Source organism: Oribacterium sp. oral taxon 078 str. F0263 (assembly GCF_000469565.1).
In the GTDB taxonomy this organism is placed as follows: domain Bacteria; phylum Bacillota; class Clostridia; order Lachnospirales; family Lachnospiraceae; genus Oribacterium.
The window spans coordinates 1-57,671 of the sequence record NZ_KI273108.1; the positions used below are offsets into that span (position 1 = coordinate 1).

General features: G+C 55.7%; 47 protein-coding genes (1 of these 47 running past the window's edge). 6 read left to right on the plus strand and 41 right to left on the minus strand.

Annotated features, from left to right (window positions below):
* Nucleotides 1-104: 104 nt before the first annotated feature.
* From HMPREF1986_RS05360 to HMPREF1986_RS12560, 9 genes are all read right to left on the minus strand, one after another.
* Nucleotides 105-2,300: a lipase family alpha/beta hydrolase gene (locus HMPREF1986_RS05360; protein ID WP_021773762.1), complete on the minus strand. Its 2,196-nt coding sequence runs from the start codon at nucleotides 2,298-2,300 to the stop codon at nucleotides 105-107.
* Between the two features lie 608 nt (nucleotides 2,301-2,908).
* Nucleotides 2,909-4,027: a 5-methyltetrahydropteroyltriglutamate--homocysteine S-methyltransferase gene (locus HMPREF1986_RS05365; RefSeq protein WP_021773765.1), complete on the minus strand. Its 1,119-nt coding sequence runs from the start codon at nucleotides 4,025-4,027 to the stop codon at nucleotides 2,909-2,911.
* Between the two features lie 334 nt (nucleotides 4,028-4,361).
* Nucleotides 4,362-5,453 carry a tRNA 2-thiouridine(34) synthase MnmA gene (mnmA, locus tag HMPREF1986_RS05370; protein WP_021773766.1) on the minus strand — a complete coding sequence of 364 codons (1,092 nt, stop codon included), beginning with the start codon at nucleotides 5,451-5,453 and terminating at the stop codon, nucleotides 4,362-4,364.
* Nucleotides 5,454-5,855: 402 nt separating this feature from the next.
* Entirely contained in the window at nucleotides 5,856-7,394 is a 1,539-nt protein-coding gene (locus tag HMPREF1986_RS05375; protein ID WP_021773768.1) for a bifunctional metallophosphatase/5'-nucleotidase, read from the minus strand.
* Nucleotides 7,395-7,611: 217 nt separating this feature from the next.
* Nucleotides 7,612-8,424 (minus strand): phosphonate ABC transporter, permease protein PhnE, encoded by an 813-nt coding sequence (phnE, locus tag HMPREF1986_RS05380; RefSeq protein ID WP_021773770.1) that lies wholly within the window; start codon nucleotides 8,422-8,424, stop codon nucleotides 7,612-7,614.
* A complete protein-coding gene (phnE, locus tag HMPREF1986_RS05385; RefSeq protein WP_021773771.1) occupies nucleotides 8,421-9,254 on the minus strand; it encodes a phosphonate ABC transporter, permease protein PhnE in 834 nt (277 codons plus the stop codon). The genes phnE (HMPREF1986_RS05380) and phnE (HMPREF1986_RS05385) overlap by 4 nt, the downstream gene beginning before the upstream one ends.
* Nucleotides 9,251-9,994, minus strand: a complete 744-nt coding sequence (gene phnC / locus HMPREF1986_RS05390; protein WP_036599450.1) for a phosphonate ABC transporter ATP-binding protein — start codon at nucleotides 9,992-9,994, stop codon at nucleotides 9,251-9,253. Before phnC ends, phnE (HMPREF1986_RS05385) begins: the two co-directional genes overlap by 4 nt.
* 874 nt (nucleotides 9,995-10,868) lie before the next feature.
* Entirely contained in the window at nucleotides 10,869-11,990 is a 1,122-nt protein-coding gene (locus HMPREF1986_RS05395) for a phosphate/phosphite/phosphonate ABC transporter substrate-binding protein (RefSeq protein ID WP_036599462.1), read from the minus strand.
* Nucleotides 11,991-12,308: 318 nt separating this feature from the next.
* Nucleotides 12,309-14,024, minus strand: coding sequence for a polysaccharide deacetylase family protein (locus HMPREF1986_RS12560; RefSeq protein ID WP_196806105.1), 1,716 nt, complete (start codon nucleotides 14,022-14,024; stop codon nucleotides 12,309-12,311).
* A gap of 349 nt (nucleotides 14,025-14,373) precedes the next feature.
* On the opposite strand from HMPREF1986_RS12560, the gene HMPREF1986_RS05405 reads away from it, so the two are divergent.
* The 3 genes from HMPREF1986_RS05405 to HMPREF1986_RS05415 are packed head-to-tail and all read left to right on the plus strand — an operon-like array spanning nucleotide 14,374 to nucleotide 17,081.
* Nucleotides 14,374-15,513 carry a DUF4317 domain-containing protein gene (locus HMPREF1986_RS05405; protein WP_021773777.1) on the plus strand — a complete coding sequence of 380 codons (1,140 nt, stop codon included), beginning with the start codon at nucleotides 14,374-14,376 and terminating at the stop codon, nucleotides 15,511-15,513.
* A gap of 4 nt (nucleotides 15,514-15,517) precedes the next feature.
* On the plus strand, nucleotides 15,518-16,264 hold the full coding sequence (locus HMPREF1986_RS05410) for a pseudouridine synthase (RefSeq protein WP_021773778.1): 747 nt from the start codon (nucleotides 15,518-15,520) through the stop codon (nucleotides 16,262-16,264).
* A 25-nt stretch (nucleotides 16,265-16,289) separates the two neighbouring features.
* Nucleotides 16,290-17,081, plus strand: a complete 792-nt coding sequence (locus tag HMPREF1986_RS05415) for a hypothetical protein (RefSeq protein ID WP_021773779.1) — start codon at nucleotides 16,290-16,292, stop codon at nucleotides 17,079-17,081.
* A gap of 5 nt (nucleotides 17,082-17,086) precedes the next feature.
* Here HMPREF1986_RS05415 and HMPREF1986_RS05420 read toward each other — a convergent pair whose 3' ends face one another.
* The 20 genes from HMPREF1986_RS05420 to HMPREF1986_RS05520 form a co-directional block, all read right to left on the minus strand.
* Nucleotides 17,087-19,060: an Ig-like domain repeat protein gene (locus HMPREF1986_RS05420; protein WP_196806106.1), complete on the minus strand. Its 1,974-nt coding sequence runs from the start codon at nucleotides 19,058-19,060 to the stop codon at nucleotides 17,087-17,089.
* Nucleotides 19,061-19,101: 41 nt separating this feature from the next.
* Nucleotides 19,102-19,806 (minus strand): hypothetical protein, encoded by a 705-nt coding sequence (locus HMPREF1986_RS05425; protein ID WP_021773781.1) that lies wholly within the window; start codon nucleotides 19,804-19,806, stop codon nucleotides 19,102-19,104.
* On the minus strand, nucleotides 19,803-21,638 hold the full coding sequence (locus tag HMPREF1986_RS05430) for a serine/threonine protein kinase (RefSeq protein WP_021773782.1): 1,836 nt from the start codon (nucleotides 21,636-21,638) through the stop codon (nucleotides 19,803-19,805). The genes HMPREF1986_RS05425 and HMPREF1986_RS05430 overlap by 4 nt, the downstream gene beginning before the upstream one ends.
* 277 nt (nucleotides 21,639-21,915) lie before the next feature.
* The gene (locus HMPREF1986_RS05435; RefSeq protein ID WP_009215449.1) at nucleotides 21,916-22,683 is read right to left on the minus strand and encodes a PP2C family protein-serine/threonine phosphatase; all 768 of its coding nucleotides are present in this window, start codon (nucleotides 22,681-22,683) and stop codon (nucleotides 21,916-21,918) included.
* 53 nt (nucleotides 22,684-22,736) lie between these two features.
* Nucleotides 22,737-24,299 carry a DUF6382 domain-containing protein gene (locus HMPREF1986_RS05440; protein WP_021773784.1) on the minus strand — a complete coding sequence of 521 codons (1,563 nt, stop codon included), beginning with the start codon at nucleotides 24,297-24,299 and terminating at the stop codon, nucleotides 22,737-22,739.
* Between the two features lie 87 nt (nucleotides 24,300-24,386).
* Complete coding sequence (locus HMPREF1986_RS05445; protein WP_021773785.1) at nucleotides 24,387-24,965, minus strand: TadE family protein; 579 nt, start codon at nucleotides 24,963-24,965, stop codon at nucleotides 24,387-24,389.
* Between the two features lie 57 nt (nucleotides 24,966-25,022).
* Nucleotides 25,023-27,488, minus strand: coding sequence for a hypothetical protein (locus HMPREF1986_RS05450; RefSeq protein ID WP_155978773.1), 2,466 nt, complete (start codon nucleotides 27,486-27,488; stop codon nucleotides 25,023-25,025).
* A 77-nt stretch (nucleotides 27,489-27,565) separates the two neighbouring features.
* A complete protein-coding gene (locus HMPREF1986_RS05455; protein ID WP_155978774.1) occupies nucleotides 27,566-28,222 on the minus strand; it encodes a hypothetical protein in 657 nt (218 codons plus the stop codon).
* 140 nt (nucleotides 28,223-28,362) lie between these two features.
* A complete protein-coding gene (locus HMPREF1986_RS05460; RefSeq protein ID WP_036599452.1) occupies nucleotides 28,363-29,226 on the minus strand; it encodes a leucine-rich repeat domain-containing protein in 864 nt (287 codons plus the stop codon).
* A 77-nt stretch (nucleotides 29,227-29,303) separates the two neighbouring features.
* Nucleotides 29,304-30,620 (minus strand): WG repeat-containing protein, encoded by a 1,317-nt coding sequence (locus HMPREF1986_RS05465; protein WP_021773789.1) that lies wholly within the window; start codon nucleotides 30,618-30,620, stop codon nucleotides 29,304-29,306.
* 39 nt (nucleotides 30,621-30,659) lie between these two features.
* Nucleotides 30,660-31,367, minus strand: coding sequence for a prepilin peptidase (locus HMPREF1986_RS12565; protein ID WP_009215456.1), 708 nt, complete (start codon nucleotides 31,365-31,367; stop codon nucleotides 30,660-30,662).
* Between the two features lie 180 nt (nucleotides 31,368-31,547).
* A complete protein-coding gene (locus HMPREF1986_RS05475; RefSeq protein WP_021773790.1) occupies nucleotides 31,548-31,763 on the minus strand; it encodes a hypothetical protein in 216 nt (71 codons plus the stop codon).
* Between the two features lie 30 nt (nucleotides 31,764-31,793).
* A complete protein-coding gene (locus HMPREF1986_RS05480) occupies nucleotides 31,794-32,651 on the minus strand; it encodes a type II secretion system F family protein (protein WP_009215458.1) in 858 nt (285 codons plus the stop codon).
* Nucleotides 32,652-32,655: 4 nt separating this feature from the next.
* On the minus strand, nucleotides 32,656-33,513 hold the full coding sequence (locus tag HMPREF1986_RS05485) for a type II secretion system F family protein (RefSeq protein ID WP_009215459.1): 858 nt from the start codon (nucleotides 33,511-33,513) through the stop codon (nucleotides 32,656-32,658).
* A 26-nt stretch (nucleotides 33,514-33,539) separates the two neighbouring features.
* Complete coding sequence (locus HMPREF1986_RS05490) at nucleotides 33,540-34,778, minus strand: CpaF family protein (RefSeq protein WP_009215460.1); 1,239 nt, start codon at nucleotides 34,776-34,778, stop codon at nucleotides 33,540-33,542.
* Between the two features lie 73 nt (nucleotides 34,779-34,851).
* A complete protein-coding gene (locus HMPREF1986_RS05495; protein ID WP_021773791.1) occupies nucleotides 34,852-35,925 on the minus strand; it encodes a hypothetical protein in 1,074 nt (357 codons plus the stop codon).
* A 215-nt stretch (nucleotides 35,926-36,140) separates the two neighbouring features.
* On the minus strand, nucleotides 36,141-36,578 hold the full coding sequence (locus HMPREF1986_RS05500) for a DUF3592 domain-containing protein (RefSeq protein ID WP_036599453.1): 438 nt from the start codon (nucleotides 36,576-36,578) through the stop codon (nucleotides 36,141-36,143).
* Nucleotides 36,579-36,798: 220 nt separating this feature from the next.
* A complete protein-coding gene (locus HMPREF1986_RS05510) occupies nucleotides 36,799-38,166 on the minus strand; it encodes a class I SAM-dependent RNA methyltransferase (protein ID WP_036599467.1) in 1,368 nt (455 codons plus the stop codon).
* A gap of 286 nt (nucleotides 38,167-38,452) precedes the next feature.
* On the minus strand, nucleotides 38,453-38,767 hold the full coding sequence (locus HMPREF1986_RS05515) for a hypothetical protein (RefSeq protein ID WP_021773795.1): 315 nt from the start codon (nucleotides 38,765-38,767) through the stop codon (nucleotides 38,453-38,455).
* Between the two features lie 89 nt (nucleotides 38,768-38,856).
* A complete protein-coding gene (locus HMPREF1986_RS05520) occupies nucleotides 38,857-41,211 on the minus strand; it encodes an ATP-dependent helicase (RefSeq protein ID WP_021773796.1) in 2,355 nt (784 codons plus the stop codon).
* A gap of 296 nt (nucleotides 41,212-41,507) precedes the next feature.
* Between HMPREF1986_RS05520 and HMPREF1986_RS05530 the strand changes: the two genes are divergently transcribed.
* Nucleotides 41,508-42,110 carry a DUF1836 domain-containing protein gene (locus tag HMPREF1986_RS05530; protein ID WP_021773798.1) on the plus strand — a complete coding sequence of 201 codons (603 nt, stop codon included), beginning with the start codon at nucleotides 41,508-41,510 and terminating at the stop codon, nucleotides 42,108-42,110.
* Here the strand turns inward: HMPREF1986_RS05530 and HMPREF1986_RS05535 are convergent.
* Entirely contained in the window at nucleotides 42,107-42,415 is a 309-nt protein-coding gene (locus HMPREF1986_RS05535) for a YerC/YecD family TrpR-related protein (protein ID WP_009215468.1), read from the minus strand. The two genes, HMPREF1986_RS05530 and HMPREF1986_RS05535, sit on opposite strands and share 4 nt — an antisense overlap.
* 1,467 nt (nucleotides 42,416-43,882) lie before the next feature.
* Between HMPREF1986_RS05535 and HMPREF1986_RS13275 the strand changes: the two genes are divergently transcribed.
* Nucleotides 43,883-45,280: a lipase/acyltransferase domain-containing protein gene (locus HMPREF1986_RS13275; RefSeq protein ID WP_196806107.1), complete on the plus strand. Its 1,398-nt coding sequence runs from the start codon at nucleotides 43,883-43,885 to the stop codon at nucleotides 45,278-45,280.
* 39 nt (nucleotides 45,281-45,319) lie between these two features.
* Here the strand turns inward: HMPREF1986_RS13275 and HMPREF1986_RS13120 are convergent, their stop codons facing one another.
* Both HMPREF1986_RS13120 and HMPREF1986_RS05555 read right to left on the minus strand, forming a co-directional pair.
* Complete coding sequence (locus tag HMPREF1986_RS13120; protein ID WP_155978775.1) at nucleotides 45,320-45,490, minus strand: hypothetical protein; 171 nt, start codon at nucleotides 45,488-45,490, stop codon at nucleotides 45,320-45,322.
* Between the two features lie 392 nt (nucleotides 45,491-45,882).
* A complete protein-coding gene (locus tag HMPREF1986_RS05555; RefSeq protein WP_021773803.1) occupies nucleotides 45,883-47,448 on the minus strand; it encodes a polysaccharide deacetylase family protein in 1,566 nt (521 codons plus the stop codon).
* Between the two features lie 187 nt (nucleotides 47,449-47,635).
* Here HMPREF1986_RS05555 and HMPREF1986_RS05560 point away from each other — a divergent pair, with 187 nt between their 5' ends.
* On the plus strand, nucleotides 47,636-48,490 hold the full coding sequence (locus tag HMPREF1986_RS05560; protein ID WP_021773804.1) for a DegV family protein: 855 nt from the start codon (nucleotides 47,636-47,638) through the stop codon (nucleotides 48,488-48,490).
* Between the two features lie 32 nt (nucleotides 48,491-48,522).
* Here HMPREF1986_RS05560 and HMPREF1986_RS05565 read toward each other — a convergent pair whose 3' ends face one another.
* From HMPREF1986_RS05565 to HMPREF1986_RS05605, 9 genes are all read right to left on the minus strand, one after another.
* A complete protein-coding gene (locus HMPREF1986_RS05565; RefSeq protein WP_021773805.1) occupies nucleotides 48,523-49,551 on the minus strand; it encodes a peptidylprolyl isomerase in 1,029 nt (342 codons plus the stop codon).
* Nucleotides 49,538-50,005, minus strand: coding sequence for a divergent PAP2 family protein (locus tag HMPREF1986_RS05570; RefSeq protein ID WP_009215477.1), 468 nt, complete (start codon nucleotides 50,003-50,005; stop codon nucleotides 49,538-49,540). The genes HMPREF1986_RS05565 and HMPREF1986_RS05570 overlap by 14 nt, the downstream gene beginning before the upstream one ends.
* 2 nt (nucleotides 50,006-50,007) lie before the next feature.
* Complete coding sequence (gene glgA / locus HMPREF1986_RS05575; protein WP_021773806.1) at nucleotides 50,008-51,453, minus strand: glycogen synthase GlgA; 1,446 nt, start codon at nucleotides 51,451-51,453, stop codon at nucleotides 50,008-50,010.
* A 149-nt stretch (nucleotides 51,454-51,602) separates the two neighbouring features.
* On the minus strand, nucleotides 51,603-53,261 hold the full coding sequence (recN, locus tag HMPREF1986_RS05580; protein WP_021773807.1) for a DNA repair protein RecN: 1,659 nt from the start codon (nucleotides 53,259-53,261) through the stop codon (nucleotides 51,603-51,605).
* 62 nt (nucleotides 53,262-53,323) lie between these two features.
* The gene (locus HMPREF1986_RS05585; protein ID WP_021773808.1) at nucleotides 53,324-53,773 is read right to left on the minus strand and encodes an arginine repressor; all 450 of its coding nucleotides are present in this window, start codon (nucleotides 53,771-53,773) and stop codon (nucleotides 53,324-53,326) included.
* A gap of 3 nt (nucleotides 53,774-53,776) precedes the next feature.
* On the minus strand, nucleotides 53,777-54,592 hold the full coding sequence (locus HMPREF1986_RS05590; protein WP_009215481.1) for an NAD(+)/NADH kinase: 816 nt from the start codon (nucleotides 54,590-54,592) through the stop codon (nucleotides 53,777-53,779).
* A gap of 3 nt (nucleotides 54,593-54,595) precedes the next feature.
* Nucleotides 54,596-55,438, minus strand: a complete 843-nt coding sequence (locus tag HMPREF1986_RS05595; RefSeq protein ID WP_021773809.1) for a TlyA family RNA methyltransferase — start codon at nucleotides 55,436-55,438, stop codon at nucleotides 54,596-54,598.
* Nucleotides 55,435-57,303 carry a 1-deoxy-D-xylulose-5-phosphate synthase gene (dxs, locus tag HMPREF1986_RS05600; RefSeq protein WP_036599469.1) on the minus strand — a complete coding sequence of 623 codons (1,869 nt, stop codon included), beginning with the start codon at nucleotides 57,301-57,303 and terminating at the stop codon, nucleotides 55,435-55,437. The genes HMPREF1986_RS05595 and dxs overlap by 4 nt, the downstream gene beginning before the upstream one ends.
* Nucleotides 57,304-57,348: 45 nt before the next feature.
* A protein-coding gene (locus tag HMPREF1986_RS05605) for a polyprenyl synthetase family protein (protein ID WP_021773811.1) crosses the window boundary here: on the minus strand, nucleotides 57,349-57,671 show its final stretch. The gene runs 631 nt beyond the window's last position; 323 of the gene's 954 nt are visible here — the last part of the coding sequence; its start codon lies off the right edge, out of view; its stop codon occupies nucleotides 57,349-57,351.

Sequence of the window (57,671 nt, forward strand, 5' to 3'; positions counted from 1 at the left end):
CTCCCCACGGGAGAAGAGAGAATCCTTTTCAGGAAAGACAGAGCCTTATGGAAAATGTCCGTAAAAGCCTTCAACAACGAATTTTCTCTCATATCGCTGCCTCCTTATTCATGGGCCAACATAGAGCCGTGCAATAGAATATGGACAATATTATCCAGGACACTGACTCTTTCCCTTTTTGTGTAAAGGGAAGTGGAGCGGCTGCAAAGCTCCACATGCTTTCCTCGATAGCTGCAAAAACGTTCCTTCGCCATATTAGGGAGAGTAGTTCCCATCGTTGAAGAAAAATAGGGAACGGTTCCATCACCGTATTTTTCTCCGGTTCTCCTCGTAAAGGTATAGATAGCTTTATCATAATAAGGAGCAAATTCCTCACCGCTGTTTTCAAGGAAAATATTGTATAGAGTGGGGTAGCCTGTTCCAATGATAAAGAAAGCCTTCGAGTAGCCTAGCAAAATATTCTTCCCGTTTTCCCGGATGGCATTCTGAAAGCGAACCGCTTTTTCTATGATCTCCTCATTGAAGATTTTCTTACAGCAGTTCAGATAGTCCTCATACTCAGAACTGTAGTCAATCCCCTGCCTTTCTGGAGAACCGCTAAATGGTAGATTGACATGAATACGCCCGGTATCAACATAACTCTTTGTTGGGATTAACTCGGCGACCCCCCGGAAGGAGGATTTTATCCTCTTTGAAAGTCCACCCAGAACGGCCAGACAAAAATCTGACAGTCTGCCTTTAAGATTGAGTTCGGCATCCGAACTGAGCACATGCTCATTTATTACCGCATCAATCAGTTTCGGTGCTCCCTCATAGGGCGTCCCCAGAGTTATGATCTTATCAATCTTAGATCGGATCGAGAGGTCCCTTATCGTAAAGAGGGGATCTGCTATACCATCAACTACAATATATCCGGCATAGAGGGAAGAGATCAGCAGGCCACCCATGGAATGGCCGATAAGATCGACCTTCTCGAAACCCTCCTCTTTGCAAAGCTTTTCGATAAATCTCCGTAGCTTCGTCGCACTTATGAAGTTGCTTTGCCTCCAGTCATAGCTGAACATATAGACCCGTCGATGACCCAGCTTCTCACATTCACAAAGACCGTCGACCAAGGCTTTTGCTAAATTCTGAGTGCCGTATTCCCTTCCGTCCAGCTTTACACTTCCCTGCGCATAACAAGGTCTGGCATAGTTCTGATTCTCACAGGGACGGACTAAAACGGAATGACTGGATTCGGGTGCGAGATAATCATCGACCTTAAGAATACTGAACGGGTCGGGATCCCATATCCTCGTTCTGGCGTTGTATCTTTGACATTCTCCCCATGCATTTTGTGAAGTATCCTGGTAGAGACGGCTACCCATGATTCCCGGAACAATAATAATTGGATTTCCATTGCGATCATCGCGAAGAACTTTCCTCATATATTCCTGACCAGAGGAAATAGGTCTTATGATCGCTTCCGGGTTATGGCTGCAAACCGTGTAGGAATCCATGGTGAGCGCACTACTGCCATCCCGAAAGTAAACGGAAGGAGTGTTCTCCCAGTGAGGGATATTGATGCAAAGACCACGGATATTTTCCGAATCGGCACCCCGTGGTTCTGGAATCACGTACTTCAGATATTTACATCTTCCGCAGGGATGGTCATCGTCAATCTGATCCCTTGAGCCAAGGAGCGCAAACCTCCCATGGTCCGCATAGACGCCGTGGTCGGCACGTAGAATCCTCACGGGTTCACAGCTCCCATTCGTCTCCTGGCAGTATTTACAGATGAAAGCCGCTCCGGTCACGAGGTAATCGGCACCTTCAGGCGGGTGCTCCAGAAAGTATTCATTGACAATCCGATAGACTTCCCTCTCTTCCTCCTCCGTAAGGGGAGGGATGGGTTCTCTCTCCTCAAAAAAGCTGTCGATGAAAGTCTGAGAGAACTGCATCTCCGGAGGAATGGAATCTGAGGCCTGGGATTGGCCCCGGGATTTTGCTTCCGACTGCTTTTCAACGGCCCCATTTTCAACAGCCCCACTTTGACTTGTCTTTTGCTTTTCCTGCTCTCCTTCCCTTTTTCCTTCTTTTTTCTCTTCTTTTTCTCTTTGCTTTCGATAGTCTGCTCCCTCCCTCTTCGCCCTTTCGAGTTGCGCGATGCGGGAGACGCCGAGCTTTGGCGCCTCAAAGTGCGGAGGTACAGAAGCGGAATCCGAGGAATGAGAAGGGGATTCCGCGTTTTGGGAGGAAGGCTGTGAATCGGCGGCCGCTTTATTTTTTCTGCTGAATTCGTCGAGCATGGCTGTCTCCATAAAAGGGGCTTCCGCCGGAGAAAAGCTCCAGTCGGGGGAAGATGTTAAACCATAATGAAAAATATACAGAAATTCCGGAATAAAAAGCAACAGATATCATCGACAGCACCGGAACAATAGGAGCCAATCGATGGACATCCAGCCGACAATAGCCGGCGATCTGAAAAATGAGACAAGGGCCAAACACCGGGGACATATGCCTGAGAGAAAAAACCGGTATTAAAGGCCTGTGGCGATAAAAGAGATAGCTTTTCCGGAAAAGGGGAATCCCCCCGATAAGAATCGAATGCGAAACTCTTATCTTCTTCAAGATAAAGTATAAGGCCGCAAAGAGAAAAATAAAAGGTCCAAAATGACTTTCCTGAAAATGGAAATAGAGAATTCTATCCCTCCTTCTTGGAGAGAAAGCACAATAAGTATTCTAAAAAGGAAAAATAAATTCCTGCTCGGAAATGTTTTTCTATCGGAGCCTATCGGCGCTGCGAGATTCTACTCATTGCAAAAAGCTCTATAGGTCTATCTCCATCTTCCGGCATAAGTCCCTCACCGGAGAAGGCTTTCCTTCCCCGGTGAGGCAATACCAGAACTATCCAGGCGGAGATAGCCGCTTACTTTCCCCAGACCTCCTCCGCGACCTCCTTCACGAGTCGAAGCTTGTTCCACTGCTCTTCTTCCGTGAGCTTATTCCCGATCTCGCAGGACGCGAATCCGCATTGCGGGCTGAGGCACAGCCTCTCCAGAGGCACGAATCTCGATGCATCGTGAATCCGTTTTTTCAGGATCTCCTTGTCCTCAAGCTGCGGCCGCTTCGTCGTGACAAGTCCGAGCACGACCTTCTTTCCCTCCGGAATCCGGGAGAGGCAGTCAAAGCTTCCGGATCTCTCATCGTCAAACTCCAGATAAAAGGCATGGACATTTTCGCCGGCAAAGACATAGGGAGCGACTCTGTCATAGGGGCCGCTGCTCGCATAGGCGGAATGGTAGTTACCGCGGCAGATATGGGTATTTACCGTAAGATCTTCCGGCAGATCCCGGAGCGAGAGATTATTGATCCTGAGATATCTCGATGCCTCCTCATCCTGCGTGCTGCCGTTTCCCACCCGGGCCTTCCAGTAGACATCATCTACGATCATTCCCCAGGTACAGTCGTCGAACTGAATATTCCGGCATCCCGCTCCGTAGAGGTCCAGGATCACTCTGCGGTAGGCAGCCGCCAGGTCCTGGATCAGTTCTTCCGTATCCGGGTAGATCCTCGCTGTCTCCTCCGCATTGTCCGCCCGGAAGAGCTCGGCCAGGGTCTGCGCCGGTGCCGGGATCGTCTGCCGCGCGACGGTATTCTCATCCTCAAACTGCTTCAGAAAGCGGAAGCAGCGGACGAAGGGATGATCCTCTCCGCTGATCTTTCCTCTCACCCGGCAGGAGCCGTGCGTCGTCTCCTCACCATGAAAGAAATAGCCGTGGTCAAGCTCGATATGCTCTAGTCCCTGCAGCCCCCACATAAAGTCCAGATGCCAGTAGCTCCGCCGAAACTCCCCGTCGGTGATCCCGTGATAGCCGAGTTCCTTTTGCTTCCTCACGAGATCGGCGATGCACTCCTCTTCGACCTTTTCGAGCGCCTGATCCGAGATCTCCCCCCGCGCCCGCGCGGCTCTCGCCTCCTTCAATCTCTCCGGTCTCAGAAAGCTCCCCACAAAATCATAGCGAAACGGCGTTCTCAGCTTGCTCATCGTATTATTCTCCTCCTCGCGCGGCTTGGATCAGCTCGATCTACCCATGGCTTTTGATGCTCCCATCTTATTCCCTTCCGGCTCTCCCGCATAATACTTATAAGCATGAGCTGTCTATAGTTTCAATTTATATATATTCGATGGTCTGCGCTTCTCTCATCGGATTCAGCACATTCATTCCTTCCATTCCCTTTATCTATTCTATTCCATTGATTACCGTTATCTCTATTATTACCGTTATTACCTTTATTGATCCATTGCTTTTATTGCTCCTATTGCTTTTATTCCTTCTATTACCTCTATCGCTTTCTCTCCTCTTTTATCCCTTCCTCAGTCAGGAAATCGATTGGATCGTACCGCCCCCAACGACATTTTCTCCCTCATAGAGAACGATCGCCTGCCCTATGGCCGGCGCGCGCTCCGGCTCCTGAAAGCGGACACGGACTCTCCCATCCGGGAGGAGCTCCGCCTCGGCCGGGACCTCCTTCGCCCGGTAGCGACTCTTCGCCGTGACCGGGATTGCCCCTTTGATCTCCGAGGGATCATAGAGAATCCAGTTAAAATCGTCCGCGATCAGCTCCTTCTGATAGAGCTTCTCCCCTCTCGTCAGATAAACTTCATTCTTCAGAAGATCCTTCTCATAGACATACATCGGAGCCTCCAAGGAGAGACCGAGCCCCTTCCTCTGTCCGATCGTATAGCGGACGATCCCGCGGTGACGCCCGAGGATCCTTCCCTCCTCATCCACAAAGTTCCCGGGCGGAAAGCTTCTCCCGAGGTAGGACTCGAGGAAATCTCCGTAATCTCCCTCCATCACAAAACAGATGTCCTGGGAGTCGCGCTTTCTCGCATTCAAAAAATGGAGCTTCTCCGCGAGCTCCCGAACCTCCTCCTTCGTCTCGAACTCCCCCAATGGGAAGACGGAATGCGAGAGCTGCTCCTGAGAGAGGAAGTAGAGAACATAGCTTTGGTCCTTCGCGGCATTCCTCGCCTTTTTGAGAAGCCAGCGTCCTCTACCGGCGTCGAAGGAAACCCTGGCGTAATGCCCTGTCGCGATCGAGTCAAAGCCCAGCTCCCTGGCCCTTTGATAGAGACGGCGGTGCTTCATATAGCGGTTGCAGTCGATGCAGGGATTCGGTGTCCCTCCCTTGAGATAGATCTCCGCAAAGCGCCGGATCACCTCTCTCTCGAAGTCCCCCGTAAAGTTAAAGACATAGTAGGGGATGCCGAGCACGGAGGCAGCCTGCCTCGCATCCTCCGCGTCCTCTGCCGTGCAGCAGCTCCCGACCCGGCAGGTCCCTCCTCCCTCCTTCTCATAGAGCTTCATGGTCACTCCGATGCAGTCATAGCCCCGCTCCTTCATAAGGGCCGCCGCGACAGAGCTGTCCACCCCGCCGCTCATGGCAACAAGCGCCTTCTTCCCCATTCCGCTCACCGCTTCTCTTCCTTTCCGTCCACAGTCATTTCCCTCCGGTCTCTGCAGCCTCTGCCCTATACTTCAGGAAACAGATCCCATTTCTGTCCCCTTCAGGGATATCGCTTCCTCTGCCCTGCCCTATCATTTCCGATGAGATACTCTCCTGCCGGATCTTTTGGCATTGCGGTACAAAGCCAGCAGGAGTACATCCTTTGAATAAGCCTCTGTCTATTCTGAATCTCTCGGTATTGCGGTGTTCCTAAGCCCTGCACGGTTTCCGAGGCCCGGCTTCGATGGATGGATGTTATATTGCTCCTAAATCAGGATTCCTGCGCCCAGCGCGATTTCCGGGGCCTGCTCCCCTGTGATAATTCGAAGCCGCCAAAAGGATAAGCCAGAGCTTCCATTTGCCTAGAAAAGAAGGCGGAAGCGGAAGTTATCCGGAGGCGAAAGCTCTGCCCTTCTCCGGATCGCGGCAATAAGGAGATCCTGCGTGTTGTCCTGTGATTCGGAGAGCGTCCTGCAGGCTGCGAGCATCCCATAGCCTCCGGTTCCGCTCGCCCGGTAATTGCTCATGACGAGGCGGTAACTTCTGTCCTCCGAGAGCTCCTCTCCGCTGAGTCTCCGAAGCCATGCCACCCTCTCCCCGATCGGACGCCTGAGGTCAAAGGCATAGTCCAGCCCCGCATAGAAATCATAGTTGTAATGCTCGATCTTCGGCTCCAGAAATTCCCCGGAGATCGCGGGCTTACCTTCTTCGTCCAGCGTGAAATAGGACGCGCAGCGTTCCAGCGCCTCCTTAAGGCTCTTCCTGTCCACCTCCTTCACCACCATGCTGTTCGAAAAGGGATAGATCCGATAGATATCTCGGATGCTGATCTCAGGCCCGAGATAGGCTTCTTCATTGGAAAGCCCCGTACAGGAGAAATCCGCTCCGCTCTCCGCAAGCTGCACCGCATTGATCAGCGCGGCGATCCTGCTTCCGTACCTCGCCGCTCTGAGCTTTTCCTCCGGCCCGATCCGCTCGGAAAGCCTTCCGATCGGCTGCTCCAGCCAGCGCTCCGTCCTTTCCTCCAGTGCGGAAAGCTTCTTCGCGGCCTCTTCCGAAGGGACATTTCCGGAGGGAAGCAGCGTCCCGGAGAGAGAGAGATGTCTCTCCCCACTCCCTGTCTCAAGCTCCCCCTCAAAGAGGAGATAGCGCTCTGCATTGGCGGGGGGCTGTGCCGTAAAGCTTCGGAAGAGCCGCCTCCCCTCCACCGCCATATGCTGATGCCCCGTGAGGAGGATGTCAAAGCCGCATTCCCTCGCGATCTCACAGGCGATATTTTCCCGGGAATCCGTGAGTTTCCTCCCGCTCGAAAGCTCCTCCTCATATCCCCCGTGGTAGATGCAGATCGAAATATCGCAGTTCCTCCGGAGCTCCTCATAGCAGCGCTTTGCCGCAGTAAGGGCGTCCGTGATCTTAAGCCCCGAAAGATGCTCCGGGCTCTCCCAGACATTGACATAATCTGTCACGATCCCGCAAAGCCCGATCGTAAGCCCGTTCTCCAGCCTGTGGAAAGCGGTCCTTCGGAGCGGAAGCTCCCCCCGAAGATCCGACAGATTCGCGCAGAGGCACCGAGCCCGCATCGATTGAAGATAGTCCCGGAGCACTTCGTAGCCGAAGTTAAAGTCGTGATTTCCGATCGTGAAATACTGAAGCCCCATCGCCCCGAAGGCCTCTGCGAGCGGATGAAAGGAGAAATCCTTTCGGTGCTCCAGAAAATACTGAAGGAGGGGACTTCCCTGCAAATTATCTCCCCCGTCCAAAACCAGGGTATTCCCGTCTCTTTTGATCCGGCTTGCCATGGACAAGAGTCCGCAGTCCTTTTTCTTCCCGGTCCCGTAGTCCAGCGGAAAGAGCTTCCCGTGGATATCCGACGTATAGATCAGCTGAAACGCTCTCTTCATCTTAGTCTCTCCTCCTCTGTCTCTTCCCTTCCGGCTCCTCTTCTCTGATTCCTATTCTCTGACTCCTCTTCTCCGGCCCCTCTTTTTTGCTTCCCTTTCCGGATTTTCCCCGGCCTTTTCCTTTTTCAGCCGACTCTCCTTTACCGGTTCCGGCTCTCCTTTTGCACTTATGGGGAGTCGATTGTACAAGGATATCTAATTCTTATCCTCTCTATCGTTATCCTCTCGTCAGACGGACGCGGATCTTTGTCGAAATCCATTCCACGAAAAGAACGAGGACCGTGAGCCCCACCAGGATGGCCCCGGCCTCTCTCCAGCGGTAGGCATTCATCGCAAAGATGAGCGGCGCTCCGATTCCGCCCGCTCCGACCAGTCCCAGGACCGTGGCATCTCTCAGATTGATGTCAAAGCGATAGATCGCAGTGGAGGCGAAGTTCGGCATGAGCTGCGGGAGGATGCCATAGCGGATTTTCTGCCAGCTGTTCAGCCCCGCCGCATCCAGCGATTCCAGGATCTTTTCATCCAGGTCCTCGATCGCCTCGATATACATCTTTGAAACCATCCCGATCGAGCAGAGGGACATCGTCATAAGACCGGCAAAGGCTCCCGTACCGGTCACTCGGATAAACATAAGCCCGTATACGAAGGCCGGAACAGTGCGGACTGCCATGATAAAAAGCCGCCCCAGAAAGGCGATCGGTTTTGGCGCGAGATTCCCGGCGGAGAGGAAGGCCAGAGGAATCGAGAGAATCGCCCCGACGAGCGTCCCGAGAAAGGCAATGCACACGGTCTCTAAGAGGAGATAGGGAACTCCGTTCTTAGTGAGAGAGAAGAGGAGCTTAAGATCCGGATGGGCGATGCCGTTTAAGATGCTCAGTGCCATCTTCCATCCGCTCGCTCCGCCGGTCCCGGCGCTCTCCATCCCGCTCAGGCTCCAGAGGAGGAGGGCGAGGAGGAGAAAGACGAGCAGCAGGATATAGACGAGCTCCCTCGGTCTCTCTTCATAGGCTTTTTCGATTCTTTCGTTCATCTCGCCTCTCCTCTCACCAGTCTTCTCCGGATCTCCCGGCTTATGGTCTCAATGAAAAATACTGTGACAAAGAGGGCGAGGAGAATCATCCCCACATTGGCATAGGATCTCCATCCGAGCTGTTCATTCAAGATGAGGCCGATTCCCCCTGCTCCGACATAGCCGAGGATTGCGGCGTAACGGACATTTCCCTCAAAGTTATAGAGGCTGTTGGAGAGGTAGGAGGGAAGAACCTGCGGCAGGATCCCATGGCGAAAGGCCTGCGCCTTCGTCGCGCCCATGGCCTCCATCGCCTCGAAGGCCCCCATATCCACGGTCTCGATCTCCTCATAGAGAATCTTTCCGATATAGGCGAAGGAAAAGACCGCGATCGCCGTCGTCCCCGCGATCGTCCCCAGTCCGAAGATAAAGGTCGCGATCAGCGCAGATACAAGCGTCGGGAGGGTCCGGACGAGGCTGAAGAGGAGGCGCATCAGCATGACCAGGGCGCGGCTTTTGCAGACATTCGTCGAGGCCAGCATCGCAAAGGGCAGGGCGAGAAGGGAGCCGAGGAAGGAGCCGAGAAAGGACATCTTGATCGTGTCCAGAATCGGCCCGATAACGCTCTTTAAATAGGCCGGATTCGGCGGAAACATTGCGGCGAGGATGGAGAAGAATCTCCCTCCGCCGGACAGAAGGACAGAGAGGCGGAAGCCCGTGATCTTCACAGAAAGTGCGGAGAAAACGAGGAAAAGGAGGAGATAGAGCGGCGCCCTCGAGCGCTTCTCCGCCGCCTCCTTCCCGTCCGGAAGGCGATAGATTCTCGGGGGAAAAAGCTTATCGTACATCATCCCTCCTCCCCCTCATAGATCTGATGCAGCACCGGCTCCGTGACCTCGGACGCCGGACCATCGTAGACGATTTCCCCCGCCCGGATCCCGATCACCCTGTCGCAGTAGCGGAGCGCAAGATCCACATGATGGATATTCAGAAGGATGCTGATCTTCATCTTCTGATTGATCCTCTTAAAATCATCCATGACCTGCTTCGCCGTGACCGGATCGAGGGCCGCGACCGGCTCGTCCGCGAGGATGATGCGGGGATCCTGGGCGAGCGTCCTCGCAAGCGCGACTCTCTGCTGCTGCCCTCCGGAGAGCTGATCTGCCCGCACAAAGGCCTTGTCCAAAATCCCGACCTTATCCAGGCACTCGAGCGCCCGGAGCTTCTCCTCCCTCGTATAGATCGAAAAAGCGGAGCGGAGCGGCGGCATATCCGGAACCAGGGCCGTCAGCACATTCCGGATGACGCTGGTCCGCGTGATCAGGTTAAAGGACTGAAAGATCATGCCGATCTTCCGGCGAAAGCGGCGGAGCGCCTTTCCGGAGAGCGACATGACATCCACGCCGTCTACGGTCAGCCTGCCGCTCGTCACATCGTGCATCCGGTTTACCGTCCGGATCAGAGTGGATTTCCCCGCCCCGGACAGCCCTATGATCGCGACAAACTCGCCCTGCGAAATCTCCAGATTGATATGCTTCAATGCCTCATAGCCGTTTGGGTATTTCTTCCCGACATCCTCGAACTTGATCATTTTTTTCTCCCGCTGAACGCGCTGCCTCCTCCGCAGCGCCTGTTTCCGAATAAGCCCTATGACAGCGCCTTCGTCCGCTCCGCGCCCTTCACCGCTGTCCTTCCTCCGGCTATCTTTGCCGTTTGAGTCAGGATTTCTCCGGCTTCCGCCTCCCGAAATCCTGCCGGGCATTCGCAAAGCGCTCCGCTCCTTCCTCGCTTCGCTTCTTTGCTCATGTCCCTTGCCTCGCCCTATGACAGCGCCTCCGTCCGCTTCGCGCCCTTCGCCGCTGTCCTTCCTCCGGCTATCTTTGCCGTATGAGCCAGGATTTCTCCGGCTTCCGCCTCCCGAAATCCTGCCGGGCATTCGCAAAGCGCTCCGCTCCTTCCTCGCTTCGCTTCTTTGCTCATGTCCCTTGCCTCGCCCTATGACAGCGCCTCCGTCCGCTTCGCGCCCTTCGCCGCTGTCCTTCCTCCGGCTATCTTTGCCGTATGAGCCAGGATTTCTCCGGCTTCCGCCTCTCGAAATCCTGCCGGGCATTCGCAAAGCGCTTCGCTCCTTCCTCGCTTCGCTTCTTTGCTCATGTCCCTTGCCTCGCCCTATGACAGCGCCTCCGTCCGCTTCGCGCCCTTCGCCGCTGTCCTTCCTCCGGCTATCTTTGCCGTATGAGCCAGGATTTCTCCGGCTTCCGCCTCCCGAAATCCTGCCGGGCATTCGCAAAGCGCTCCGCTCCTTCCTCGCTTCGCTTCTTTGCTCATGTCCCTTGCCTCGCCCTATGACAGCGCCTCCGTCCGCTTCGCGCCCTTCGCCGCTGTCGCACGGCGAGAGCTCATACGGCATAAGAATAGGCAGCGAGGTGCAGTTTTTCTCCCCGCTGCCTTGGCGCATTCTTCTCTTAGTTCTTCTGACCGAGCTCCTGCACCGCCTTTTGTGCCGCTCTCTCCGAGTCATAGTCCGAGTCCTTCGCCGGTTCATAGCCCTTGTGGCTGTAGATGGCGATGACCTTCTTTCCCTCCTCGGACTTTCCGATGTTGATGAAGGCCTCCTGCAGTGCCTTCTTCAGACCGTCATCCATAATCTTTGAATTCTTCGAGACGGAAATCGTATCATTGTAGATCGCCGGAGTCACACCGATGAGGTCGGTATCATCCCAGATGGACTCCTTCATGCCGTAGTCGCTCTGCCACTTCTCCGCGAAGTCTCTCCTGGCATCCGCATAGGTGCAGAGTACATCGAGCTGCCCCTGCGCAAGCCTCGCGAAGGCGGTCCCGTAGGAATCACATTGCACAGCATGGCTTAAATCCGTAATATTCTTTTGGAAATTGTCCTTGATCCAAAGAGCCGGATAGATATAGCCCGCCGGAGAGGTCGGACTCATCACGCCCCAGTTCAGCGCATCCAGATCCTCGAAGCTGAGTTTCTCCCCCTTATTTACCTTCTCCGCGACAGCCCTTCCCTTTTCGGAGGGACCGGCGATCATCAGGGCGCGGTAGGATGTCACCTGCTGATCCGTGGCCTCTGTCGGCTTCTTTTCATTCCAGACCTTGGGATCATCGGAGTCGATGGAAAGTCCGTCCCTTGTCGCCGTGAGCAGTACCTCCGCCCCGTCAGAGTAGAGCACATAGGTTCCCCCCGGGATAAAGCCGACATCAATCGTACCGGCCTCCAGTCCCTCGCCGACTGCCTCAAAGTTCGTGCCGACCGTGATATCGACATCCTTCACTTCATAGCCCTGCTTCGAGAGCTCCTCCTGCAAAAGCCCCTTCAGCGGCTCAGTCGCGGTCACGATCTCCTGCGGCTCGCGGGACGGGACGAATGCGATCTTTAAGCTGTCGAGCTTCTTCATCTCTCCTTTGCTCTCCGCTCCGCTCTCCCCCGCTGCCTCCGCTCCCTTTGAGGCCTCTGCCTCTGAGCTCTTCGGGGCCTCGGTCCCGGTCTTCGCCCCGGAGCCTCCGCAGGCCGTGAGAAGCGACGCTCCCACCGCCGCGGTCAGAAGCACTGACGCCAATCTCTTCATACTGTCTCCTTCCATGAAGAACGGACAGAACGGGCTTCTGCCCTGCCCCGGAAAGCTTCCCATCCCCCTCCAAAGCTCTGTCCCAAAACCTACAGAAAACTATTATAGTCACCTGCCGAAAACTTCGCAAGCGATATGCATAAGTCACAGGGTCGGAGCGCTCCCGATTTTTGCTGCCGATCTGACGCTTTGTCTGCCAAAAAGCAGGCCGTCTTTTGCCCCGGCGCTTAAGGACTCAGCTGATGCCTCCCAAAGGAAAGCCGGGCACACACATGAAGGGAAAGGGGCCGCAGCTTTCTGTGCTGCGGCCCCTCTTGCTTATTCCGGTGTGCCGGGCGCGCCGGCCTCGATGGCATCCTCCATCCTGCCCGCGCTCTCTCCCTCATTGTTGTTGCTGTTGTTATTATTCTCCTTACTGCCAGAGCCGCTTTGCTTTTGCGTCTCTATGGTCTCCTTCTTCTTTTTCGTCTCTTCACTCTTTGTGCTCTTACTGCTCTTTGTGCTTTCCGATTTCTTCTCCTTGCTGCTGCTCTTCGTCTCGGATTTCTCGGAGCTCTTCTTTTTCCCGCTGCCTTCGGACTTCTTCGAGCTGTTCTCCGAGCTCTTTGTCGTCTCCCGCTCGAGCTCCCGAAGATCGGAGGAAGCGCTCTCATAGGGCATGCTGGCCATTGGGACAGAGCTGCTCGGAACCGACGCTCCATAGCCCTCTCCCGCGGAAGAGCTCGTCTGTACTCCGACTCCGCTCTCCTGCATACTGCCAAAGGCCGCGGCATTTGGCAGGCTCTGCCCTGTGACAGCCGCTGTCGTCGTCTGCATCTGGGTCTGCGTCGTCTGAGTCTGCGCGGAGGAAAGGGACTGTCCGTTCGGCGGGAAGGAGTCGTATTGTTTTCCGTTTCCGCCCTGAACCTCCGCGTGCCTAAGCGCGATCATTTCCGAGACCGTCACAAGCTGATATCCCCTCGCGGAGAGCTCCGGGATGATCGTCCTGCACGCCTCCGCCGTTGAGAGGTAGAGGGAATGCATCAAAATGATATCCCCGTCCTTCACCTGATTCATCACGATATCGACCACGGACTGCGCGTTCCGGGACTTCCAGTCGTCGGTGTCCACGGTCCAGTAAATCAGCGGCTTCTTCACGGCCTTTTTCACATCGTCCGAAATCGTTCCGCCGGGAAGCCGGATGAGCGCCGTCTCCGAACCTGTGACCGCTCTCACGGCATCGTCCGTCTTCGAAAACTCGGAGCTGATATAGGACTCCCCCTTTCGGCTCAAGCGGATATCATGATCCCAGGAGTGATTCCCGATCTCATGTCCCCTCTCCGCCATCGACTTCACATCCGCGGAATAGCGCTGCACTCTCTGCCCCACCACAAAAAAGGTTGCTCTCCCGTTGACCTTCTCGAGCTCATCCATGATGATCTGGTCGATCTGCTGGTCCGGCCCGTCATCGAAGGTCAAAGCAACCAGCGGCTTTGTGGAATCGATGTAGCGCCCCCCGGAGAGGATCTTCGTCGGGTCGGCACTCTCCGAGCTGCCGACGGAGGATACGGCGGAGGCGGATTCACTCTGCGGGGCGGAGGAGGCGCTCTCCGAGAGCGCCGTCGAATTCTGGCTCTCTGGCTGCGTAAACTCTGTCTCTCTCTGTCCCGCCCGACTCCGGTCCAGAAAGCCGATCACCGCACCGATCCCCTTGATCCCGAGAAAGAGAACGAAGAGCAGAAACACGACGGCAAAGATCCGGTACATCCTAACCTGCTGCGCCCTCTGTCTCTTCTGCTGCTCTATCCTCCTTCTCTGCTGTTCCCTGCCCCCGACCGGCGTCCGCCTCGTCGCTCTGTTCCCCGCGCTCCTCTCTGTCCGCTGGGAGCTTCGGAGCGGGATGCGTCCCAGTTTTATCCCGTTTCTCTGACTGCTCTTCCCGCCTTCCTCCTCTCCCCCTCGGCGGCTGCTCTGCCTTCCCGCGCTGTTTCTTCTCTCCTGTAAACGCTTTCTATTATTCTCTCTCGCCCTTCGGCGAAGCTCATCTCTGTCCATCCTATGCCCCATTTTTTAAATCTATGATTGAAATGCCCTTCGGCATGCTTTTTGTCTTCTATGACTTTTAGAGTATACCATAAAACTCTCTTAATATTCCCCTAAGATCACTGGAATTTTTAAAAACATAGGCTTATATTGTCCTGGAAGCAGAATTATGATTCCGCACGCTCCTGCCCGGCGGCTCCCGGGCAGCTGCCCCCTGCCCGCATTTTCCCAGGATTTCATCCCGCTTTTTACTCTTAAAAGGCATATCCTATCCGGCATGGAGAGAGGCTTTTGAGAGCGGAATTCCAGTTTTGACAACGCCTCCAAAGGAGGCAGAGCGGCGATCGGAGGGAGCCCGCAGATGGAAAAGAAAGAAATCAACGAAATCAGGAAGTGTTTTCAGAGAAACGACTGCCGCATAGACCGGCTGCGCGGCTGCTATGTCAATGAAGAAAAGGAGAAGATCAGCAGTATCCGCGAGCTTTTTCTCGCTCTGGAGGATGAGGAGATGAGCCGCTACTGTGAACTCTTCCGAAAGGCTCTCTCCGGAAAAATCGGGAGAAACCTCTTTAATCTCTCCTTCCCCCTCGCGGAGGAAGCGGAGGGAGGCCGCCAGCATTTTCTCCTCCGCCTACTGAACTCGGAGCTAAAGGACGAGGAGCTCGTACAGGAATTTTTCGACCGGGTGATCGAAAGCTATCAGGAGGCCGGGAAATATCTCATCCTCCTCGTCCGCGGCGTCTACGATATCCCGGGGAGGACATCGGACGGCCTGGGTCTCGGGGACGCCTCTGAGGAGGTCTACTCCTTTCTCCTCTGCTGCATCTGCCCTGTGGCACTGCTCCGGGAGGGGCTTTGCTATGACAAGGCAGCGGGGAGCTTTCTGAGCCGGAGCGATGACTGGGCTGTGCAAAAGCCGGACAGCGCCTTCCTTTTCCCCGCCTTCCGGGAGAGAAGCACGGATCTCCATGAGGCACTCTACTACGCCAAAAAGCCGGCGGAGCGGCATGAGGAGATCCCCGGGGAGCTTCTCGGCGCCCCGCTTCCGAGAGCGGAAAAGGAGGAGCAGCTCCTCTTCCGGGATCTCGTAGAGGATGTCCTGGGCAGAAAATGCGACTTCGACTCCGTAAAGGGGATCTCTGAGAGTCTCTCCCAGCTGGTGGAGGAGGGAAAGGAAAGGGAAGAGAGCGCCCTCCTGGACCGGGAGGGCATGAAAAAGCTGCTCCGCGAAAACGGCGCCGAAGAGGAGCGGCTGCTCCGCTTCGAAAAAAACTATGAGGAAAAAACGGGGGGAGACGACAGTCCTCTCCTCGCGGAGAACATCCTCCCCGGAAAGGAGCTTCGGCTCAAATCCAAGCTTCTGAAGCTAAATATCAGCTCGGAGCTCTCGGAGCTTCTGGAAAGCCGGATCATAGATGGGCGGGAATACCTCCTGCTTCCGATCTCGGATGATCTGGAGTTAAACGGCATCCGGCTCCGGCAAAAGCTCTCGGAGGACTAGCGCGATGAGACTCGACCGATTCCTCTCCGAGATGGGGATTTCCTCCCGCTCGGAGCTGAAGAAAGAGATCCGGAAGGGCCAGGTCCTCCTGAATGGGGAGGAGGCAAGGGATCCCTCCCTCTTCGTCGATCCGGAAAATCCCCCTGCTGTCCTCTACCGCGGAAGGAAATTTCACTATGAGGCTTTTTCCTACTATATGATGAATAAGCCCGCCGGCGTCCTATCCGCATCCAAAGACAAAAAGCAGAGCACGGTTCTCGACCTGATCCGAGAGAACAGGAGAAGGGACCTCTTCCCCGTCGGGCGTCTGGACAAGGACTGCGAGGGCCTTCTCCTCATCAGTAACGACGGCCCCCTCTCCCACAGGCTTCTCCGCCCGAAAAGCCATGTGCCTAAGCTCTATTTCGTCCGCGTAAGCGGAAGACTCACAGAGTCCGACGCCGAGCTCTTTCGACGCGGTCTTCGCTACGATGAAACCCTCACCGCCCTTCCCGCAGAGCTCACGATTCTTTCCGAAGAGGACAGAATATCCGAGGCATATGTCCGGATCACGGAGGGAAAATTCCATCAGATCAAGAAAATGTTCCTCGCGCTCCCAAAGAAAAAGGAGGTCCTCTTTCTAAAGCGCATCGCCTTCGGACCTCTTAGGCTGGACGAAGCGCTGAAGCCGGGAGAGTACCGAAAATTAAAAGAGGCGGAGATCTCCGCCCTGAAAGAAATTCCCTCTTCCGCCCCGGAAGAGCTGCGCTGACAGAGCAGCCCGAAAAGGAGTTTTTATGTCCCGCTATGCCAAACACTATTTTAATTACGAAAATGCCTTGCCCTTTTTCCTGATCTCCTTCCTGGGGCTCCTCCTCGTTCTGGCCTTCATCCTCGCAGCGGCGCGGATTCAGTACAAAAGGGATGAGAGAGAGGAGGAGGAAGAGGAGGGGCGCGGATTCCCCCGCTCTCGCGCCCGGAGCGACCTAAAGGCTCTGGAGATTCTCGAGAGCTTCTATGAGATGGTCTTTGCGAGCTGCTCCGTCCTCCTGATCCTGGCCCTCTACTACATCATAAACGACCGGATCGGCGGACCGCTCTCCGCTCTTTGGAAGAGCTATAAGGACTGGATGCTGATCCTCTTTCTCCTGATCTCCATGCTCCTGAACCGCTTTCTGGACTGCTTCCTCGTGCCGCTTCGGCATCTTGATGTAAAGCAGGAATCCTCCATCCGGCTTGTGAGCGCCCTCTATGTCGTCCTGATCCTCCTCTACATCCGCTTCATCTACGAGGATCTGAACTATGAGAATCTGATCCTCTACTTCATGACGCTGATCATCGGACGCTTCGTCTACTTCGATGTCACCTTCGAAAACTTCCTGAACGATCTCCGGGGCATCCTCACAAACCTCCCCATCCTTCTCCTGATGAGTGCCTACTCGGGTGCGGTGATCTACTACGGCTTTCACTCCGGCTTTCTCTGGAAGTCAAACGGCGTCATCGTGAGCACTCTGATCGCGCATCTTTTCATGATCATGGCGATCTTTCTGATCGATAAAAGCAGGGTTCTCCGGCTCTTTCTGGACTGAAAATCCTATTTCCTCAGTTTTTTCCGGATTTCCTTCAGGTTTACGACCAGGAAGAGCGCAATGACGGCGAGCAAAAGCCCGATCAGCGCGTTCTGCATAAGGATCCGGTTTCGGAGAAAGCGGGCAATCGGATTTGTCGTCACGATGAAATCCGTGATGTCCACGGACGACTGGTTCCCTGCGGCATCCACCGCAAGCACCCTGAGCGTGTGCGGCGCCGTGCTGTTTCCGGAGATCAAAAAGGGAAAAACTCCCTCCTTCCCGCTCTCCGCGATCTCCTCTGCATTCCACCTCCTGGCCTCCTCCCCGTCAAAATAGACGACGAGACTTTCCAGGCGCAGGTTGTCCGATGCGACGATATCCGTCTCCAGCTTGTCCGTGGGATAGGTCCCTCCTGTCTCGAGGTTCGGAAGGAAGAGCTCCGGGGCGGTCCTGTCGATGCCGAAGCGAATCGCTGCGCCCTTCTCCTCCTGCGTATTGCCCGTCACCGCTCCGTCCTGATCCTCGGCGCGGAGATTCACGCTGTAGAGCGCGTCCTCCGAGAAATTCTCTCTCGCTATCGTATAGCTCGTTTCCACCCAGCCCCCGCTCCCCTCGGAGCTTTCCACGCTGTAGTCCTTCCCCGCCTCGAGCTTCCGGGGGACGGCATTTCGAAATATTGTCATGCTGCTCTCTCTGACCGGACCGAGACTGATCTCACGAAGCTCTATATCGGAGGGCTCTCTCGCGTATTTCCCATTCAGCGCCCTCGTCCCCTCCCCCAGGATAAAGGTCGGACCAAAGCGGTTCACGGAAAAGCGAAGCTCGGCGGAGGCTGTATTCCCCGCAAGATCCGAGGCCTCCGCAAAGAGACGATAGACATCGTCCTCGGATTTCGTATGCGGAAAATCGCGGAGGGAAAAGCGGTAGCTCCCCTCCCCCTCCGAGATATCTCCGTCCGGCTCCCCCTCCACGTGCTTCTCTCCGCTGAGCCGGATCCGGATGCTGTCCTTATCCAGGTTTCGATCCTCGCAGTGGACAGAGGGCCCCACATTGCCGGGATTTACGGACTCTGCGCTGAGCCCGTCGATCCCCAGCCCGGGCGCCGTCTTGTCGATGCAAAAGTCGAGCGGAGCCTCCGTGCCCTTCCCGTAGTCCGTCTTCAGTGCGGCATTCCCCGCGCTGTCAATGCAGTAGATCCTCAAAAGGTATTCTCCGTCCTCGGTAAAGGGGATGGCTGTCGTCCAGACGGGGTCGCTCCCATCCTCCGGGTCCTGCCTCGTCCAGCCGTTTGGAGAGGGGGGAGCGGCATCGGAGGACTCGATCTGAATCAGTGTGCTGTCCGGGGAGAAATTCCGCTCTGTGACGGCGATATAGGCCACCCTTCCCTGCTTGAAATATTTTCCGTTCTGAACCTCATTATTGTCATATTCCATGCGGAGGAGAGGAGCGGTGGCATCGATCGCGACCTGCCCCGACTGCGCCGCGGGATTCCCCGCCTTGTCCGTCGCAAGAACAGTGATGAGGATCTCATTTCCCTCGTTCAGCTCGCTCTTCAGCAGAAATTCCCCATCGATCTCATAGCGATCCGCCTCTCCGTCCGAGCTCCCCTGCCCCTCCTGAAGGGAAAAGAGCGTTCCCGACTGCGTCTGCACCCCCGCGTTGTAGACTGTGTATTCGACGGAGCGAAGGCCTGTCGCGGGATCGAGAAGACCGGCCCGCGCGTGGACAGAGACCTTGATATCCCCGTTGTAGATATTGTTGACGGGCTCTCCGTTCTCCGGGGAAAGGCTGAAGCTGATCTCAACATTAGAGGCAGGAGCAGCGGTCTCCGCCGGAGCGGGAGCCTCCGCCGGGGCAGCCGCCTCATTCGGAGCCGGGGCGCCGCCCTCCGTTCCGACCGCATAGGCCGAAAAGCTGCCCCCGGAGCGGCTTAAGAAAACGATTCCAAAAAAAAGGCAGAGCAAAGTCCTCTGCCAGTTCCCATGCCATGAACGCATATTGAAAAAAGCCTTCCTTCGAATATCCTTCATAGATTCCTTCAGCGGATCAAGTCCTTCGCAGTCTTTGATCCCATCTCCACATCCACCCGATAGCTCTCTTCCCGCTTTTCTTCCTGTTTTTCTTCCTGTTTTTCTTCCCGTTTCTCTTCCTCTTTCGGTTTCTCTTCCCGTTCCTCTTTTTCTTCCGCTCTCTCTTTCCGCTCTGTCTTTTCCTCCTCCGGGAGAGAACGGGAATCGGAGGGCTCCTCCGCTAATTCGGAAAGCAGGGCCGTCTCCCCGGAAGAAGAGCGGGAGGGATCATAGAGAAGCTCTGTCTCCGCGGAGCCGCTTCCCTCCTCTATCCCGCTTCGCCCCGCGCTCTCTCCTACGGAGAGGGGAGGAAGGGGAAAGCCGCTCCCCGTTTGTCTCCCTCCGATCTCTCCGGAGCCGATAAGGGATGCCGCCGTCTCCCGGAGCCTCGATGCCGGAGAGCGGAGCTCCCGGAGCCTCTCTGTCCAGTTCTTTTGGTTCTTCTGGTTCAGGCGGGACATATCGATCTCTCCGTTCAGAGCGCCGCTTTCTCCTCCCGTGTCCTGATTCCTCTCCCGAATCGCCTCGATCGCCCTCCTCTCCGCCCGACCGCTGAGATAGCCGATCACCAGGGGAATGCGAAAGACGATGAACAATACGACGGCCAGGAGAAAAAAGACCGCGGACAGGATAAAGCAAAGCCCTGAAAACTGATTTAAGGATTCTATATTCATGCGCCGGCCTCCGCCCCGTATGCCGTCCGTATCGCCTCCTCCGCGTCATTTTCCCGCCCCAGAAGCTCCTTTTTCAGAGCATCCGTCGTATCATTGGAGGCCTCCGTCATCCCGCCGAGCTTCCATAGAAGCGAAAGCAGCGCTTCCGCCCTCTCCTCCGAGATCCCGTCCCGCCGGAATTTATCCGCATACTGCATCAATGTCATCTCGGAAAAGTTCATGAGCTCAAAGCGGACCATCTCGCTCTCATTCTCATCGGAGGCCACGCTGTCGATCAGACTCTCCATGCTCTGGAAGAGGGGCGCATAGCTCCCATTGTCCTTTCCCTCCGCGATATTGCTCGCGATGTCCCGGTAAAAGGCCCCGATCGTGGCATAGGCCTCCGCCATCCCTCTCTTCGGATCCTCCTTCGGCGCAAGGCTCAGCACCGTCTCGAACCAGCCGGCGGCGCTCTTTGCGCGGGTCACGCGGTTCTCTCCGCCGTCCCCATAGGAGTAATAGTACCAGAAAAGCTTTCCGGTCTCGTAGCAGACCTCGATATAGCCGGGGAGATCCAGGAAGAGCTCATTCCGGTGCTTCCGGATCAGAGACTCCAGCTCCTCTGCCTCCTCCGTCGTGAAGTTCCCATCCTCCTTATAACCCTCGATCAGGGCGAGATAAGCTTCCTTGTTTCCTCCCATATCCGGGATCGCGATCGCCCTCACATAGGCGGCCTCCCTCTCCCTAAGGTCGGACATCTGCCTCGCGTCCATCAGGAGATCCTCGTAGCGGCCCGCCGCCTGTCTGTCCGCAGAATAAACAGAGAGAAAGCCCGTCGCGAAAAAGCCCGCCGCAAGGCTCGCCGCGAGGAGAAAGAGGCCCAGCTTCCAGCGCTGTCTCCTCCGAAAGCTGTCGTCAATCTCCTCGATGTGGTCCAGAGCATACATCATCTCCGCCGCCGACTGATAGCGGTCCTCCGGATTCTTCTCCGTGCACTTTAGGATGATCCTCTCAAGCCCCTGTGAAAAGGTCGGATCGATCTCCCGGATCGGCTTCATCTCATAGGGCGGCTCGGAGGGATTCTTCCCCGTGACGAGGTGGTAGAGGGTCGCCCCCAGACCATAGATATCCGTCCTGGCGTCGGTCTGACCCACATTTCCAAACTGCTCCGGTGCGGCGTAGCCGACCGTCCCGAGGCAGGTGGTGTCCTCATTTTTCGCCGCCTTGAACTCCCTCGCCGTCCCGAAGTCGATGAGAGAAAGCCTGCCGTCCGGCCTCAGCATGATATTTCCCGGCTTCATATCCCGGTAGATGATCGGAGGCTTCCGCGTGTGGAGATAGCCCAGTACATCACAAAGCTGCCTGGCCCAGGCGATCACATAGGCCTCCGGGAGGGCGCCGTACTCCTCAAGTGCCTGTCCGAGGGAGTTTCCCTCCACATAATCCATCACGATGAGGAAAACATCGCTGCTCTCGATCACATCGACAATGCTGGGGAGGTTCGGGTGATGCAGCTTCTTCAGCATATTGGTCTCCACGACCAGGCTTCTCTTCACCGCCTCAAAGTCTATGACCGCGTTCTTTCGGACCTCCTTGACCGCCCAGGTCTTGTTGGCCTTCTCATTGATCGCCATGTAGACGACGCTCATTCCGCCTCTCCCGATCACGCTCAGGATTTTATATTTTCCATCTATCACAGAGCCGATCTCGAGCATGGCTTCCTCCCAAAAATCCCCGCCCCGGAGAGCGGGCAATATTTCCGATTTAAAATCCTCGCTGCATTCACAGCAGCCAGACTCCCTCCGCTCCGCCCCCTCTATGCCAAAGCCGGGAAAGATCGGCCAAGCTCCCACCGGGGTCTCTTCTCTTTAATCTTCTCTTTGATTAAAAAGTGCTCCGGCTCACTTCGACTCTGCCCGACGTCAAGCTTTTTCGCTGAAGCTTTGGCTTGCCGAGGGCATCCGCCGATCTCCCTCCGGGAGCACTTCTCTTTAATCAGGAAGTGCTCCTGTGTACTCTGAGTCCGCCTTATGCCAAACTTTTGCTCAAAAAATTCGGCTGTCCCAGGAGCTAGACCGACTTGTCGGCCGCCAGGTCCCTGCTAAAACCGGGGCGGGATCTCCCTCTTTATTAATAGGTACGGATCGCGATCGCCGTGATATTGTCCTGTTCCATCCGCCTCATATCCAGGGCGATCAGACGATCGATATTCCGTTTGATCTCCTCCGGGCTCGCGCAGACATCTGCATTCAGATGCCTGTGAATCTCCGCATTGCTGATCTTATGGCGGAAGCCGTCGGAGCAGAGGAGGTAGACGGAATTCAGCCTCGGTCTCCCGAAGAAGAAATCCGGATAGATCTCCTCCGATGCGCCGATGCACTGCAAAAGGACGCTGCGGCGCGGATCCGTCTCCGCCTCCTCCGGCGTCAGATTTCCCATCTCGATCTCCCTCTCGATCACGGTATGATCCCTCGTGATCTGGAGGATGCGGTTCGTGATCTCGTAGGCCCTCGTGTCCCCCACATTCATGATATAGTAGCGGGACTCCGTGAGGAGGAGAGATGTCACCGTCGTGCCGAGACGGATCTGATGCTCTCTGCCGTAGCGCTGGAGCTTCTCATTATAGGAAAGCGCGATCTCCGTCCAGTCCTGCCGGATCTCCTGATCCGGAATCTCCTGCACGCAAAGAGAGGGGAGCCTCTCCTTGGTCCAGCGGCGGAAGGCCTCCGTCACGGATGCGCTGGCAAGCTCACCTCTGTCCAGCCCTCCCATCCCGTCGCAGACGATGGCAAAGGCCACCTTCCCGATCGGTGTCGAGCTGATCTCCGCGAAATAGCTGTCCTGATTCGTTTCCTTAACCATACCGGCATCCGAGGATGCCATAGCGATATAATTCATATCTCCTCTGTCCCGGCTTTCCCCCGTCCCGGACTCAGAACGGGGCGAAAGGCTCAAAGAAGCTTAAACTCGAAGTCCTCGTTCCCGAGGCGGATCCTCGAGCCGTCCTCCAGGGCGGTCTCCACATTGCTCTCCAGCATCTTCCCGTTCAGGAAGGTGTGGTTTGTGGAATTGTTGTCCACCACATAATAGCTCCCGTTTCTCCCGACGATGTTGGCGTGGCTCCGGCTGATCGCCCCGTTGTCGCTGATCAGGTAGTCCACAAAGCTCTTTTCCTTTCCGAGGCGGAAGACCGGCTTGTTGATCGGGATGCGCTCATTATTTTTCAGGCGGATCAGAAAAGGGGACTTTGGGGCGTCCGGCCGCTCTGTATGGCTGAGCACCGTCGTCTCCCCGATGCCCGCTCCCCCTCCGAGGACGGTCGTCTCTCCGAAATTGAGCGTGGAGTTCTGTCCGATCGGAGCTCCCGCCTTTGGCGGCGGGGCCGTCTCCTTCTGCGGAGCCGGATTCCTGCTCTCTGCGGCGGGGGCCGGCGCTCTTCCGGGAACCTGGAAGCCGAAGTCTGCCTTCGGAGCTCCGCCGTTTGCCTTCTGAGGGGCTGCCGCTTTGTTCTGCTCTCCGCCCCCGAGACCGGGTACGGAGAAGCCGAAGGATTTCTGCTTTTGTTTCTGCTTCTGCTTTCCCGATGCCGGCTGAGATGCCTGCTTCAAAGCGGCCTTTCGCGCCTTCAGCTGCTTTTGCTGTGCCATGTACTGCTTGGCCCGATCCCCATTGTAATGCTGCAAAAGGTAGAAGAGAGAGATTCGCTCCTCCTTCGGGATGTCTTCCGGGATATCCACACTCTCCTCTGTGCTCTCCTCGGGCTCTGCCGAGGAAGCGGGGGATGCAGAGAGCGGCGCAGCCGATGCGGGATGATAGGAGCTGTAGCTTGCGGATACACTGCCGCTCCCGCTTCCATTTCCATTCCCGATTCCGCTTCCGGCGCTCTCCGGAAAGAGAGAGGCCTCCGTTCCTCCGGAAAGCGCGCTCTCCTGCCTCCGTTCCGCCTTTTCCTGGAGCTTCTCCTCCTTCTTGATATCCTCGAGAAGGCCCTTGAAATCCATGGGGGAGAAGGCGGTATTTCCGTTCAGATAATTCAGGATTTTCGTCACATAGCTTCCATCCTCAGAGGGATCGAACTGCGCGCCGAACATGGTCTCCTTTAAAAACTGCTTCGGATCCCTGTCGGACTTTCTGTCCTCGATCGGGAGGCAGATGAGCTCGCTCTCGCCCGTCGACACATCCGTGAAGATCTCGTTCAGATCCAGGATGAGTGAGCGAGGATCCAGCATGTAATCCTCCGCCGAGATCAGGGCGTCCGCGATCCCGGAGAAGACGCCGAGGAAGCTCTTCTTCGTCACAGGCCGGCTGAAAAACTGGTCCGCCGTGATCTTCGCCGTGATATTGAAGCGGATAAATTTCCTGTCATCCAGCTGCATGAAGCTGGTGGCAGCAAGTCCTCTGATCCGGTTCCCTGTCAGCATCCCCAGGCTGATCGCGTCCAGCTTCTCCTCCGCATCGACCTCGTAGACAAGATAGCTGTTCGCTCCCTGATTCTCAATGCTAAATTCTTTCATTCCTCTACACTCCTCATCCCCTCCGGAAAGCCCGGATCCCTGTCCCTTAGCCCGCCGGGAAAACGCCGATACAGGAAAGCGTTCTCCCTATTTTTTTACTCCCCAAAGCCTGGCCTTTACGGTCTGCTCCATGGGGATTTTTGCCGTATTAAAGGGGTCGAACCAAAATGACAGCTTATACTTCACCGTGATCTTGAAGTCCTTATCCTCCTTCACCACCGAAAAGTCCATCCCGCTCAGCCCGTTCTCGACGCCGAGCCTCTTCAGCTTTTCCTGCGCATCCCCCTCCCCGGAGGAGCCGTCTGTTCCGGTGAGATAGGCGACGAAGCGCCTCTTCGCCACATTGCTCCCGGATCCATCCTCATACCAGTCATCCGGGGAGGTATAATAGCCGTTTGTCATCGCCCTTCTCCCAAGATCCATGAAAAGGTCGGTGAGACTCCCCCAGAAGTGCCCGCCCTCGTCAAAGAAGGATTCTATGGCCTCATTGGCGTAGGCATCCATCCCCATGCTGTTTGCAGACTGTACCAGAGCGTGCGTGATCTGGTTCTGCGCGGAGAAGATGAAGAACATCCCGTTCAGCGCCATGAAAAGCGCGCAGAAGATCGGAAGGATAATCGCCGCCTCCAGCGTCACGGAACCGCTCTGCCGTCCCTGATTTCTCATGATTTCCTCCTTGGATTCCTTTCCCAGGCCGCATTCTTACCCGCCTGCATGCCGCTGCTAGTAGGAAAGATCCTTTTTCTTCTTGACCGTAACGCCGCTCGTCATGCGGCTGTCCAGCTTCACCATGGGATTCAGCTTATAGCTCGCATTCGACGAGATACAGGTATATGCCTTGGTCAAGGAGAAGTCCACCTTCCCCTTGTAGTTCTCCTTCGCCTCCAGCTGGATCAGATTCTGAAGACGTTTCAGATAGATCTGCTCCGGGGCACAGATCAAGAGCAAGAGAAGCCCGTGCTCGGTGTAGTCCATCTCCAGGATGCCGTCCTTTGTGGCAAGTCCTCCGGCCTCCATCCAGGGCTTCGAGCCCTTTCCCTTCTTCCCGGCATCACCGAAGGTCTTCTTGATATCTCCCTTCATATCATCTGTGAGACTGGACACATCCACAAGATCCTTGACCAGAGCCGGAAGCCCCTCAAAGGACATATAGGCCGTCTTCTTAAAGAGATACTCTTTTCCTCCGTTTGCGAGGATCACGACATCGAAGAAGGGCTCCATAATCATGAAAATGATGGTCAGCGCGATACGGACCGGCCCCAGGGCGGAGACCATCTCCAGGATATCCGATTTCGAAACCGCGACGATATCCGCGACAAAGCGGAACATATAGTAGTCGAAGAAGGCCGCCGCCTGACTGACATACTCGGAGTTCGCCCCGGTGAGCATGTACTCAAGCTCCGCTCCCTTGAACATCGGATCCGAGCCCGACTCATCGTGCATGCCGGAGAAGTCCAGCAGAGATCCTCCGGAGTTGATCACCGCCGTAAGCTTATCCGCTGAGCCTCCGGCCAGGTTGAAAATCTCGGAGTAGCCGTAGCCGGTCAAAGTCTTTCCATCCTTATAGACCGCGCGGTTTGGAAGATCATAGGCCGCATAGCCGTACATGAGAAGGTGGTGGTAGAACTTCGGGAGATCCAGAATGAGCGTGGCCAGGTTGACAAAGCGAGTTTCGATCCAGTAGAGCACCGAGACAAAGAACTTTACGACATTTCCGATAAAGGTCACGAAGCCCGTGATCGCCTTCAGGACGTTGAGCCCCATGACGCCGTCCGCAAAGTCTTTCGCCGAGCTGATCATCCCGGTCAGTCCCTCTACCGTAGCGATCGCGCTGGTATCGTTGACATCCTGGTGCACGAGAAGGGATGCGTTGATCTTGGAATCCAGAGAGATATCGTAGAGCACCGAGGTCTGCAAAAGCCGGTTTCCAAGATCCGCGATATTCAGGATATCCTGGACTCCTTCTGAGTCGGCAGTCGCCAATTCGCCAAGGTCCTTTTCCAGCATCGTCAGGGTCAACCCGATGCCTGTCGGAAAGCTTACAGGCACCACCTCACCATATTTACTCCACACGGTTGAGGCATCCCAGTCCTCCCCCACCTCGGATGCTCTAAAGGAATTCAGCGTATCCATCTGCGTCCGCAAGGACGCCTGCTCCTGGTTCGACAGAGCCTGGTAATCATCCTTCACATTCGTGGAGTAAAAGTTTACAACGAGATCATCTATGTCCTGAAGCCATTTACAGGAATCCTCCGCAATGGAGCCCGCAGCCTTCGAATCATCGCTCCCCTTACTCTTTCTCTTCTCCATATCCTCATGCAGCTTTTTGAGATCCTTTTGCAGGTCTCCACGTGCTCCCATGATATTGGCCATATCGTCGGTGAGCTTTTTCAGGCTGTCTTTGAAGCCGGAGGCCGCGCTGCTGTAGTCCCTTGCGGCAGACTCCGCGGCATCCTCCTTCGACTTCAGATCCGTTCCGTCGTCGTCTCCGCCTTCCTCGCCCTTGTCCTTTTTCGCCTCCGCAAGATCCACGACAGCCGTCTCAAAGTTCCTGTACTTCTCGTCATAGGTCTTGAACTTCTCTGTAAAGTCCACGCCATCCCTTACGGTGTCGATCACCGCCTGAACCAGCTTTTCCGCGTCCTTTGCCGCGTCCTCCGCGGTCTTTGCCGTATCGATATTCTGCTTCAGCGGCTCCAGCCACTCCGCCTTCTCCAGATTCTGGACCAGCTCCTTGAGATTGACTCCCTCCACGATGGTATTCACGGGAACGGAGAGCTCACTGTAGTCATAGAGCTGCTGGGAGAGGATCTCGGGATCGTAGAGCGCCTGCGTCCCCGAGGCATCGGAGGAGGACAGCGTCAGCCCCTGCCCCATGGACTTCAGATTCTCCGAGAGGTATCCCTTATTGGTGGAAGCGATATCCGTCTTCTGATCTACGGAGAGAAGACCGAAGCGCTCCTCCAGATAACGGTCGTAGTTTCCGAGCGTGGAGAAGACCGAGCTTCCCATCAGCTCCCGCATGATCTCATTTGCGCTCTGGTACCTCGCATACTCCACAAAGACAAAGGTGCACATGAGAAGCGGTGAGACCGTAAAGGCGAGAAAGAGGGAGAGCATCCCCTTCCCGCCGTTGACATAACGGCGTAGAAATCCGCGCAGAGCTTTGAAAGTTTTTCTGATATTCACGCTGTACCTCTCTTCCTTCCCCCGGGGAACTGATATCTCCATCGGGAACCATGCAGGGCCCGGCTCCCCCTTCCGCCCTAGTGTCCCGTCAGGCTTCTCCCGATCTTAAACGTGCTGCTGACCAGCTCTATGAGAGAATTGGCCGCTCCCACGATAGTGGACAGCCCCTGCGCTTTTTTCAGCGCATATTTTGTGAATTTGATCGTATTGATATAATAGGATGCATCAAAGTCCGAGGTCACCGCCTGCGCGCTCAGAAGCTCCGTCTCCTTCTGCCCCGCCGCCCGGAGCAGCTTCCCGAAGAGGAAGGTATAGCCCTTGCTCACCGTGACGACGTAGTGACAGCGCCCGATATCATCGCCCTTTCGCTCCACCTTCACAGAAAGCCCGCCGTTATCCTTCGCAAGCGTCGCCTTCGTCAGGCGGTCATCGAAGAAGCGGGTCGCCTTCGCGACTCCCGCATTGTGCCTGTCGGACAGCTTCCCCGGCAGGAGATAACGGTAGAGGCCGATCTTTGTGATGTCCTCCTTCGAGATACTTTCCGGATCCGGAAGCTCTCCGAATTTATAGGTCTCCGCCACAATTTCCGCGGCCTCATTCGCCGCGACCTTGACCATGACCTTCTGATAGAGAAAAATGCTGAAGCTGAGGAAAAACATCAGGATAAAGATACAAAACGTTATCCCGATCGACCATTCCAGTATGACGGTTCCCCGCTCGTCCTCCCGTCTCATGAGATCCCCCCTCCCGATGCTTCTTCCGGCCGCTGATTCCGGCATGGAATTCATTTATCGAATCAAAGCAAAAGGCAATTCCGCGCGCTTTTGTCTCGCGGCCTTCCCCGCATTATGGCCGCGGAAAGCCCTCCCGCCTGCTACTTCCCGTCGTAATATTCTTTCTTGTCGAAGACTCCCTCCAGCATGCCGCTGTCGTAGTTTTGATCGAACCAGGAGCCCTCTACGACATAGGCTGTCGTCGTGTCCAGCAGCGCAGCGAAGGAGGAGTGCTCGATGGACTCCAGCGTGACCTTCTCCGGAACATAGACGGATGTCACACCGCTCCCCGCAAAGGCATAGCCCCCGATCTTCTTGATATCCTGCGGCAGTCTCACCGTGCTAAGAGCCGTATTGTCCAAAAAGCAGTTCTTCCCGATCTCCGTCACCGTATCCGGAAGCGTGATATCCTTGAGCGCCTTGCAGTTCTGAAAGGCATTGTTACCGATCTTCTGCACACCCTCCCCCGCGAACTTGACCGTCTTCAGCGCGCCGTCATAGGCGAAGGCAAAATTTCCGATCTCCGTCACGGATGCGGGGACCTCGATCTCCTCCAGCGATTCACAGTGCTGGAAATCCGCATCCCCGATCTTTGTCAGCTTCGCGGGGAGCTGCACCTTCTTCACAGAGGACTGCGTGAACGCGCCGTCCAGCGGGATGTCCTCGTCGCTCTCAAAGCGGACCTCCTCTACGGAATTCTCCCGGAGAAGGAAGATATGGTCTGTGAAGCCCTTGCACTTTGCCGGGATCGTGAGCGTCTTCTGCTTCGCGCCCTCCTCGCTTAGGCTTGAGATCTTGTCCCCGTTCCACTCAAAATACGAGTCGCTGCTCTTCGCCGCCTGCTCGGATTTCGCGCCTTCCTTTCCTCCGCCATCGTCCTGCTTCTTCCCTCCGCAGGCGCCAAGTCCCAGTGCAAGGAGCAGCAAAGCCGCGATCAAAAAGGTCCTCTTTTCTCTTCTCTTCAATGGATTTTCCTCCCCGCCAAAGCGTATGCGTTCTGTTCTCTTACAACACTTCTCTTTTTTTATCTTTATCTCTATCTCTACTCCGTCACCTTCCGCCGGATGAACTGCCAGAGCTTCTGTCCGGTCTCCACCATGCATAAGCCGGAAGGGGAGAAATAGTCCGCGCTCAAAAACTGATAACGAATCACAAGCTTATTGTCCATATCGATGAAGCCCCACTTCCCATCACTCGCGACCGCCGCGATCTGATTGGAAAAGCTCTTCGCACTTTCGTACTCCGGAGCGATGAGCACATTCCCCTTTGTGTCCGCAAAGCCCCACTTGTCGTCCTGCATAAAGGCAAAGACGCCGTCCGATGTGATCACATCCACATCATCCGCCGAGAAATCGCCGATCATTTTCTCCTTCTGATTGTAGAGATGATACTTTCCGTCCTGCTTCGCCAGCATGACGCCCTTTTTGATCCAGCTCCCATCCAGGTTTAAGCGGATCTCCTCATAGCTCCCCTCGGAAACGGTCTTTCCCGTGGTATCGATCAATCTCCAGCCCTCGCTGTCCGATACCGCCGCTTTGCCGTCTGTGAAGCTCCCGGCATTTTCATAGTCCCCGAAAGCCTTATCGCCCATGACTCCGTAGTAGGAGACACGCTCGTCAACCCTCGCGGGGAAGAGCTTTTCGCTGTAGACGCCGACCTCTGTGGGTGCGTCCCCCTCCAGGATCCCCTGTGTGACATGCTTTCCGTCCGAGATTCGGAGCGCATTGTCCTCCCCGATCAGACGGATTCCGGACTCTCCCACCGGCCCCGCGAAGCTGAGCTTCTTAAAATCTGTCTCATCCCCGTTGTCGGAGAGGTAGGTCCAGCCCTCCTCATCATAGACCTCGTAGAAGCCGTTCACCGCGCTTCGAAAATTCCGATAGCTCCGCCAGTCCGTATCGAAGATATAGCGAATCTCCAGGAGAAGCTGTTCGAAATCCTCCCCGGAGGCCCCTCTTTCCTTCGCCTTTTTCAGGTAGTAGCAGGCCGAGCTGTAATCCTCCTTCACGACGAGCAGCTTCGCAAGCTGCATGGCGAAATCCGCATTCCCGCTGTATGCGGTCGCGGCCTCTCTCGCGGCATCCAGATAGGTCGAATAGGTCCTCTGATTTTCCTCATAGGCCGCCTTGCAGGCGTTCAGGAGACCGGTGTAGACCTCCTCCGACGGCTTCAGCTTCGCCGCGCTTTTATACTCCTCCCCGGCCTTTTGGTAAAGGCCGCGCTTCATATAATCCGCCGCTGTCCCGAGGTAGTTTTCGTATGCCGCTCTCGTCTTGTTCCGCTCCGCCACCGTCCTGTTCCAGCCGATCACGATGAGGAGCAGGAGGCCTATGGTGACTGTAATTTTATTCAGCTTCAAATCGCTACCTCTCTACATGGTATACGGTCCTGCCGCGTCCTAGATCATGGAAAAGAGTATGGAAAGGCCAAAGGCAATCAGGATAAACGGCCCCAGCGGGAGCGCATCCTTCAGTCCCTTCTTCTTCATGATGAGCGCGGGGATCGAAAACAAGGCGCAGAGGACAAAGGAAAACAAAAGCGTAATGCAGAATGCCGCGAGTCCGCACAGAAAGCCCAGTGCGCTGAAAAGCTTGACATCCCCCATTCCGATCCCCCCCCCGGAAAGCTTCGCCATGATCAAAAGAAAAATAAGCGCGATCAAAAGCGCGGAAAAGCTGTTTATAAGAAGGGCGAGTGGTTCGGCCTTCAGAAAAATCAGCTCGCAGATACCGATGAGAAGCTTGCCGACGAGCATCACGACCGGACACGGATTCGGTATGATCTGAAGCCGGGCATCCGTCACCGCGGAGACCGTGAGCACCATAAAAGCAAGCAGGATCTTGGCAAATGCCGCGGGATCGACGGCCACCGCCCGGGTGAAGCAGCCGCAGAAAAAGGAAAACACGGCGATCCCGATGAGAGCCGCGGCTTCCAGGATCCGCCCGTAATCGCGCCCGCCTCTGATCCTCGGAAGATCGGGAGCCGTCTCCTCCCTCCCCGCCCTTCGGGCAAGCATCGGAATATAATATTTCTGTGTCAGGAATATCGCAAGCAGCGTAAGCGCCGCCCATCCCAGACCGCAAATCAGGTTCCCGTATGATATCATTTCCCCTGTTCTCTCTTCCGTCTCGCTTTCCTGCAGAGCGGCCCGGAGTACGGTACTCTATCGAGGGCAATACCCGCTAAAGTTCATCATGGCAGCGTTTTGTATCGCCCTCTCCTGAGCGCCCGCCCCTCCGGACCGGCTCCGTCTAGCTGTTGGTCCCTGCAATCAACGGGTTTCCCTTTACAGGCCGTTGACGAACTGGGCGACCTTATTCTGCACTGTGTCGAGAATATTCTGGCCCATGGCTTTGAAAAGCCCGCCGAGGAAAACGGCGATAGCGATGATAATCAGCATCGAGATGAAGTTGGTATCTCCGCGCTCCTCGGAAAGGAATGCATCGAGACCATGCTCCGCCCGGATCTTTCCGGCCAGCAGCAAATCATTTAACCTGTCCATTCTTTCTCCTCCTTCCTTCTCTTTCTATATTTAGAACAGTGAGCCCGCAAAGGCCGCTGCCATGATTATAATGATGATGCCGATAAAAACCAGCATGATGGGAGCGAGAAGCTTCGCCGAGGCCTTCTCCCCAAGCTGCAGGGTCTTCTGCCTCTTGCTGCTCCAAAGCTCCGAGGACTCCTTCGCGAGAAAGAGCGGAAGCTCCGAGCCCCCCTTCTCCATACTCTGCAAAAGGGCGCTGGTGAACTTGATGATCTCCGGCGAATCCGTGGCTCTGCCGAAAAGAAGGATCGCGTCCGCGTCGGAGTAGCCGTTCTGCATGTTCTCCCCCGCCTCCCGCATGAGCTTATAGATCGCGCCCTCCGAGCTCTCCCCGATCATCCTCCAGGCATCCCGGAGCACCATCCCGGAGTTGACCAGGATCGCCATGGTGGAGACGACCTCCGGGAGCTCCAGCTCGCAGTCCGCCGTCCGCTTCGAGAGTTCATTATGCATATTCTCGACGGCGTAGACGCCCGCGAGAAGCGCGATGAACATCCCGATCAGGAAGGTCGTGCCGCTGTTCTGCCAGGCCGCATAGATGCAGGTGACAGCGCTGATGAGATGCACCAGCGTGATCCCCATCGCCCACTGCAGATTCGCGTAGTAGTCCGCATACTGGGGGCCGTAGATCAGCGCCGCCTGCTTCTTCAGGCGGTCTCCCATGGCGCCCCTCAGCGAAAAGGGCGGCCCGTGGCTCCAGGCAAAACCGACCACATAGAGCTCCTTCAGGGGATATTTTTTCTCGTCGACCCCCTCCACCAGCGCCTCATAGCCCTGCCCCCGGAAGAGCTGAGCGATGAAGAGCAGGGAGAGGATACTCCCGATGATCAAAAGTCCTGTCTGCATACTCTCATCCCTTGATATCCATGATCTTCTGCCCCAGCAAAAACGCCAGAACGAATATGCCGAGCGCGAAGGTCGTCGCTATGACGCCGAGCGGCGTGGAGAAGCTCTTCGCGAAGTTTCCCCCCATGGCCCGGAGCATCAGGATCAGAAAAACCGGGATGACCATCATCGCATTGAACTGCAGCTTGTTGGAGGAGATCGCCGTCGCGATTTCTCCGCTGATCTCGATCTTCTCCCCGATGATGTCCGCGGTGCGGCGGACAATGTCCCGGATATTCCCCCCGGCGCGATAGCTCACATTGAAGACCGTCGCGAAATTCCGGATGTCCCTGTTGTCGCTCCTCTCCCCGAGGGAGCGGATCATATCCTCTATGGGGATATTGTTCCGCATCCCGGAGATCATCTCCTCCGTCTCCTTGACGATCCAGGAGTCCCTCGTGTACTCCAACACCAGATCCTTATAGACGCTCTGCAAAGAGTCATTCATGTTCATGCCGCTGGACAGCGCCACCGCGAGGGCCTCCAGGAAGCCTCGAAACTGTATCGAGAGCTCCGTGATCCGCTTCTTCTGGAGCATCTTGCTGCGGATCGACTGGGCGAAGATCCCGGCGATGGAGCCTACGACAAGGAAGATCACGACATTCCCCGTCGCGGTCGCGCCCGTGGGCCTCCCCGAGGAATCCAGAAACTGATTCCCGTAGAAGACCAGGCTCACTCCTCCGCCGAGTAAAAGCGCGGCGAGAAAGGTTCTGAGCCTCTCGGAAAAGGACATGCAGTAGACCTTATAGTTCAGGAGCGGAGTGCCGAGAGGCGAGATGATGTACTTCGGCTCCTTCTTCTTTTTTTGCTTTTTCCCGAACAAGTCTTCCTCCTTTAAAGGGCACTTCCTCAGATCGTCTCCCGTATCCCGGCGAGCCGGAGCTTGAAATCGTTCTGCATCCGGTTCTCCGTTCTCTTGAGAACCCCTCTGACCTTCGCCACTGTGCTTTCCGGCGACTCCTCAAAGACATAGAGGGGATTTAAGATGATCTCGTCATTCTCATATCCCAGGACCTCCGTGATCTCCATCGTCTTTCGGGAGCGGTCCCGGAGCCTCGAGAGATGCACGATGATGTCCACGGCCGATGCGATCTGCTGCCGGATCGCCTCCAGCGGGACGTTTGCCGCCCCCTGCAGCACCATCGTCTCCAGACGGCTCAGCATATCCCTCGTGGAGTTTGCGTGGCCCGTGGAGAGCGAGCCGTCGTGCCCCGTGTTCATCGCCTGCAGCATGTCCAGTGCCTCGCCTCCTCGGACCTCTCCGACGACGATGCGGTCCGGCCGCATACGGAGAGAGGACTTGATGAGGTCCGTCATGGAGATCTCGCCGGCTCCGGTGGAGTTCGCATTTCTCGTCTCCAGCCGGACGAGGTTGTCGACATTCTCGATCTGCAGCTCCGCGGTGTCCTCGATGGTAATGACTCTCTCGTCATGGGGGATGAAGTTCGACAGGGCGTTCAGGAAGGTCGTTTTCCCCGAGCCCGTGCCCCCGCAGACAAAGATATTATAGCGGGCCTTCACCAGGAGCCTGAGCTTCCCCGCGATCTCCTCCGTGAGAGAGCCGAAGCGGATCAGCTTCTCCATGGTCATCGGCTCCTTCGAGAACTTTCGGATCGTGATCGTCGGGCCGCAGAGCGCGACCGGCGGGAGAACCACATTGACACGGGAGCCGTCCGGAAGCGTCGTATCGCAGATCGGATTCGCCTGATTTACCTCTCGCCCCGCGAGACCGACGATCCTCTGGATGATGTCCTCCAGCCTCTTCTGGCTCTCAAAGCTCCGATCCAGCTTGAAGAGCTTTCCGCTCTGCTCGATAAAGATATTGTCTGTGCCGTTGATCATCACCTCGGTGATGCTGTCGTCATTCAGGATCGAATTCAGGAGACCGAAGCCCCGGATCGAGCCGTAGACCTGCTGGACGATGGAGAGCTTCTGCTCCACGGAGCAGTACTGCCCCCCTGTCCGCTCGTTGACCGCCTCCTTGATCTTATCCTCCAGGATATCGTCATCGATCTGGCTCAGGATAAAGCTGCCGGAAATATGCTTCTTGATCTCCTCTACCAGCCCCTGCTCCTGCTCATGTGTCATCTATTCTCCCCCGTCTTCGCTCCCGCTTCTTCAGTCTCTCTCGCCGTCTCGGAAATCCGAGCATCGTCTCCGATCAGAAATCCCCCCGCAGGATCTCATCGAAGATCTCCTTCTCCGCGACCTGACTGAGAATCTGCTGCACCGTGGCGTGTTCATAGCGGGGGATCCCTCCGAGGTTTCGGATATCCACCTCGCCGAGCGGCCGCCCCGTCTTATTGCTGAACCTGTTGTAGATGTAGGACATCCTCTTCAGAAGAGGCACCTCCACATTCTCCTCCTTGATCCTTAGGGCCTGCAGCATGCTGATCGTCTTCTGATTTCCGATCTCAGAGCCATCCACCGTGATGACGATCTCATGCATGCCCCGGTAGATGTCGATATGATCCTTGTCGATATTGAAATCGCTGTCGACGATAATGTAATCATAGGAGCCGCTCAGGCGAAGCTCCCTCAGAAGGCGGAGATTCTCCTCCGCGGAGAGCTCCATCATATCCAGTGCGACTTTGGGCCTTTCGAAGAAATAAACCCCTCTCGCATCCTGCCGCACGCAGCTCTCCAGCTTCAGGGAAAAGTTCGCCTTCTGCTCCTTCAGCGCGAATACGACATCGCTCATGTCGAACTGCCCGTCCGCGGAAAAGAAAAGGTCGGAGGAGCCGAATCTCTCCAGGTTCAGATAGAGAACCTTCTTCCCGTTCATCGCGTAGTGAAGAGCACAGGACGCCGCCATCGTGGAAGCCCCCGCTCCCCCCGCGGCGGAGCCGAAGCCGATCACTCTGCACTGATCGTCCTCCATCCTGAGGCCGGTGATGCCCTGAATCTTCTCCGCGTAGATGCTGAGAATCTGCTTATAGATCAGATCCGCCTTCCGGTACTTGCATATCGCCGGCTGATCCCGGAAGCTCTCGATCTCCGCCGAGGCCACAAAATATGCGAAGCTGCAGTTGGACGGGAGAAGGATCGTATTGATCTCAAAGGACGCATCCGCAACCAGGACGTCGATTTTGGACTCCCGGACCGTCTCGATGCAAAGCTCCGGATCCGTAAACGCATAGATCTCAAATTTCTCGGAGTACCTCGTGCCAAAGGCAGTGACGATCCTCTCCAGATAATCCCTGTCGCTATCCAGAAGTGCCAGTCTGATCTTCATAGCAGCATACCTTTCTCATACCCTTCTCACGGAAGCTCACTGGAGGCCTCTTAAAACCGGGGAGCTTCTCAATCCAACTTAAAAGCTTCTTAAGATTTGTGTCTTTTCTGTGTCCTACCCTTCATGATACTTTTCCGATCCCGCTGCTGTCAAATTACAATTCCCTAATTTTTTGTTACAATTCAGGGGCAATCCATCTTTCGATCGGCTGCCCCTCAGGAATCCCTCCGCGGGCGGGGAGCCAGGATCGTCCGGCACAGCCAGCCGATGAAGACCAGAACGGCGAAGAGCATGATGAACCTAAAGACATCGATCTTTTCGTTCATCGCACGGCAGTTCGTGGGATTGTCCGGATTGTAGGCGATCGTAATCATCTCCCCCTCCTTGATGAGGGGAGTCGTATCATAGGTAAGCAGTCCCTCCACCTTCTCCCCATTGACGGTGTACTCAAGATAAAGCTCGTACTTGTATTCTATGTCCGATCCCTCGACCCGCCTCTGATAATTCCGGACCTTGACGACACGCGCCTCCGTCCTCGGATAGGAGTAATACGGCAGCGTCTCCCAAAGAGCGAGGAGCAGAGCGGAGGCCCCCACGAGAATAAAAATCACCACAATGATGATCCCGATCATTTTCGCCGCAAAATTCTTCATCGTCACCCTCTTTCTGATCCCGGGAAAAGCTGCGCCTCCTCCGGCGCCCGCCTTTCTCCCTCTTCGTTTCTTCGGAAACAGTGTAGCACATTTCCGCCCCTTCGAAATTTACGAGACTTTTACGATTCCCGCCGACATGACGGCCTTTCCATAGAGGCGGATGAGAGCGCCGGCGGGAGACGGCGTCTCCCGTGCCGGCCTTAACGCAGCAGCCATACTGTCAAAGCAGCGGCATGTCTTTCGATAAAAGAGTGACCAGCTCACAGTTATTGGTCTGGGGGAACATATCAACGGGGCAGCAGCTTTGAAGCCGGTAGCCCGCCTCCTGCAGGGGGAGCAGGTCCCTCGCAAAGCTCTTTGGCTTACAGGCCACATAGATGAGGGCCGGAGAGGCATAGGCAATGATCTTCCGAAGCGCCTTCGGATGGATGCCGTCCCGCGGCGGGTCCAGGATGATGAGATCGGGACGCGGGGCCGGATAGCGGCTTCCATCCTCCCGGATGAGCTCTCCCCCCTCCGAAATCACCTTGAGAACATCTCCGGCGAGAAAGGCGCAGTTTGTGATGCCGTTGTCCCTCGCGTTCTCTCTCGCCGCTCTCACGGCCTCCGGCACAAGCTCTATGCCGATCGAAAGACTCGCTGCCGGACTCATAAGCTGGGTGATGGTCCCTGTCCCGGAATAAAGATCATAGATCACGGGCTTCCGCTCCTCCCCTCCCGCAGGAAGGGAGAGAGCGGCATAGTCCCGTATCTTCGAATAGAGCCTCTCCGCTCCGAGGGAATTCGTCTGGAAAAAGGAAAAGGGACTGATTCGAAAGCGAAGCCCCAGGAGCTCCTCACAGATGAAATCCTCCCCCCAGAGAATTTCCGTCCCCTCATCGATGACCGCATCGGAGAGAGCGTCATTTCTCGTGTGCAAAATGCCGCGGATCCTCCCCCTGAGCTTCCCCTCCTCCTCCGCCCGGAGAAGAAGCGCGCTCCAGTCAAGGAGCATCTCCCTCTCGGTCGTATCGGAGGCGCCGTTCCCACCCTCCTTCACGGCCCTTCTCTCAGGGCTTCCCACAGCTCCCTCCCTTATGGAAGGAACGGTTCCCGGGGAGGGCGCGGGCTCCGCCCCTTTTGGAAAACCTTTTGGAAAATCAGAGGAGCTCACGAGGTCTACGAGGATTTCCCCGGTCTTTATTGTCCGACGGATCAGAAGATGGCGAAGATAGCCCCTGTGACTCTTCTTATGATAATAATCGATGGAAAGCGAGGCAAAGTACTCTCTTGTCAGGCGAAGCAGCACGCCGAAATCGGGATCCGGCAGGCGGCAGTCATCCGTATTGAGAATATTAAAAAAGCTTCTCTTCTGATGGAGTCCGAGGCAAAGAGGTCCTCCCTTTTCCTGATCCCCAAAGGAAAATTCCATCTTATTTCGATAGGCGCTCTCTTTGGGCGAAGGGAGGATATTCTCAAAGCGATACTCCCCGAGCGCGGCGGAACGAAGGAGCTCCCGGATCTCCCTCTCCTTTATGGCAAGCTGCTCCTCGTAAGGCGTCCCCTGGTAGAAGCAGCCTCCGCATCTCCCTTCATTTTCACACCACATGTTTTCCCTCCCGGCATGGCATCCTTCCCGATCCTTCCCCATCCGAAAACAGAGCATTCATCCCCGGCACCTTGCGATTTCCTCTTCCCCGCGCCCGCAGAGGATGCTGTCCGAAAGCTTTCCAGCGAAAAAAGCCTGTCCTTCATTCCCGGGGCGATGCCGCTCCCGGATAAATGTACGACAAGCTTATATTCATGGCGGCGCCAAAAACTGCGGCGCAGAGACCTCCTCAAAAGACAGAGGAAGGAAGCTCCGGAGGAAAGCCCCGCTGCATCCTCTTTTTTCCTCAGTTCTCCTCTACGACGTCCTCGTCGGCGTCCTCCGCGTCCTCCTCGGAATCTCCCTCGTAGTCCTCATAATCCTCCAGATAGTCCGGAGCGACAAAGCGATAGACCGCATAGGCGATCGCCGCCACTGCCGCCACGATCCCAAGGACAGCCAGCACCGTAGTAATCGTCTTCTTCATCTTATCCTCTTCCCTCTTTCTCTCTAAAAGATCCGTCAGCTTTATGCTGTTAATGAGCCCCTCCGCCCGGGATCTCGCATCCTGCGCAAAGTCCGCTGCATTGCTCTTCCAGCTGTCCATATCAAATCCATTCATAAATTCTCCTCTCCGGCGGCCCCGCGCTCTCCTTCACGCACCGCCACCCCCGTACATCATACCATCCGAAAACAGGCTTTGCCACATCTTTAATGGATTTTTTTCAGCTTTGCGAAGGCCGCGAGCATCTTCTTCTGCCCCGCCTTGTCGAAAAGGACCGTGACCGTATAGTCTCTCTTTCCGTCCTCGATCGCCTTCACGATGCCGTCTCCGAATTTTACATGGGAGACTCGGTCCCCGACGCGGTAATCCAGCTTCTCCGCCTTTTGGATCTCGCTCCCCCTCTTCATAAGGGGCGGGATGCCCGGTCCGGAGGGAAGGCTGCCGCTCGCCTTTTTCAAAGCTTTTTGCAAGGCACTCCCGCCTCTTTCCTCCCCCCTTCTCCCCCAGACCGTCCCCATAAAGGGGGTAGCGGAGAGATCGACGCTCCCCGAACGGATTTCCGAATCCCCCTCCCAGCGGCTCTCCGGATCAGAACGATAGAGCAGCTCCTTTTTCACAAGGAGATCCGGCATTTCCCGGATAAAGCGGCTCGGCAGCAGCCTTTGGAACTCCCCGTTTATCATCCGGGAGCGGGCGGAGCTCATGACAAGCTCCTCCTCCGCTCTCGTGATCCCGACATAGCATAGTCTCCGCTCCTCTTCCAGCTCCTCCGGCTCATTGATAGAGAGAAAGCCCGGAAACAGCCCGTCGCTCATGCCGACGAGATAGACCTTCGGAAATTCCAGACCCTTGGCCCCGTGAAGCGTCATAAGCGTCAGACTGTCCTGCTCTTTATCGCTCCGGTCGAGATCCGAGATGAGGGAGACCTCCTCCAAAAAGGCAGAAAGCTTTACTTCCTCCGCCTCCTCCTGGAAGCTCACGGCCTTCGAGATGATCTCCTCAATATTCTCAAGCCTCGTCTGCGCCTCGACCTCCCCCTCGGCGCGGAGCTCAGCCGCATAGCCGCTGTCATCCCGGATGGATTCGATCAGAAGGCGAAGGCTGTAGCTCCCCTCTCTGCCCGGGGAAGCCGCTTCGTCCAGAAGTCCCGCCTCCTTAAGGGCTCTTCTCCAGCCCTGAAGCATCTCCCGAAAGCCCCGGAGCGCCTTCAGTGCCTTCCCGCTGATCCCGATCTCTTCCGCCTGCGCGGAGGCCTCGGAGAGACTCAGGCCCTCTTTCTCGGCACAGCGGCGGAGCTTCTCCAGACTCGCCGCGCCGATCCCCCTCCGGGGCACGTTGATAATCCGCTCAAAGGCGACATCATCCTCCTCGTTTGCGATGAGCTTCATATAGGCCAGGATGTCCTTGATCTCCCGGCGCTGATAGAAGTTTACTCCGCCCACGATCTGATAGGGAATGTTCCTTCGGATGCACTGCTCCTCGAAAAGCCTCGACTGCGCATTTGTCCGGTAGAGCACCGCCTGATCCCGGTAAGCTCTCCCGCAGCTCTCCACTTCCCTTAGCACGGCGAGGGCCTCCTCCGATGCGCTCTCATATTCCGTGAAGCTGACCTCCTTTCCCTCCTTCTTCTCCGTCCAAAGTTTCTTTTCCTTTCTCCCCTTGTTGTGAGAGATGACGGCATTCGCCGTGTCCAGGATCGGCTTCGTGGAGCGGTAATTCTGCTCAAGCTTCACCACCCTGGCGTCCGGCCAGGTCTTTTCAAAGGACAGGATATTCTCAAGATTCGCGCCCCGGAAGCGATAGATGCTCTGGTCGTCATCCCCCACCACACAGATGTTTCGATTCCGCTCCGCGAGGAGATGGACGAGCTCGAACTGAATATCATTGGTATCCTGGTATTCATCCACCAGGATATAGCGGAATCTCTCCTGATAAAAGGAGAGGATCTCGGGATCCTTTCGGAAGAGCTCCACCGTTTTCAGAAGAAGATCATCAAAGTCAAGCGCATTATTCCGGCGAAGACGCTTCTCATAGGCCGTATAGCAGTCCGCGATCCGTTTCCCGCGAAGGTCGGATCCCTGCTCCTTCTGAAAATCCTCCGCGGAGATTCCCGCATTTTTCGCGGCGGAGATCGCGGAGAGCACCGCCCTCTCCCGAAAGCTCTTCGGATCGATCTGAAGCTCCTTGAAGAGCTGACGCATCACCGTGCGCTGGTCCTCCGCGTCATAGATGGAAAAGTCCGGTCCATAGCCGATGGCCTCGATCCGCCTCCGCAGGATTCTGACACACATACTGTGAAAGGTTGAGACCCAGACCGCCGCGCCTCCTGCACAGAGCAGCTCATCGACCCGCTTTCGCATCTCCTCCGCCGCCTTATTCGTAAATGTGATCGCGAGGATGTGCCAGGGCGCCACGCCGCAATTCTCGATAAGATATGCGATCCGGTATGTGAGTACCCTGGTCTTTCCGGACCCGGCCCCCGCCAGGACCAAAAGCGGCCCCTCCGTCTGCTTTACCGCCGACAGCTGCTCTTTATTCAAGATCTTTTCCAGATCCTTCATGCTTTCTCTCCTCTTTCCTTTTTCCTTTTCTGTGCCTCGCCCGCTCTATCCCTATATCTCGTCTGTTCCGCTTCCTTCATCTGCCCTCTTCGCTCTCGAGTCTCATCCGCTTTGCTTCGGTACTTCACCTGCTTCGCTCCCGAGCGGACGGATTCCCGTCCTATATGTATCTCTTCGCTTCGTTTCCGGGCCTTTCCCGTTTCGCTCCTGCACCCTCCGACTCCGAGCTCTTCCCTCAAATCTCGTTTCGGAAACCATGTCTTGTCGCTGTATTTTCTCTATGCTATACTGAAAATATGGACGATACGATTCTAAACGACTTAATCGAATATTTAAAGGGGCTTCATCACGTCCCGGCCTCAGAGATTCCATCGCTTTCTCTCTATATGGATCAGGTCACGGCCTTCATGGAGCGGCATCTCTCTCCGATCAAACGTCATTCCGAAGACAAGATCCTGACGAAAACGATGATCAATAACTATACCAAAAACAAGCTTCTCCCCCCGCCGGAAAAGAAGCGCTATTCGGAAAATCACATCCTTGTGCTCCTCTTCATTTATTATTACAAGGGCATCCTGAGCCTCTCCGATATTGAGACCATACTCCGCCCGATCGAGGATAAATACTTCGATGCGGGAGGCCCGCTCTCACTGGAAGAAATCTATGAACGGGTTTTCTCCCTCGCGGACAGCGAAATGTCGACTCTCCTCTCCGACATCCGAAGAAAATATGAACGCGCGAAGGCTGTGTTCCCGGAGGAGGAGGAAAGGCTCTCTCCGAAGGAAAAGGAGGAGCTTCGTCTCTTCGCCTTCCTCGGAGAACTCGGCTTCGATGTCTATCTGAAACGGCAGCTCATGGAGCGGATCGTCGACCGGATCCGAGAGGAGCATATTCCTTAGCTTCGCTCGCTCTTATCCTCAAAGCCAAGGCGCTGAAAAACCAGCTCATAGCCGTCTGCCCCATAATGAAGGGAACGGTTTACGCGGGAAATCGTCGCCGTAGAGGCTCCGGTCGCCTTCGCGATATCCAGATAGGTTTTTCCCTCCCGGAGCATTTTCGCGACCTCATAGCGCTGCGCCATGGAGAGAAGCTCATTGATCGTGCAGACATCCTCAAAGAACTTATAGTAATCCTCTTTTTCTTTCAGTACGAGCATCGCATCAAAAAGATGCTCAACCTCTCCCGTCCTCAATTTATTATTCATTGAAACCCTCCAAAATCATAAGCTTTCGCATCCGGCTTCTCCACCGGTAAATCTCTGTCCGCAGGCCCGGCGCCTCCGTATACTTGGCTTTCCGAAACGCCCGTCTTTACTTTTACGCTTTAGCAGCGAAAAGTATTGTAGCATTTCCCGCGTCCTTTCGCAAGAGAACTTCTGAGGCATTCCCTCATTCTGAAAATTTCGGCAAGGGCTCAGGGAAAGTTTCCTTATCTATGGGCCCTGCATATCGCCGGCTGCGGCAGGCGAATCGATGACATTCCTTCCGGGACGTCCCCCGGAAGAAAAGCCGAAAGCTGCACCTTTCTTTCCTCCTCAGAATACTTCTTGTGCTTTCTCTCCAAGAGGGAAGGAAAGAATTCTCCATCCCCATTTCAGGAAAGCCTACCATTTTCTTCTTCGCAGCCTTATACTTTATACTATCGATGAGGTAATTCGTGCCGCAGGACTCCTGCCCTTTCCGGAAAGCTCCATTTTTTTGCGGCGGAACAGGTCCGTAATACCTGCCCCCATTCTCGGCATACATTTCCACCTTATGATCTTAAGTCTTTTCTGATCGATTTCCCGATGGATCAATCCCACAACAAAGGGGGAACCCTCTCTTTTTGATCCGCCGGAAATCTTCCTCCCCGTCCGGAGCAGCTGCTCCGACGGAAACCCTTTTTTATGGAGACAGTCATGTTAGACGAATTCAGCAGAAAAAAGAAGACGATCACTGAATCGCAGTCTTCCTCCCAAAAAGCGAATTCTCCTTTGCATTCCACTGATTCCGCCATTTCTCCTCCCCACATCGAGGCACCAAAGCTTGGCGTCTCCCGCCTTGCACAGCTCGAAAAGGCAAAAAGAGAGGGAGCAGACTACCAAAAACAAAGAGAAAGAGAAGAGAAAAAAGAAGGAAAAGGAGAAACAGAACAGGACAGACGAAAAATAAGTCAGAGCAGGGCTGATGGAAAGCGGCCGGAAACAAAATCCCAGGCTCAGTCCCAAACCTCGGATTCCATTCCTCCTGAGATGCAGTTCTCTCAAACCTTTATCGACAGCTTTTTTGAGGAGAGAGAGCCCATCCCTCCTCTTACGGAAGAGGAAGAGAAAGAAGTCTATCGGATCGTCAATGAATACTTTCTGGAGCACCCGCCTGAAGGTGCCGATTACCTCGTGAGCGGAGCGGCCTTTATCTGCAAATACTGTCAGGAGACGAACGGGAGCTGTGAACCTGTAAAAATCGAGCACGCCGATCACGGTGTCTATGTGGATCACGGGAGATTTGCACTCCTTGGCTCAAAGGATCAGATTGACAGTAATCATCCCTGCGGAAAATGCAAGTATCTGAAGCGCATCATCCCGGAACCGAGAGAGGCCGAGGTGAAGAGTATGCGTGTTCCCTGCACCAATGCTCCTCATTGGGAGAATACCCCTCCTGTTTACTTTCGGGATGGCAGCAGTGCGCTCACCATGAATTCCTACACGATTTGCAGCTGCAATCCAGAAGCTATCATAAGGCCCATCTCCTCCGGACAGGAGTATATGAGAAAAGTTCTCCGCGACGATCGCAGCGGAAATCCGATTATTATTGTCCCGGGAATTATGGGAAGTCGACTCTACAAGGATACTTCAGAAAATTCGAAAAGAAAGCGGCAAAGATATGATGCCAGCACAAGGATATGGGACCCCAGTCCGTCCAGTATTTTCAAGGTTGACGATTATCTCGCACCAGAGTCCACGCTCCCCATTCTGGTCCGCCCCTGTGAGAATCAGAACTATGCCAAGCCCTGTTACGGCGAAGGGAGTGTAAAACTGGACGGAAGAGAATACGGTGCTCAGGAATTGGCGAAGGCCCTGGTGGATGGTCTCTGCGAATGTGAGAAGCTGGGTCATCGCCGGGTCTACATGTTCAGCTATGACTGGAGGCAAAGCAATTTTATAAGCGCGACGAAGCTCCGGAGATTTATCGAAAAGCTTTGTAAAGAGGAGGGATTTGAAAAGGTCGACCTCATCGGTCATTCCATGGGAGGCCTGTTGATCTCTTCGCTTTATGCTGGACATATCGTTGTCGATGGCATAGCAGACCCTCTCTTTACGAGAAGGGACCTGTCGATCCGCTCCAAGATCGATAAGATCATAACTCTGGGAACACCTTATGAGGGAGCGCCAAAGCTGATTGATGCGGTAATCAATGATCATATGTTCAGCTCGGATGTAGAACTCGATATAAAGGCTAACCTGTCTGATTTCTTTCTCGCTGCTTTTGGAAAGCTTTCAAAAAGGATAAAGTCCTCCTTCCGGGGCGTCGCGGAGCTGATACCTACCGAGAAATATGTCGATACGGGACACGTCCATGTCAACATGCTGTCTTCTGCTTCGTCAAGGAAAGCTGTATTCGATTACAGCACAGACTATACCGATTATATAGCCTTCTGTAAAAAGATCTTCAGCGAGGAAATTATAGAAAAAGCGATTCTTTTTCAAAACGCTATCCGGGAAAACGGAAGAAATATTTTGTTTGGCTACCCGAAGGCTTTCTTCATCATTGGCACGGGATATCCCACTCTACATGAAATTTATCTTGATAATGGAAGAGAGAAGCTTCAATACACTTGTTATGATAAAGACATCCGCTCTCTCTATATAGAATCCGAGGAAAAATGCGGAGACGGAACCGTTCCCTATTTCTCTTCAACAATGGGAGGTATTCTGTCTAGTATGGCAAAAGAACGTTTTTGCAGTTATCCGGTAAGACATGTGGAACTTTGCAGCTGCTCCAACTTCCATTATATAAGAAAGGATAGAGTCAGTATCTTGGATAATATCGTCAACATTTTATTATATGGATCTATGTTGGCCCACGATTAAGGAGGTAATGCTATGGATAAAAATTCTATGTCCGGATCCTCACAGGGCTTCTTTCACAGGCTTATACTTCCCTGGAAAGCTCTCTTTCAGTCTCCTGAGGGAAGACGAAGGCTGCTCCTCTGCTTTCTGAAAAGGTTCCTCTTCACTTATCTCATTTTCTTCCTCTATATCCTCTTTGGCTATTTTCTCCTGCCTTGCATCCTGACTCACGAGCTTCCATCCGGTCCAAGCTCAGTCGGGGATTTTATCAGGCTTTTTGTGTTCCTCTTTCTTTATTACGCCGCGACAATTTTCTGTCCTTTTAGCACAGGAGGTCTGTTCTGTATCGGGGATGAGCTGTATTTATTTTATCTCATCCTCATCGGCCTCATCCTCTACTGGATCTGGAAATTCTATCAGGAAAATGCGATCCAAATCCAGGATCCTCCTGCTCCCTCAAGCAATTCCGAAAAAACGCCCGCTGAGAGAAAGGCTGAGAATGATTTGGAAGCAGGAGAACAGGAGGATGGATCCCTGTAAAAAACGGGGCTCTCATATGACGGCCCTTGCCAATTGGTGAAAGGGACTGCCGCACGAATCCCTTCGTGAGACAGCCCCTTTTTTTACTGCCAGTTGATCGGCGTCGGGCGGCGCTGATCGAAGACCTTCTTGACATCCATCAGATCCGAGACGTGGTCCGCCTGCCCGGAGAAGGCCTCGTAGAGACGGTAGCCGTCCAGATTTCTCCTGCCCTGGCGCATGAAATCGTCCCCGTACTGCACCCAGTACTGGCTGGAATCCACATTGCAAAAGTAGTGGAAGCCATGCTCCTCCAGCATGTTGAACTTGGCATCCTCCGCGTGGTTATAGACATGCCAGCCCTTGATATCCGCGCCGAAGGGGTAGATCAGGATATCACAGGGATCCGGGAGCAGAGGCTCGACATTCCGCTTCCATTTCTCCGTATCCGTCGTCAGATCCTCGAGGGAGCGATTCGTGAAGTTGATATGCCCCCAGGAGTGGGAGGCAAATTCGTAGCCGTCCTCCTTCAGCGCCGCCGTGATCTTTTTCACGGTCTCCCGGTCCTCTTCAATCGACGGATTGGCCCGGTTCTTCGGATCCAGCTTCCCGGAATTGGCGTCGTAGGTCTCGTCGGTCCGGTAGCCGAGCGTGCCGTTATAGCCCGTGAGGGCAATAATGGCTTTGTGCCCGTGGTAGGCGAAGTCGGGATGCTCTGCCACGAATTTATCGAGGATCGGAACGATGTCATAATCCCCGGTCGTGACCTTCCCCTCGGAATCCGTATACTGGAGCGTCGGCTTCCCCGCATCATCCAGCACCATCTTATCCGCAAAGCCGTGTCCGGTCATATACTCATAGTAGTTGACATCATCCTCCGACATGACAAAGGGCTTTTTCCCCTCCGGGAGCATGATCTTCTTCTGGACCATCTTCTTCGTTCCGTCCTCCTGCGTCTCAAGGGACGCGATATCATGGAGGTGCACCATAACGAAGCCTCTCTCATACATTTCCTTCAGGATCGCCTCAAATTCCGGGATCGTCGTCATGGCGGCATTGTAGGCCTTCCCCATCTTGTCCTCTGTGAGAGCCCTCGTGGTGTCCACGATGAGCGAGTGGAAGAAGACATGCGGGATCTTCGTATTGTCCGCCTGAACGAGGGCGGCCTTCGCCGCTTCCAGCTCCGAGAGCTTCGCGGAAAACTCCGCATCCTCCGCATAGGCCGAATTTTTCAGGAGCTCCTCTGCCCCATCGTAGTCATACTGCTTTGCAAGGAGCTCTGCCTTCCCGAGGATTTCCGCCTTATTATCCTCTGTACTGCTCTCTTCCGGCACCGCACTGCTCTTTTCCGTCTGCGGGGCCGCCGTGGTCTTTGCCGCTTTGCTCCCTGCGGCGGGGAATGTGAAGTGGGATCGAAGTCTCGGGAAGGCAAAGACGGCAGCCGCGATGACAGCGGCCAGGAAGAAAAGGAAGAGGAAGCAGTGAAGCTTCAGCTTTTTCTGGCGCAGCTTCCGGCGCTCTTCCATCTTCTTTCGGTGCTCGAGGAGCTTCTCGCGGTACTCCCTTTCGAGCTTCTCCGAGTATTCCGAAAAGCGTTCCTCGTCGGATTTCCGATTCCGCTTCTCCGGCTCCTTCTCCTTCATCTCTTTCCTGCTCTTCTCTTTATCCATTCCGTCTCCACTTCACTCTTCCCTGCCCTCCGCTCTCCCGAAGACGCATATGGGGAGGGAGAAAGCGCATGACATCGGTATCAGTCTATCGCGAAATGCCCCGATAGGCAAGGGAGATTCTTGACAAGGATTTCTCCTTTGCTATAATAAGTAGTATTCAAAACCACGTTAGGAGATACTTGAAATTATGAGCTACAAAATTATCGGAGACAGCTGCTCGGATTTTACCGATGCTATGAAAAAAAGCCCCCTCTTCCAGTCCATTCCTCTGACTCTGGAGATCGGCGACTACCATGTGCAGGATGATGAGAATTTCCAGCAGAAGGATTTCCTCCGGCGGGTGGCCTCTTCCCCCATCGGTCCGAAGACAGCCTGCCCTTCCCCGGAGGCCTACCGGGATGCCATCGAAAAGGCAGAGGCGGATGAGATCTATATCGTGACTCTCTCCGAGCATCTCTCGGGGAGCTATCAGGCGGCCGTCGTGGGCCTACAGATGTATGAGGAGGGTCGGGGGGAGGAAAAAAAGAGAGTCCATATCTTCGGTTCCGACAGCGCCTCCGCCGGGCAGTGCAATCTCTGCCTCTCTATTCAGGAGCTGAAGGAGGAGAATGCGGACTTCGATACCGTAGTAAAAAGGATCGAGGAGAAGATCCAGAGCATGAAGACCTATTTCGTCCTGGAGAGCCTGGAAACTCTCCGGAAGAATGGCCGCCTCTCCACGGTCAAGTCCTTCCTCGCCTCCGCGCTCAATATAAAGCCGGTCATGGGAGCGGTGCACGGCGTCATCGTAAAGCTCGATCAGCAGAGGGGCAGCGCAAAGGCCCTGAAGCGCATGGCGCAGATCGCCGTAGAGAAGGCCGGAGGGCCCGCGAGCTGCAAAGAGCTCCGGCTCGTCATCAGCCATGTCAACGACAGAGAGCGCGCGGAATTTGTCCGGGAGGAATTCCTCCGGCTCGCATCCTTCCGGGAGATCGTCATCACGGAAGCGCAGGGTGTCGCCACCGTCTATGCCAATGACCGGGGCATCGTCATCGCGCTCTGATCTTTTTGGGTTTTTGGGACGGAATCGCTTCTCTATCCCTTTCCCTTGACAAGCGGCAGGATATATCTGTCGTAGAGCGAAAAGAAGTTCGAGGCCTTGCTCTCCGGATACTTTTGAAGATCGATTTTCTTCCAGAAGTCCTCGCGGAAGCGGACGATATGCTGCTCTGCATAGGCGTCGTAGCTCCTCCGGAAGGCGCCGCTCCGGATTGCCTCCTCGAGCCTCTTCTTCCGCTCCTCCGTCGCCTTTTCATCATAGGAATCGACGCACTTTATGATATAAAATTTCCCATCCTGTGAAATGACATCCGAGATCTGCCCGTCCTCCAGAGAGAAGGCCGCCTGATAATAGGCGTCCTCCTCTTCTTTTCTGTGCAGTGTGCGGTCGATCTCCGGGTCCTCCGAGAACTGCCTCGCGAAATAGGAGAAGTTCGCTCCGGAGGCCGTGACGCTTTCATGGAGCTTCTTCGCACTCTCCTCATCGCTCACGACAATCTGCTGGATCGAGATGACCTTCGCCTCCGCGTCGCTGACCTCAGAATTGATATTGCTCAGGAGATACTCCGCAGTCTTGCATGCCAGAAAATAGTTGACGTAAATGTCCGTGACATCCTTTACCGTGCAGTTTCCCATGAAGCTCCGATCTTCCTCGGAAAGCGCATTATAAAATTCCGTCGAGGCCCTGCGGATCGATTCCATCTCCGTGGAGGTGACGACGATGCCCTTCTCCTCCGCGAGAAGATCCAGAGTCTTGACATCCTGCAAAAACTCCTTCATCTTCGCCGTGAAATACTCCCCGTAGTTTTCCTCCTGCTGTCCGCTGATCGGAAGAGACCAAAGCTCCGGTCCAAAGACATTCTGATAGCGGTTTCTCTCCGATCCGAGGAGCACCATCGCCTGCGCCTCCGTAAAGCCCGGGACATCCTCTGTCTTCCCGGTGATCTGAATCCCCTTGCAGCCAAAGAGCAAAAGGACGGAAAAAAGCAGGGAGAGAAGCAGAGAAAGCATTCTCCGCGCCTCTCCTCTCTTTGGGCTGATTTCACCCTCCCTAAACGATGCCATAGGCCTTCCCCGCGCAAAATGCCGTGAGAATGCCGAGGATCGCCCCCGCCAGCACCTGGAGCGGTGTGTGTCCGACGTATTCCTTCAGCTTCTTTTCGAATTCCTCCTCCCCCCAGTGAAAGGGATTATCCAGGAGGATTTTGTTCAGGATCACGGCCTGCTTTCCGGTCTCCCTCCGGACTCCGGCCGCGTCATACATGACGACGATTGCGAAGATGCAGCTCAGTGCGAAGACCGGGCTCTCGACGCCGTACTGGAGCGCAGAGGCTGTGGAGAGCGCGACCACCGTGCTGGAGTGGCTGGAGGGCATGCCTCCGGAACCGGCCATCCTCTCCCAGTTGATGCCCCTGTTGAAATAGGCGTCGATTCCGGTCTTCAGGACCTGGGCGGTGAACCAGCCCCAGATCGCGGAGATCAAGATATAATTCCGCAGCATTTGTCTCAGAAATATCATCCTCAATATCCTATCAGCCAGTCATAGAGCTCCTGATACTTCAGCGCGGAGCTCCTCCAGGAAAAGTCCTTCTGCATCCCCCGGTCCACGATCTTGTTCCAGTCCCTCTTATGGTCATAATAAATCCGTTCCGCATAGCGGATCGCGGCGAGCATCTCGTGCGCATTATAGTTCTGGAAGGAAAAGCCGGTTCCCCTGTCCTCATACTCATTGTAGGGCTCCACCGTATCCCGGAGTCCCCCCGTCTCCCGGACGATCGGCACCGTGCCGTAGCGAAGGGCGATCAGCTGGGAGAGGCCGCAGGGCTCGAAGAGAGAGGGCATCAGGCAGGCGTCGCAGGCGGCATAGATCCGGTGACTCGCCTCCTCAGAGTAGTAGATCTGCGCGGAAACCTTGTCGTGGTACTTCCAGTCATAGTAGCGGAACATATTTTCATACTTTTCCTCGCCGCTTCCGAGCACGACAAACTGGATGGCATCCTGACAGAGCTCATCCATGATGCACTGCACAAGATCGAGGCCCTTCTGGTCGGTGAGCCGGCTCACCATGCCGATCATAAAGCATCCCGGGTCCACGGCAAGCCCCCAGTCCTCCTGCAGGGCTCTCTTGTTCCTCGGCTTTTCCTTCCGGAAGTTCCGCTGTACATAATTCCGGTAGAGGCAGGGATCCGTCTCCGGATTCCACTCCTCATAGTCGATCCCGTTCACGATGCCTCTGGTATCCCAGGCCCTCGCGCGAAGCAGTCCGTCCAGGCCCTCGCCGTAGAAAGGCATCATGATCTCCTTCGCATAGCTCTCGCTCACCGTCGTGATCGCATCAGCATAGACGATCCCGCCCTTTAAGAGGTTTGCGTCCTTTTTATACTCCAGCTTGTCCGGCGTGAAATAGTAGTCCGAGAGCTGAGTCAAGCGCTTTATGGTCTTGATATCCCAGATCCCCTGGAATTTCAGGTTGTGGATCGTGAGGACGGACTTAATCGAGCGGAAGAATTCCCCTCCCGCAAAGCGGTCCTTCAGAAGCACCGGTGCGAGACTCGTCTGCCAGTCGTGGCAGTGGATCAGATCCGGATGAAAGTTTAAAAGCGGAAGCGCGGACAGCGCCGCGTAGCAGAAAAAGCAGAACTTCTCGAGGTCCCAGAGCCAGTCCCCATAGGGCCTGTCTCCGGAGAAGTAGGACTCATTGTCGATGAAGTAGTACAGCACTCCCTCATAGCGATAGCTCATGACCCCGACATAGCGGGACTGCCCGAGGTAATCCATGTAGAAATGCGTGACATATTCCATCTTTTCCCGCCAGTCCCAGGGGATGCACAGGTACTTCGGTATCATTACGCGGCAATCATAGTACTCATGATCGATGGTTTTCGGAAGAGAGCCGACGACATCCGCCAGTCCCCCGGTCTTTATGAACGGCACTGCTTCCGAAGCTAAAAACAGAATATTTTTCATCTCATGCCCTCCAAAATACCCGACTGTAAAAAGCTTCCTCTCTCCTCTTCTGCGCTTCTTTCTTCGCACAGAGCTTTTATTGACGCAGTTTCTTTATTGATGCTGTTCCTTCATGGCTGCCTTCTCCCGGGCCGCGCAGTTCTTTCATTTTACCCTTTCTCCCCTCTCTTCGCAAGCGCTTTGAGCTCCCGCGCATTGGCAAGCGCCGCCTCCGTGGTACTCCCCCCCGAGAGAAGACGGCTGAGCTCGAGGATAGATCCCTCCTCCGTGAGAAGCCGGATCCCGGTGCGGGTCTTCCCCTCCGAGACAGATTTTTCGATCAGGAAGTGCCGGTCCGCCTTCGCCGCGATCTGAGGAAGATGGGTGATGAGGATGACCTGATGGTTTCTCGCGATCTTCCTGAGCTTCTCCGATACCCTCTCCGCCGTCCGCCCGGAGATCCCGCTGTCGATCTCATCAAAGATGAGAGTCGGAATCTCGTCCCGCTCCGCCATGACCGTCTTGATGGAAAGCATGATGCGGGACAGCTCTCCCCCGGAAGCGACCTCCGTGAGCGGCCGGAGCGGTTCCCCGGGATTTAGGCTCAGGACAAACTGTGCCGCGTCCATGCCGTTCTCCCCGGGCTCCGGGAGAAGGGAGAAGGAGAGCTCAAATCTCAGATCCAAAAAGCCGAGCTCCTGCATTTCCTGCCGCATCCGTTCCGATAGAAGGAGAGCGCCCGCCTTCCGGGCCCGGCTCAGAGCTTCGCAGGCGGAGAGGAACTCCGCTCTTTCCCGCTCCTCCGCTTCTTCCGCCTCTCTCCTTCGTTCCTCATAATCCGTAAGGAGCGCTTCCCTCTCCTTCTTCTCTGAAAGCGCTTCCCGGAGCTTCTCCTCCGTGCCGCCGTACTTCATGAGGATTCTCCGTATGAGGTCGAGTCTCTCCTCGGCGCGGTGAAGCTCCTCCTCATCGAAGGTATTTCTGTCCAGGTAGTGATCCAGCTCCCGGATGCTGTCCTCTGCGATGCTCTCAAGATCATAGAGGGAGTCCGAGATATCCTTCAGGCTCTCGTCATAGGAGAGCGCCTCCCCTACGGCGCCGACCGCCCGGGAGAGCTCCGCATTCTCCAAAAGCTCCTTCGCTTCCAGAAGCGCTCTCTCGATCCTCTCCCGCTTCTGCGCCCGCTTCACCTCCCGAAGAAGACTCTCCTCCTCCCCCTCCCGGATCTCCGCTTCCTCGATCTCCCGGATCTCAAACTGGAGGAAGTCCAGCTCCCTCTTCCGGGAGGCCTCATCCATGTCCAGGCTCTTCCGAAGCTTTTCTGCCTCGCGAAAGCGTCTGCAGCTCTCCGAGACCCTGCGGCGAAGCTCCCCCGTCTCCTTCTCCAAAAAGCTGTCCAGGATGCGGAGATGCTCCCCCTCCCGGAGGAGACTCTGGTGCTCATGCTGTCCGTGGATATCGATCAGCTCTTCTGTCAGCTTTCGAAGCTTCGAGAGCGTCACCGCCTGATCATTGACCCGGATCTCGGAGCGCTTCTCGGAGATCTTCCTTCGGATCAGAAGCACCCCGTCCTCGACCTCGATCTCCAGATCTCGGATCCTCCTCTCTTCCTCCTCGCTCAGGGAGAAGAGGAGCTCTACGGAGGCGGACTCCCTTCCGCTTCGGATCATATCCCGGTTCGCCTTCTGGCCAAGCCCCAGGTTCACGGCGTCGATCAGGATCGACTTCCCCGCCCCGGTCTCGCCTGTCAGGATGTTGAGTCCCTCTCCGAACTCTACATCCGCCTGATCGATCAGCGCCATGTCGCGCACATGAAGACTCAAAAGCATTCGCGCTTCTCCTCCCGTCCTCTCCTGTCCCTCTGCTCTTCCAAGAAAGAAGGCCCGGAGCTCTATGAGCTCAGCTTTCTAAGCTCTCGCTTAAGCTTCTCCGCATCCCCCTCCGTTTTCATCGCACAGAGTATGGTATCGTCTCCGGCGAGCGTACCGACAAGCCTCTCAAAGGGGAGCTCATCGATCGCCATCGCGACGGCATTGGCCATGCCGGGCAGGGTCCGAAGCACCAGAAGATGCCCCGCGGTATCCATGCCGCTGAGCCCCTCCCTGAGGACGCGGAGCAGCTTCTCCCTGTCCTTCACCGCCCTTTCCGGCGGGGCGATGTAATGCTGTCTTCCCTCCCCGTCTGTCGCCTTCAGAAGCCGAAGAGACTTGATGTCCCGGGAGATCGTCGCCTGCGCCGCGAAATAGCCCTCCTTCCGGAGAAGCTCGGAGAGCTCCTCCTGCGTCTCGATGGGTCTCTCCGCGATCAGCTCGAGAATCCTGCCCTGTCTTCCCTTTTTCATCTTCTACACCCCCGCCATCTTGTCTCTGAGTATCTCCAGGAAGCTTCCCTCCCGGAGCTTCACAAGCACCGTTTCCTCCCGCGCCTTCCGGATCCGGATCCGGTCTCCCGGCCGAAGCTCCGTCGTGTCCTCCCCGTCGAAGGAGAGGAGCTGATTCTCCGATTCCACGAGAATCTCCAGCTCTCTCTGGTCGTCCATAACGACTGCCCTCGCATTCATGGAATGCGCGCAGATCGGCGTCATGATATATACGGGCGCGGTGGGGGAGATAATGGGTCCTCCCGCGGAGAGATTGTACGCTGTGGAGCCGGTGGGACTCGCGATGATAATGCCGTCCGCCGAGTAGCGGTACATCATCTGCCCGTCACAGTATATCCGAAAATGGAGCATCCCCACACCTCTGCTCCTGGAGAGAAGGATCTCATTCAAAGAGAGCCGCCCCATTCCTTCCCCGTCCTCCCTGCTGAGCTCTCCAAAGAGCATGGCCCGCCGGTCCCGGTAGAATTTCCCGGAAAAAAGCGCCTTCACCGCCTTCGGGATCTGCTCCCTTCGGCTTAATTCCGTGAGATATCCGAGGTGCCCCGTATTGATCCCGAGGATGGGAATCCCTCCTCCCCGGAGCATCCCCGCCGTGTGGAGGATTGTCCCATCCCCTCCGAGCGTAATGATGAAATCCGATCCGAGAAGATCCTCTCTCACATAGTCCTTATTCTGAAAGATGCGGATCGCGGCTCCTCTTTTTTGCAGCTCCCGGATCAAAATCCCGCTGTAGCTCTCCGCCTCTTCCTTGGTTCTGTTGATAATTACTGCTGCATTCATCTTCTATGAATCCGTCTCTCCCGATCCTCCCCGGTCCAGTGCCTCGTGGGAATTTCTCACTGTTCTCTCTGCCCTCTCCCGGATCTCCTCCTCCGAAGGAATCGGAGCGTCCACTCCCTCCCGAAGCAGGCAGAGGTATTCGATATTCCCCTCCGGCCCCTTGATCGGGGAATAGTCCAGGCCCTCGAGGAAAAAGCCGAGGGAGAGAGAGAGTCGGACTATTCTCTCGATGACCTCTCTTTGGACGGAGCTCTCCCGGACGACCCCCTTCCTCCCGACCTGCTCCCTCCCCGCTTCAAACTGCGGCTTGATAAGGCAAAGAAGCTGCCCTCCGGGCGCAAGGAGCTCCTTTAGCACGGGGAGCACGAGGCTTAAGCTGATGAAGGAGACGTCGACTGTGATCAGGGAGGGAGGAGAAGGGAGATCCTCCGGCCGCACGTAGCGGATATTTGTCCTCTCCATACAGACGACCCGCTCATCCCTTCGGAGCCTCCAGTCGAGCTGCCCTCTTCCGACATCAATGGCGTAGACCTTCGCCGCGCCGTTTTGCAGCATGCAGTCCGTAAAGCCCCCGGTGGAGGCCCCGACGTCCGCACAGACTCTCCCGGCGAGATCGACGGAAAATACCCGGATCGCCTTCTCCAGCTTCAGTCCCCCCCGGGAGACATAGGGCATGGCGCTTCCGCGGAGCTCGATCCTCGCATCCTCCGGAAAGCCCGCTCCGGGCTTATCCTCCCTCTCTCCGTCCACATAGACAAGCCCCGCCATGATGTTCCGCTTCGCCTTCTCCCGGGACTCCGAGAGGCCCCGCTTTGTCAAAAGGATATCGAGCCTTTCCCTCTTCAATGGATCACTCCCTCTTTTCTAAGGTCAAAAATGATGGAATCCGAGTCGATTCGAAGTCCCGCCCGGAGCTTCGTCACATCTCCATGCTCCACATAGCAGTCGGGGAGCGTCACATTATGGACAAGGATCCCCCTGTGCCTCCGGTTGATATAGTCCAGAACCTCGAGTCCGAAGCCCCCCTGCTTCACATTCTCCTCCAGGGTAATCAATGTCCTGCAGCCGGATGCGACAAGCCGATCCAGCATCTCCGTGTCGATCGGCTTGATAAAGCGGGCGTTTACGAGAGTCGGCTCCAGTCCCGAGGGGATGAGCTTCTCCCGGATATGAAGCGCCGTAGAGACCATGGAGCCCGCGGCGATCAGCGCGATATCCCTCCCCTCGAAGAGAAGCTCCGCCTTTCCGAATACCAGCGGGGCGTGAAGCTCTGAGAGACCGGTCCAGGCCCTTCCCCTCGGATAACGGATGCTGACCGGCCCCTCCTGCTTCAGGGCGAAGGAGAGCATATCCTCCAGCTCCCGGGCATTTTTCGGCGCCATGACCGTCATATTCGGGATGCTCGTAAGATAAGAGAAGTCGAAGATGCCCTGGTGTGTCTCCCCGTCGGAGCCCACAAGTCCCGCCCGGTCGACCGCAAAAACCACAGGGAGCTTCGGAAGGCAGACATCGTGGACGATCTGATCGTAGGCCCTTTGCAAAAAACTGGAGTAGACCGCCACCACCGGCCGAAGCCCCTCACTCGCCATCCCCGCTGCAGATGTCACGGCGTGCTGCTCTGCGATTCCGACATCGAAGAAGCGCTCCGGAAAGCGCTCTCCGAAACGGCGGAGCCCCGTCCCGTCCGGCATGGCCGCCGTCACGGCTACGATGCGGGGATCCCGCTCCCCGAGCTCCAAAAGCGTCCGGGAAAAGACATCGGTATAGCTCTCTCCTCCCTTTTCCCCCTTCGGTCTCCCGCTCGCGATCTCAAAGGGCCCTACCCCGTGGTAATCGCAGGGCGAAAGCTCCGCGGGACGGTAGCCCTTTCCCTTTTTTGTGATGACATGCACAAGCACCGTGTGATTCAGCTTCTTCGCCTCGCAAATCACCCTTTCCACCGCCCGGATATCATGCCCGTCCACCGGACCCAGATAGGTGACGCCCATATTTTCGAAGAGCATGCCCGGGATCAGGAGCTGCTTGATCGAATTTTTGGTCTTTTGCAGGCGGCGGATCAGCGGCTTCCCGATGCTGGGGATCGAGAGGAGGAATTTCCCCACGGAACGCTTCATCTGATTATAGCCTTTTCCGACCCGGATACCGTTCAGGTAGCGGGACATGCCTCCCACGTTCTGAGAGATCGACATATTATTATCATTCAGCACTACGATGAAGTTTTTTTGCATCTGCGCCGCATTGTTCAAAGCCTCATAAGCCATGCCGCCGGTGAGCGCCCCGTCCCCGATCACGGAGACCACCGTGAAATCCTCCCCCCGGATGTCCCGCGCCTCTGCGATGCCAAGTCCCGCGGAGATGGAGGTCGAGCTGTGCCCCGTATCAAAGCAGTCAAACTCGCTCTCGGAGCGCTTCGGAAAGCCGCTCATCCCGCCGTACTGGCGAAGTCCGTCGAAGTTGTCCTTCCTCCCCGAGAGAATCTTGTGGGTATAGGACTGATGCCCCACATCCCAGACGATCTTGTCCCTCGGAAGGTCCAATGCGAGGTAGAGCCCGATCGTGAGCTCCACGACACCGAGATTGGAGGCCAGATGTCCTCCATAGATGGATGTCTTTTCAATGATGAAGCGCCGGATCTCTCCGGCAAGCTCCTCAAGCTCCCCCTGTGAAAGCCCGCGAAGATCCTCCGGGCCGTGTATCCTGTCAAGCAGCATCATCTTCCTGTCTCCTGAAGGCCCGGCTCCCTCCGGGCCCGGCCGCTAGCTTCTCCTTGAAACCAGAGCCTGGAAGAGCTCCCGCAAAAAATCGCGGTGTTCTTCCGAAATCCTCTCCCCGGAAAGCGAGAGGAGCCCCTGCTCCGCCCGCTCCGAGAGGCGGGAAACCTCCCGCTCCGCCTCCGGGAGACCGCGGAGGCTCACATAGGTCGTCTTGTGATTTCCCCTGTCGGAGTGAATCGGCTTCCCGAGCTCCGCCTCCGCCCCGCTTTCATCCAGGATATCGTCCCGGATCTGAAAGGCGAGCCCCAGGGCCTTTGAAATCTCCCGGAGCAAGGCGATGCTCTCCGCGGAAGCTCCCGCGAGAA

Bases quoted from the DNA above. Each gene is read 5' to 3' on its own strand.
- HMPREF1986_RS05360 (WP_021773762.1), bottom strand. From the start codon at position 2,300: ATGGAGACAGCCATGCTCGACGAATTCAGCAGAAAAAATAAAGCGGCC.
- HMPREF1986_RS05365 (WP_021773765.1), bottom strand. From the start codon at position 4,027: ATGAGCAAGCTGAGAACGCCGTTTCGCTATGATTTTGTGGGGAGCTTT.
- mnmA (WP_021773766.1), bottom strand. From the start codon at position 5,453: ATGGGGAAGAAGGCGCTTGTTGCCATGAGCGGCGGGGTGGACAGCTCT.
- HMPREF1986_RS05375 (WP_021773768.1), bottom strand. From the start codon at position 7,394: ATGAAGAGAGCGTTTCAGCTGATCTATACGTCGGATATCCACGGGAAG.
- phnE (WP_021773770.1), bottom strand. From the start codon at position 8,424: ATGAACGAAAGAATCGAAAAAGCCTATGAAGAGAGACCGAGGGAGCTC.
- phnE (WP_021773771.1), bottom strand. From the start codon at position 9,254: ATGATGTACGATAAGCTTTTTCCCCCGAGAATCTATCGCCTTCCGGAC.
- phnC (WP_036599450.1), bottom strand. From the start codon at position 9,994: ATGATCAAGTTCGAGGATGTCGGGAAGAAATACCCAAACGGCTATGAG.
- HMPREF1986_RS05395 (WP_036599462.1), bottom strand. From the start codon at position 11,990: ATGAAGAGATTGGCGTCAGTGCTTCTGACCGCGGCGGTGGGAGCGTCG.
- HMPREF1986_RS12560 (WP_196806105.1), bottom strand. From the start codon at position 14,024: ATGGACAGAGATGAGCTTCGCCGAAGGGCGAGAGAGAATAATAGAAAG.
- HMPREF1986_RS05405 (WP_021773777.1), top strand. From the start codon at position 14,374: ATGGAAAAGAAAGAAATCAACGAAATCAGGAAGTGTTTTCAGAGAAAC.
- HMPREF1986_RS05410 (WP_021773778.1), top strand. From the start codon at position 15,518: ATGAGACTCGACCGATTCCTCTCCGAGATGGGGATTTCCTCCCGCTCG.
- HMPREF1986_RS05415 (WP_021773779.1), top strand. From the start codon at position 16,290: ATGTCCCGCTATGCCAAACACTATTTTAATTACGAAAATGCCTTGCCC.
- HMPREF1986_RS05420 (WP_196806106.1), bottom strand. From the start codon at position 19,060: ATGCGTTCATGGCATGGGAACTGGCAGAGGACTTTGCTCTGCCTTTTT.
- HMPREF1986_RS05425 (WP_021773781.1), bottom strand. From the start codon at position 19,806: ATGAATATAGAATCCTTAAATCAGTTTTCAGGGCTTTGCTTTATCCTG.
- HMPREF1986_RS05435 (WP_009215449.1), bottom strand. From the start codon at position 22,683: ATGAATTATATCGCTATGGCATCCTCGGATGCCGGTATGGTTAAGGAA.
- HMPREF1986_RS05440 (WP_021773784.1), bottom strand. From the start codon at position 24,299: ATGAAAGAATTTAGCATTGAGAATCAGGGAGCGAACAGCTATCTTGTC.
- HMPREF1986_RS05445 (WP_021773785.1), bottom strand. From the start codon at position 24,965: ATGAGAAATCAGGGACGGCAGAGCGGTTCCGTGACGCTGGAGGCGGCG.
- HMPREF1986_RS05455 (WP_155978774.1), bottom strand. From the start codon at position 28,222: ATGAGACGGGAGGACGAGCGGGGAACCGTCATACTGGAATGGTCGATC.
- HMPREF1986_RS12565 (WP_009215456.1), bottom strand. From the start codon at position 31,367: ATGATATCATACGGGAACCTGATTTGCGGTCTGGGATGGGCGGCGCTT.
- HMPREF1986_RS05475 (WP_021773790.1), bottom strand. From the start codon at position 31,763: ATGGACAGGTTAAATGATTTGCTGCTGGCCGGAAAGATCCGGGCGGAG.
- HMPREF1986_RS05480 (WP_009215458.1), bottom strand. From the start codon at position 32,651: ATGCAGACAGGACTTTTGATCATCGGGAGTATCCTCTCCCTGCTCTTC.
- HMPREF1986_RS05490 (WP_009215460.1), bottom strand. From the start codon at position 34,778: ATGACACATGAGCAGGAGCAGGGGCTGGTAGAGGAGATCAAGAAGCAT.
- HMPREF1986_RS05495 (WP_021773791.1), bottom strand. From the start codon at position 35,925: ATGAAGATCAGACTGGCACTTCTGGATAGCGACAGGGATTATCTGGAG.
- HMPREF1986_RS05500 (WP_036599453.1), bottom strand. From the start codon at position 36,578: ATGAAGAATTTTGCGGCGAAAATGATCGGGATCATCATTGTGGTGATT.
- HMPREF1986_RS05510 (WP_036599467.1), bottom strand. From the start codon at position 38,166: ATGTGGTGTGAAAATGAAGGGAGATGCGGAGGCTGCTTCTACCAGGGG.
- HMPREF1986_RS05515 (WP_021773795.1), bottom strand. From the start codon at position 38,767: ATGAATGGATTTGATATGGACAGCTGGAAGAGCAATGCAGCGGACTTT.
- HMPREF1986_RS05520 (WP_021773796.1), bottom strand. From the start codon at position 41,211: ATGAAGGATCTGGAAAAGATCTTGAATAAAGAGCAGCTGTCGGCGGTA.
- HMPREF1986_RS05530 (WP_021773798.1), top strand. From the start codon at position 41,508: ATGGACGATACGATTCTAAACGACTTAATCGAATATTTAAAGGGGCTT.
- HMPREF1986_RS05535 (WP_009215468.1), bottom strand. From the start codon at position 42,415: ATGAATAATAAATTGAGGACGGGAGAGGTTGAGCATCTTTTTGATGCG.
- HMPREF1986_RS13275 (WP_196806107.1), top strand. From the start codon at position 43,883: ATGAATTCCTACACGATTTGCAGCTGCAATCCAGAAGCTATCATAAGG.
- HMPREF1986_RS05555 (WP_021773803.1), bottom strand. From the start codon at position 47,448: ATGGATAAAGAGAAGAGCAGGAAAGAGATGAAGGAGAAGGAGCCGGAG.
- HMPREF1986_RS05560 (WP_021773804.1), top strand. From the start codon at position 47,636: ATGAGCTACAAAATTATCGGAGACAGCTGCTCGGATTTTACCGATGCT.
- HMPREF1986_RS05565 (WP_021773805.1), bottom strand. From the start codon at position 49,551: ATGGCATCGTTTAGGGAGGGTGAAATCAGCCCAAAGAGAGGAGAGGCG.
- HMPREF1986_RS05570 (WP_009215477.1), bottom strand. From the start codon at position 50,005: ATGATATTTCTGAGACAAATGCTGCGGAATTATATCTTGATCTCCGCG.
- glgA (WP_021773806.1), bottom strand. From the start codon at position 51,453: ATGAAAAATATTCTGTTTTTAGCTTCGGAAGCAGTGCCGTTCATAAAG.
- recN (WP_021773807.1), bottom strand. From the start codon at position 53,261: ATGCTTTTGAGTCTTCATGTGCGCGACATGGCGCTGATCGATCAGGCG.
- HMPREF1986_RS05585 (WP_021773808.1), bottom strand. From the start codon at position 53,773: ATGAAAAAGGGAAGACAGGGCAGGATTCTCGAGCTGATCGCGGAGAGA.
- HMPREF1986_RS05590 (WP_009215481.1), bottom strand. From the start codon at position 54,592: ATGAATGCAGCAGTAATTATCAACAGAACCAAGGAAGAGGCGGAGAGC.
- dxs (WP_036599469.1), bottom strand. From the start codon at position 57,303: ATGCTGCTTGACAGGATACACGGCCCGGAGGATCTTCGCGGGCTTTCA.